This is a genomic window from Glutamicibacter ardleyensis, from assembly GCF_014644555.1.
GTDB lineage: Bacteria > Actinomycetota > Actinomycetes > Actinomycetales > Micrococcaceae > Glutamicibacter > Glutamicibacter bergerei.
Window position 1 is genome coordinate 115344 of record NZ_BMKX01000005.1, and the last position, 43728, is coordinate 159071.

A 43728-nucleotide genomic window follows, 5' to 3' on the forward strand; every position below is an offset into this window, starting at 1 on the left:
TGCGGTAGCACGCCCCTTGGCCGGGAACTCGCTAAAGAGACTGATCTTCACCGACTGGCCAGAAGTGCCGGGTAAGGTTTGTGAGCCGGCCGCGATGGTGGCCACCACGGCGTCATCATTTGCCTCGCCCACCACACCGAAGTGAATGACCTGATCCTCTGCGGAGAGTTTGATGCCCGCCATACCCGACGCGGTGCGTCCCTGCGGGCGAACTGCACTGGTAGCAAAACGTAGAAGTTGTGCCTGCCGGGTGACAAAAACCAGCTCATCATTGTCACCGGCTGGTGCTGCAGCAACGACCGAATCGCCCTCCTTCAACGTGATGACCTCAAATTCATCGCGGTTCAGCGGATAGTCCGGAGTAACTCGCTTGACCACACCGTTCTTAGTGCCCAAGGCGAAGACTTGATTCAATGGCAGCAACGCCACCACTCGTTCACGCTTTTCGAGTTTGAGGAACTCATCAACCGGAACACCATTTGCCAGCTGCGGGAATCCATGAGTTTCGGGCAGCACGGGGACATCGATCAAGGAGATTCGAATCATTCGCCCATGAGTCGTCAACGCACCAATTTCACCGCGTGCGGTGGAAGGCACTTGTGATGAAAGTACGTCATGTTTGATTCGGGCGGAGGCGAAGTCAAGGGGTGCTCGGTCATGGGTGCGGGCGATTTGCCCGGTAGCCGAGAGCAAAACGAAGCAAGGAGAATCTGAGACTTCCAAAGCGAGCTTCGCTGTTTTCCCGGTGCCTACCGCCTCTGGAAGAGCGGTGCCCTTCAACGGTTCCAAGGCGGAGGACTTGTTCAGCTTGGTACGTCGTGGAGTGCCGAAGGTCTCTGCTATCTGGCCGAGTTCCTCGGAGACAAGCGCTCGCAGGATCTTGTCGTCGCCCAGAATTTTACGTAATTCTTCGATTTCGGCGCGTAGCTGTTCGGCTTCGGCCTCTAGCTCGATGCGTGAGTATTTAGTTAGTTGACGCAGACGCAGTTCAAGGATGTGGCTTGCTTGGGGCTCGCTTAGATCAAAGACTGTCATCAGTCGTTCACGGGCTTCGGCGGTCTGCTCTGAGGAGCGGATAATCGCGATCACGTCATCAATATCGACAATCGCAACCAGCAAACCTTCAACCAGGTGCAAACGATCTTCGCGTTTAGCCAGGCGGTGCGCGGTACGTCGGCGCACCACGTCGATGCGGTGATCTACATATACGCTCAACAATTCGCGCAGACCCAAGGTGCGTGGCTGCCCCTCAACCAACGTCACATTGTTGATGCCGAAGGAGTCTTCCAGTGGCGTGTATTTGTACAAAGCCGCCAACACGGCGTTCGGATTAAAACCGTTCTTCAACTCAATAACGAGTTTTAGTCCGTGATGACGATCGGTGAGGTCAACGACGTCGGAGACGCCGACAATTTTCTTGTTGTTAACGCCGTCTTTGATCTTTTCAATGACCTTCTCCGGGCCCACCGTGTACGGCAGTTCGGTGAAGACCAATGCTGACTTGCGTGCGGAAATCTGTTCCAAGGCAACGGTGGCACGGGTACGGAACGCGCCACGGCCGGTACGGTAGGCATCCTTCACCCCGTCGAGCCCCACGATCGTTCCGCCGGAGGGCAGATCCGGGCCTGGAACGATTTTCATGAGTTCTTCGACCGTAGCATCCGGATTTTCGATCAAATGCTGAGTTGCCGCAATCACTTCACCCAGATTATGCGGTGCCATATTTGTGGCCATGCCCACCGCGATACCGGTAGTGCCGTTGACCAAAAGGTTCGGGAATGCGGCGGGAAGCACCTCGGGCTGCATGAACTGATTGTCATAGTTCGGGACGAAGTTCACCACGTCTTCGTCGAGGTTGGCGGTCATGGCTACCGCGGAAGCAGCCAGTCGGGCCTCGGTATAACGTGCCGCTGCCGGGCCATCATCAAGGGAGCCGAAATTTCCGTGGCCGTCAATCAGTGGCAAACGCAGTGAAAAGTCTTGGGACAGTCGGACCATGGCATCATAGATCGCAGTGTCGCCGTGTGGGTGTAGTTTACCCATCACTTCACCGACCACGCGAGCGGACTTTACATGGCCTTTTTCTGGGCGCAAACCCATTTGAGACATTTGGAAAAGTATCCGTCGTTGCACCGGCTTCAAACCATCTCGGGCATCAGGGAGCGCGCGTGAGTAGATCACCGAGTAGGCGTACTCCAAGAAGGAGGATTCCATTTCGCTGGTGACATCAATATCGACGATGTTCTCGACGAAATCCTCTGGGATCTCAGGGGTTTTTTTGCGAGCCATTACTCTGTCTACGCCCTTCATCTGCTGCTTCACGGCCTAAAATGTTCTACTTTCGTGTTGCGTCTGGGCGCAAACACGAAAGCGCGACTATTCTAAGCCTATGGTGGATCGTAAACTTTCAGCGGCATATCCAGCCCACTGGGAAGCAGATGTTGTTCTTCGCGATGGCACGACCGCGCATCTAAGGCCAATTACGCCCAAAGATGCTCAAGCCTTGCAAGAAATGCATAAACAGCAATCTGAAACTTCGGTTTACCTACGCTATTTTACGTACAAGTCATCGCTGACTCCTAAAGAACTCGACCGCTTCACCAATGTAGATCATCACAACCGGGTGGCGTTTACCGTGGTTCGCGGTTCAAAAATCATCGGGGTTGGCCGTTATGACCGTTTGGATGATCCCACCGAAGCCGAAGTGGCGTTTAACGTTTCTGACGAATATCAAGGCACTGGTATTGGATCCATCCTGCTCGAACACCTTGCGGCAGCAGGGCGTGAAAACGGCATAGAGAAATTTACAGCTGAGATTTTGCCGGAAAATCGAAAGATGCTCACTGTTTTCTCAGATGCAGGTTACGCCGTGGCACGGCACTTTGAAGATGGCGTAATCATGCTTGAATTCCCCATCAACCCCACCGATAAATCTCGTGAAGTGACCGAAGCCCGCGAACACCGTGCCGAAGCAAGTAGTGTGGCAGCGATTCTGGCACCCACTGCGGTCGCTGTCATTGGTGCTAGCCGGTCTTGGGGGAGTATTGGGCACGATGTGCTTGATCGACTGGTCGAAGGCCGTTTCTCTGGAACCGTCTATGCGGTAAATGAGCAGGCCTTCGAAGTGGGCGGCTTGACCAGCTACGGAAAAATTACCGAGGTGCCCGGCCCGGTAGATCTGGCTATTATTTGTGTGCCTCGCGAACGTGTACTGGAAACCATTACGGAGTGCGGCGCCCACGGAGTTAAAAGCCTGATTATTATGACTGCCGGCTACGAATCGGTGGAGGGACTCCTGGCGCAACGCGAACTTGTGGCTCTGGCCCGCGCCAATGGCATGCGTGTGGTCGGTCCTGCCTCATTGGGCGTGCTGAACACAGACCCGGCTATCCGGCTCAACGCCTCGCTGGCTAGGGAATTACCAATTGCTGGCAAGGTTGGCCTGTTTAGCCAGTCGGCTGCCATGGGCATCGTCCTGCAAGGCGCGGCAATGCAACGAGGGGTGGGCCAGAGCAGCGCCATCTCGGCCGGCCTACGCGCAGATGTATCTGGCAATGATGCGATGCAGTATTTTGAAGATGACGAACGAACCGCGGTACTCGCCATGCATCTTGAGTCTTTCGGTAATCCACGTAAATTCTCGCGCATCGCTCGCCGTCTGGCACGCAGCAAGCCCGTGATCGTGGCGAAATCAGATCTACTCGGGCGCCGACTTCCACCGGGGCATTCGGTACGTTTAGGCGAAGCTCCGCCTGAGGCGTTGAACGCGATGCTCCGCCAATCCGGGGTAATTCGAGTCAGATCTATCGAAGAGTTGATGGACGTCGCTTCGTTGCTCTCCGTTTTCCCTGCTCCGGCCGGACCGCAAGTTGCGGTGCTCTCCAACTCTTTGACGTTAGCTGAAGTCGTTTGTGATGTCAGCGAAGGACGGAATTTGTTCGCTACCGCGCAACGAGAAGAGCTTGATTATTCGCAGGGGCAATCGCGCTCCACGGCGATACTACGAGCCCGGGTCAGGGATCTGGTTCAGGACCCGCAGGTGCACGCCGTGGTGGTGGCCCATTTGCCGGATCTGGGCATGGACGTCAAGTCGGTCATTAAAGTGCTCTCCGAATTTAGCGGACAAGACAAACCAGTTATTGCATTGATGACTGGACTGACCGATGCGAAGTTCCGCGAGGGGGTACATCATTCAATTCCCGTGTTTACCTCGCCGACCGAAACGATTGGTGCTCTGGCTAAGGCCTACGGTTACAGCCAGTGGATGAACATCCCTTACGAACCCTTACCTGAATTTTCGGACGTTGATGCGTCCGCCGCCCACGAATACTTGGAAGAGTTAGTCAACGGCATTTCTGGGACCGAACTTCAAGAACTTACTCATAAACAGTCAGCCAAACTCCTCGGGTTTTATGGCATCAAGGTTTTTGACTCGAAGGTAGTCAACAGCGCGCAAGAGGCTGTGGCTGCGGCAAATCGACTTGGCTGGCCAGTGGCGCTCAAAGCTAATGACCCGGATCTGCGCCAGCGCCTAGACCTTGGAGGGGTGCGTCTAAATATTCCTGACGCGCAGAGTTTAGAAGCTAACTTCGAACATATGAGCATGTTGATGGCCGAATACAACGTTCACTCCCTCGAAGTGCAAACTATGGCACCGGCAGGACAAGCGTGCGTGATCAAGGCGGTCGAAGATCCGCTCCTTGGACCGGTGATTTCCTTTGGCCTGAGTGGAGATCCCGTCAATCTGCTTAATGACTGGTCTCATGCCGTGGCGCCGCTGACCATCGAGGATCTTGATACCTTAATCCGCCGGCCGCGTAGCAGTGTGCGCCTTTTCGGATATCAGGGCTTGCCTGCAGTGGATCTGACGTCGTTGAAAGACTTCATTGCACGTGTCTCGCTACTCAAAGATCACCATCCCTCGATCACCATTATGAGCTTCACTCCGGTGAGTGTGGCCCAGGAATCATTGAGTGTGTTGGGTGTCAGCATAAAAATAGGTGATGCCGAACAGCGCACCGACAGTGTCAGGCGAGCGCTGCGAAGTTGAGCTGAGGGCTGGCTTGGATGATTTGGTCGGTAGTACTCGGTAGAATTGGGTTATGAACTCACCAACGTATTCCACTACCGCTGGTGCTGAATTGCAGCACGATCTGGTCAGGGCAGGTTTTTACCCGCAGATGGTGCAGGATGTCTTAGCTGAAGCGATGATGTCCCAACCGGTACTTGACCACTATGTTCATCTTGAGACACACTTTGATCACAACGAAGTGCATCGCCATATTACGGTGATGGTGCTCAGTGAAAAAGTTCTTTACATCATCCACGTTGATGATCAGCAACTTGATGATCACGGTAAAGACGTCATGGCTCAGGTTTCGACCGAAATGATCGCATTGCACCGAATTGCGTCAGTGGCTACCAACTATGTGTATCACCAGCCACAGCACTACCGCACCGGTGATGAAGTGCGAGAATTGACGTTTGGAATGTCTTGGAATGGCACTCGTCGCATTGATTTGGAACCTGCCTCTTGTGCAGATCCGCAATGTGACGCGGACCATGGACTGAGCGGAACCGCGCAGCCAGAGGACCTGGTAATTCGCGTGAGCGCTGAAGCCGACGGACAACGTGCAGTAAATAAAGCGCGTGAGTTCGCGGTCCGTCTTCGCCACGAAACTATCTGACTAGCTATGAGCCAAGAAATCAGCAATCCGACGTTGCCGACGCCGCCGCAAGCCCTGCCGGTTGCTCCGGCTTACGGGCAGTCAACGTTATCGGAGATTCTTCCGTCGGCTGCCACGGCACTCGGCGTTCCCGGGTATCTGAACCCGTTAGGGCTACAAACCACTAAACGGGTTGCCTTGATCATGGTTGATGGCTTGGGCTGGAATCAATTCAAATCTCATATCGCCCATGCGCCATTTTTACGTTCGCTCTTTGAACGGGCACAAAAATTAGGTACTGGTTTTCCTTCGACCACTGCGACAAGTTTGAGTAGCTTGGCGATCGGCGTGACGCCGGGGGAGCATGGCATGCTTGGCTACGATGTCGTCGATCCTGAGCGCCGCCGCGTTGTCAACCAGTTGGGTGGGTGGCCTGCAGATCTGAGCCCCGATGGTTGGCAAACCCTTCCCACGATCTTTGAGGCAACGCGTAACCACGGAATTCATGTGGCCTCTGTATCCTTACCATTGTTCGAAAAGTCGGCATTAACTCGTGCCTCTTTGCGTGGACCAAAATTTTTCGCCGCCAGGCAGACCAGTGCGCGGGCCAGAGCCACCCACGAGATTTTTGCCAAGAATCGTAATGCTCTGGTGTACACGTACTTCAACGAGCTGGACAAGGCTGGCCATAAGTTTGGCGTGGACTCTAGCCAGTGGCGAGATTCCCTCGAAGAAATCGACTACGTCATTAAAACGTTAGTTTCCCGTTTGCCTGAGGAAACCACGGTACTCATCACCGGCGACCACGGAATGGTGGATGTTCCCAGTTCGCAGCGCATTGACTATAGCCTGGAACCGGAACTTATAGATGGTGTAGAACTGACCAGTGGTGAACCACGTGGTGTGCAGCTGAGCTTTGCAGCTGAGACTAGCGCGACCCAGCGCCAGCACGTGCGTGAGGCGTGGCAGCGTGCGTACGGCGCTAAAGCTTGGGTGCTCAGTCGTGAGGAAGCGATTGATCTAGGCTACTTCGGTAAAATTTCAGAAGAACACGCAGCACGCTTGGGTGACCTGATGATTCTGGCTGCCGAGCCAATTGCATTTTATGATGGCCGCAGAGTCTCTCCCACAGCTTTTGAGATGGTCGGCCAACATGGTTCGTTGACAGCAGGGGAACGATTTGTGCCGTTATTTACGCTCCGCACTAAATAATTTACTTGCGTGCTAATGCGCACACATTAAACGTGAGAGGCACCGTGCAAAGAATATTTGCACGGTGCCTCTCACTTTTCGCGGATCCGACTATTTAAGAATCGGTGTCCTTTTTACGCTTTCCAAACATAATGTCATCCCAGCTGGGAACAGAAGACCGCTTTGGTTTGCGCGGAGCGTTCTCCTCCGCTGAAGCGCCATCGTCATGGGTGGCATCTTCAGAATCTTCCTTATCGGTGACTACTACCAGCTGTGAGGTCCTTGAAGACACACCCTGTGATAGATGAGGGAATGAATCTTCCTCATCATTGTCATACTTACTCATGCTGCGTTCAATGATTTCGTTCAACCGGTCATCCTTTGCGGGATCCCCGGGAGCTCGCTGACCGCGACGTGCGTTGAGTAGGCTGACAAGTTCCTCGGAGTCGTTGTTCTCCGCGGCCGGAGCCGGGGCTGAGGGAGCCTCAGCTTGTCCTACGGCTGCGATCGGTCGAAAGTACTCAGGTGCCTGCTGCTCGCTCAAGGTTTGCGCCCAGCGGTTCAGGTTCTTCAAAGATTTACGCGAGGGAGTGAAAGCCCACTTTGCGATATTTTCTTTGTCCTCGTTCGAACCGTTGTCCAATGACTCAACATTTTCAGAGTGTAACGGTGAGTCAAACTGGACCGTGACAATCCACTGCCCTTCTGGATCTTTCCAAGAATTCCAGCGAGCGTGCTCGGCATCAATGTTCAACTGGTGCAGACGATGCACCACCATTGTTCCAAGATCCGCTGGCTCTTCACCGAAGACCTCTCGGTATTCGGCGTCGGTTTGTGGTCCTGAGACCTCAACGCGACGAGCTAACTCTGCGATATGCTCGCGTTCTGCGAGAACGGGGCCCTCATACTTGATGATTTGCTCTACCGGAACATCCCACTCAAGTGAAAGATCATAGGCAGACGCACCGGCACGTACACGCGCCTGAATCTCACGTGGCGAATGAACCGAAGCCTCATCTCGGTTCCGTGGCGCCCGCGAGCGGGCGATTTCGGCCATTGCACTGCGCAGCGCATCGTCGACAGGAAGTTCAAAACTCATCCCATCGTCGCTGCTGACCTGCAGGCTGGAACCATTTTCATGAATTCCTACCAGTCTCAGCTGACGCATTACTACCCTCCACACGGTCTATTTCCTGAGTAAAACTCTGCCACTGATGGGCTCAATTTCCTACCACCGCCCCGGGTGTGGCGCAAGATTCGTCTCAAGTTCATATCACTTTGGGCCTCTCGTGTCACCGGAGGGAATGTTGTGCCCTGTTAAACGTTATACTTTTAGGCCGGTACCGTTGTTTGCCAACAGGCTTCCGGTAGCGAGCATTTCGCCAGAAGAAAAGAGTTAAAAACGATTATGGTCAACAAAAACGTTGCTTCACGCGAGACCAGTCAAGACCGGTCCCGTGCCGAGCAGTTGGCCGCGGCAAAAAAATTAGGCACCGCTGCAAGCGCGAACCTGATCGATGAGAATGAAGCAGAACTTGCCGAAGCCTTCATCCTGCCAGGTGGAGAAGCCGGTCAGGATGAAGCCAATGTTGACATCGTTCCGGAGCAAGCCGACGAATTCACTTGTGCCTCATGCTTCATGGTGCGTCACCGTTCCCAGCTGGCGCGTGAAGAGCAGGGGCAAAAATATTGCACCGAGTGCGAAGGATAACTTCGCAAGACTCGATGCAATATGTGTGCCATAAGAACGTCTGAATTACTTAGACGCTAGTCTTCTCTTGGTTTTTCCGCCGGTGCTTCACCCTGTTCTTCAGCGTGGTGAGATGCAGACTCTCGCTGGCCTTCTTCGGTGTATTCATACATCACACCGTTGAGGGCCGCGGTCAGCTCTTCTGGACGACGTGTAGAGGTAATCCAGTATGGTGTCTCATCGCGTGGATCAGTCACCTCGATGCAAACCACCGCATCCAGCCATCCGCGCAGGTTCATAAAGGCTAGACCGTGGAGCTTCTGGCCACGCTGTTTGAATGCCTCTTCGCCGCGGTAGCCGACCGCTTCGCCAACAAATTTACGCTCGATGGTCGCGCGACCTACGGTGAGGTTTTCTGCGGTGACTTCCAAGGTGGGAACCTTGAGCAAGAAGATGACCACGATGGCGACTAGGACAATCAGTCCGGTGGCGATACCCCACGGGACACTGATCGGTGCGATAGCAACACCCGCGGTGATGGCGATCAATAAAGGCCAAATCCATGTGCCGGCCGATGGCCATAGCTTTTCACGGAATAAAACATTTGAACCCTCTGGGCTGGGAGTACTCATACCCTCCAGTTTAGGCACTATTTCGCTGGCTATGAACCGCCGAGAAATCTGACGGACACGTTGAACTGCTCGCGATAGAGTTGGGCAGGTAGAAAATGACCACACAATCTCCTCGGGGGAATAAGCAAAACCTATGAACGAGCCCACGATTTCAGTAAAGATCAAGATGCTGGACCCAGACTTGCCGGTGCCAAGCTACGCGCACCCCTCTGACGCCGGAGCTGACCTGCATGCTCGCGAATCGGCAGTGCTCCAACCAGGTGAGCGGGCCTTGATCCGCACCGGTCTGGCGATCGCACTTCCGCACGGTTACGTGGGTCTAGTTCATCCACGAAGTGGCTTGGCGGCCAAACATGGAATTACAGTGGTCAATGCACCGGGTACCGTAGATGCAGGTTACCGAGGCGAGATTATGGTCACACTATTAAATACGGATAACACCAACGCATTTGAAGTGAAGCGCGGGGATCGAATCGCGCAGCTCGTCATCCAGAAAGTAGAACTTGCCCAATTCGAGCAAGTCCAGACACTGGATGACACCGCTCGCGGAACCGGCGGCTTTGGATCAACCGGCGGATTTACCGCGAACTAAGTACTCTTGAGGTATAGAGCGCAAAATTTAAGGACATCATGATTTTCAAGCGTAAGAAGTCGGAAGCAACGCCGGTCGAAGAGCCAACCGCTGCACCAAGCTCCTCGGAGCCTGAGACTAGTGCCGGGCCCTTCGACATAAGTGACGTGCCGGATACCGACAGCTACCTCGATTTCGGTTCAATTCTAGTTAAGCCGATTCCAGGTATGAAGGTACGCATGGATATCGAGCAGGCGAATCAGCGAGTTGTTGCTGTCTCACTTGAAATCGCCGAATCACGCGTTCAGCTGATGGCCTTTGCCTCGTCAAAGTCGGAGTCACTGTGGCCCGGGATCCGCGAGAAAATCACCGGCGATATTCGCGAACAGAATGGAGAAATTTTCTCCCGCGAAGGCGAACATGGTGAAGAACTGCTAGCCAAGGTTCCACAGCAGCTTCCAGATGGCCGGGCCGGACACGTAGCCTTGCGCTTCGTCGGTGTTGATGGTCCGCGCTGGTTCCTGCGCGCCGTGGTTGGCGGGGCCGCCATCGGGGACGAGACAGCCACCGAGGTCATCGATGACCTTCTGCGCAGCGTCGTGGTCAATCGTGGCGACAAGCCTCTGCCTCCGGCCGAGCTTCTACCGTTGAACGTGCCAAGTAACGCCAATACGCGTGTCGAAACTCCTTCGCCGGAAATCACCCGCCCGGAACGTGGCCCCGAAATAACTCAGATCGGCTAAGGACATGTCCTGCGAGCCTGCACCCTTATCGGCGCAGCTTGATGGCAGAGAATCAAGGCCAGCTCATCGGCATCTTGACTCGTTGTCCGAGCTGCCCGACAAGGGCCGAATCGAGCACATCGGGTATATCCAATCGGTCAGCTACTCGGCGCCGAATACTCCACCACGGCTGACGGCCGTGGTGGTTGATCAGTTAGCTGCAGCTACTGGGCGACAGCGCACCGTAGCGCACGTGAAATTGCTCTTCATGGGTCAAAAACAGGTACCTGGAATCAAGCCCGGAGTGAAAATCAAATATGCGGGCATGGTGGCCCCAGTCGATCAGGTCCCCAGTATTTTTAATCCCCGGTATCTGATCGTTCCGGTAAGCCACGGGTAGTAGTGACGTCCAAAATAGTCGGGCAGCAGGTCTTGACGACCAACCGAGGCAGAAGTGAGAACAATGAATAACGAAGAACAGCCAAGTGAGCCACAAGCTCCCAAGGAGAACTCGCTAGCTTCCAGCCTCGGCCAGAACGCAAAGCTATCGCAGAACGCGGACGGCGGGATCGATGTCATCGCCAGCGTTGGTGGCATGCGCGGAATTCTTGAGACGGTAATTCCGGGCTTCGTGTTTGTGATGGTCTATGCGTTGAGCCGCGAATTGTCGTGGGCGCTGGTCGCGTCGATCGGGCTTGGCGTGATCTTTATGATCGTGCGGCTGATTAATAAGTCGACACTGGTGCAGGCGGCCAGTGGGCTGATCGGCATCCTGATCTGTGCCTTTGCTGCCCGGTCCAGTGGTGAAGCCAAAGATTATTATGTTCCAGGCTTCTTCATCGGTGCCGGATACCTGATGGCCCTTGTCATCTCGATTCTCATCAAATGGCCGTTGGCCGGAGTGCTGTTCGGTTTCATTCGCAACGAAGGAACCGAATGGCGACAGCAACCGGGCAGGTTACGCCGCTATGCGATCGCCACCTGGATCATCATCGCGGTCTTTATCGCGCGATTGGCAGTCCAACTGCCGATGTACTTTGCCGACAACGTGGTGGCCTTGGGCCTGGCTCGCGCACTGATGGGTGTGCCGCTGTACGCTGCCGGACTGTGGTTCGCTTGGCTGGTCTCTCGCCCGGCCATTGAGAAGTCCTAGCGCTTTATCCCGCGCAACGTAGTACGCAAGGACGCTTCGGCTTCGGGTGTGGTGATGAAGAAGATTTCATCCCCGCCCTCGATGACATCATCATCGCTGGGTGGGAAGGGTGCCTTGTCTCGCACAATCGCCACAATCGTGGTGTCGTGTGGCCAGGTCACGCGGCCTAAGGTGCGCCCGATCAACTCGGAGTCATGCGGTACGGTGAACTCCGCCATATGAACCTCGCCGCTTTTGAGCGTCAGTAGCCGAACCAGGTCGCCCACCTCGACGGCTTCTTCGACCAGTGCAGTCATCAATCGCGGGGTGCTGACGGCGACATCGACACCCCAAGCATCATCAAACATCCACTCATTTTTTGGGTGGTTCACTCGTCCCACGGTACGGCGGACACCAAATTCACTTTTCGCCAACAGTGAGACGACCAAATTGACCTTGTCATCACCCGTGGCAGAGACAACTACATCAAATTCTTCGAGCTTGGCGCGTTGTAATACCGCCAGTTCGCAAGCATCCCCAATGAGCCACTGGACATTGTCCAAATCTGCGCGTTCAGCCATTTCGGCTTTCTGATCAACGATCAGTACCTGATGAGAATTCAAAACCAGCTCGCGGGCAATCGAGCTGCCCACCGACCCGGCACCGGCAATCATAACTTTCACGTGGATTAGCTCTCTAGTCTTAGTCGCTGACGGCGACCGGTGCGTTGGCAAGGATTTTTTCGACGTCTTTACTTTGGTCCAGATTCATCATCACGTGCACCAAATCGCCGCCCTGCAGCCGGGTGCGGCTTTGCGGAATGGTCCCTTCGCCGAAGCGAGTCAGGTAAGCCACACGGACCCCGGCAGCTTCCTCGACTTCTTTGACTAGGTGGCCATACCAGTCGCGATGCAAGGCGACCTCGGTCAGCATCAGTCGTCCCGATGGTTCGCGGTAATCTCCGCGCATCGAGTAGTCCGGCAGGATGCGACGCAATACTTGGTCGGTGCTCCAACGCACCGCAGCGACCGTGGGAATTCCCAGTCTTTGATAAATTTCTGCACGTCCGGGATCGTAGATACGTGCCACAACGTGGGGTACGTGGTAACTTTCACGGGCCACGCGGGTGGCTAGAATGTTGGAATTATCACCGCTGGAAACCGCTGCAAAGGCATAAGCTTCCTCAATTTTGGCTTCAACTAGGGTGTCTCGGTCAAAGCCGAGGCCAATAACCTTGCTGCCGGAAAACTCTTGTCCTAGACGGCGAAAAGCCTCGGGGTCTTGATCGATGACGGCCACCGAATGCCCGGCTCCGTCTAGCGTATGAGCCAGCGCAACGCCTACGCGTCCGCATCCCATGATCACAAAGTGCGCCACCGCCAACTCCTTGCTTTCGTGCCACCAGTAAAACTTGCTTGTGTTGCTCAATGTACAGCTCCGAAAGCAACAATAGCCTCCGGTGCGAAGCACATCATTGACCCAACGCTACTGTCTAGGCTGTGCCCTGAGATAACGTTATCTCGTGCCTGCTTTATTTGATGGTCTCAAAAGGATCCTCGTGGGCCGACCGTTTAGCACTGAACAGCTTAAACGTAAACCGGTCCCACCTAAGATCGCCTTGCCGATCTTCTCTTCCAGCGCGCTGTCATCCTTGGCATACGCGCCCGACGAAATTTTGTTGACCCTCGCCATGGCCGGAATCGCCGCCACGATGCTTTCACCAGCCGTGGGCGTTGCGGTACTCGTGGTGCTTCTGGTGCTGGTGCTCTCCTACCGCCAGTCGGTAGAGGCCTACCCATCGGGTGGGGGAGACTATGAGATTGTCCGTAAGAACTTGGGCCCACGCTCGGGAACCACCGTGGCTTCGGCGCTCCTGGTCGACTTCGTGTTGACGGTCGCGGTGTCAAGCTCTTCTGCGGCGCAGTACCTGTCGGGCGTTTTCCCGGCCCTAGGGGAGCACCGGGCCGCGGTCGCCTCAGCCATTGTTGCTTTCCTCGTAGTTGCGAACTTGCGGGGACGCGGCCAAGGACGCTGGTCTCTAGCCATTCCGGTGTATCTATTTGTCGGCGGCATGCTGATGATGATCGCCGTAGGTGCCGTGCTGGCCTTCACCGGAAACTTAGGGTTGGCCCCTAGCGCCGAATTTACAATCATCCCGGAACAAGAATTTGCCACCGGTATGCATGGAGTCGTTGGGGCATTACTGATCTTGCGCGCGTTCTCCACCGGGTCGGCGGCGCTGACCGGAATCGAAGTACCGATCTCCAACGTTCACTACCTAAGCAAACCGCGTGCCAAAAATGCGGGACGCATTCTGTTAGCCATGGGACTACTGTCCGGAGTGCTCACCCTAGGCACGTTGATGCTGGCGCGCGCTACAGGCATCAAGGTCGTCGCTGATCCGCAGACCTCGCTGATGCTTAATGGCGAACCCATCTCAGAGGCCTATGTGCAAATACCGGTGCTGGGTCAGCTGGCCCAGGCTGTTTTTGGGAATTTCTTCCTCGGCACCGTGGTGGTCTCGATTCTGACCATCGCGGTGTTGTTGCTCGCCGGGAACCAAGCATTTAACTCTTTCCCAAACCTCGCCAGTCATCTAGCCTCCGATGGCTACCTGCCGCGCCAGCTTCGGACCCGCGGTGATCGCCTAGGATTTTCCAACGGCATTTTATCTCTGGGTCTTGCTGCCATTGTTTTGATCCTGTTGTTCAACGGCGACGTGACGATCCTGGTGCAGCTTTATGTGGTCGGAGTGTTTGTTTCCTTCACGCTGAGCCAGTTGGGCATGCTCAAACACTGGTCGCGGGTGCTAGTGACGGTGACCGACCGGAAGATCCGGGCGGCGAAGCGTCGCAAGCGTCTGTTGAATCTGATCGGCTTGATTTTGTCACTGCTGGTTTTGGTGGTTGTGTTGGCCACCCGTTTTGTTCACGGAGCATGGCTTGCGGTGTTAGGCATCGTAGCGCTGACGTTGATCATGGAATCTTTGCAACGTCATTACCAGCAGGTCGACAGCGAGCTGTCGATTGATGATGAACACTCGGCCACCGCGCTGCCGGCGAGAGTCCACGCATTGGTACTCGTGTCCACGGTACGTAAACCGGTGCTACGCGCCCTGGCTTTCGCACGAGCGTCGCGACCATCAAAATTGGAAGCGATCATCGTAGATATCGAAGCGGAGAAAACCGCGCGTACCTTGGCTACCTGGGATCGACTGCAAATCCCGGTTCCGATCACCGCGCTGGCCTCTCCATACCGCGATATTGCCGGACCCTTGATCGAACATATTCGGTCGATTAGGCGGGAGTCGCCAAGAGATCTCATCGTGGTTTACATTCCCGAATACGTGGTCGGCCACTGGTGGGAGCAACTGGTGCACAACCAGACGGCCCAACGGGTCAAAAACCGACTGCACTACGAACCTGGAGTGCTCATCGCCTCGGTGCCTTGGCGCCTGCTGAGCTCTTCCGACGCACTACTCGGTGCCCCGACCGAGGAATCCTCGGCACACCGAAACACCTCACCTCACGAAGGATGATACTTATGAACGCTCCCGAAACCTTAGAGCTACGCCTTGGATCGATTGCCCACGGTGGACACACCGTGGCACGACATGAAGGTCGAGTAATTTTCGTCCGCCATGGGATTCCCGGCGAACTGGTCAACGTGGTGTTGACCGATGCCGGCGAAACCGCCAAATTTTGGCGTGCAGATGTCGTTGAGGTACTCGAAGCCAGCGAACATCGAGTGCCTCATATCTGGGACCAGGCCGATGCACTGACTCACCGCGACCCGGTGGGCGGAGCAGAATTTGGCCATATTAGTCTGGATTACCAGCGCGTGCTCAAGGCGCAGGTGGCCGCGGAGCAGCTGACTCGTCTGGGTGGGCTGAAAGCCGAAGACTACAATTTCCCTGCGGTGCAGGCAGTACCGGGAAACGCGGACGGCCTTGGCTGGCGTACCCGGATGTCCTACTCGGTGACCGAGAGTGGCCACTTGGCCATGAGCGGTTTTCGCAGCAATGAACTGACCGAGATTACCCAGATGCCTTTGGCGCATCCTGGGATCGAGGCCATTGGGTTGTACTCGGTGGACTTTAGCGGAATCGATCGGGTGGAAGTCGCGGTATCAAGCCGGGACGATTCCACGGTGCTCGTGCTGCTTTCAGAAGTTCTCCCAGGCGCTGCCTTGCGTGTGGCGAAGCAACTTCCAGAGGGCGTCAATCTTGCCGTCTTTAGCCAAATGGGTGGTTCCGCGGCCGACGGCAAAGGCGAGCTTGAGGTTATCACCGGCAATGGCTGGCTCACTGAGCAGGTGTTGGGCAATTTCTTCCGCATTACCGGTGAAGGTTTCTGGCAGGTGCACCGCAGCGCCGCAACGCTTTTGACCGAGCGCGTCATGGATCTTACAGCCCCAGAATCTGGCGAAGTCATTGCCGACCTATACGCCGGCGCGGGACTTTTCTCCTTACCGCTGGCCGAAGCAGTGGGACCACAGGGGCGAGTTTTTAGCATCGAAGGTGCACCGGGAACTCACGAGGATGCGAAGAGAAATCTAGCTCAGACCCCACAGGTTACCGTGACACGCGGCCGGGTAGAGCGCTTGATGCGCCAGCTGGCTCGCGAGGCTCAGCTGGACGCAGTGGTCTTGGATCCACCGCGCACCGGTTTGGATAAGCAGTCAGCAGCGGAATTGGCTACTAGTGGTGTTCCACGCATTTGTTACGTCTCGTGTGACCCGGCAGCTTTTGCCCGAGATACGGCTCGTTTGATGGCTCGCGGCTACGAATTAGATCACATGGAGATTCACGATTTATACCCGCATACTCACCATATGGAGTCGATTGGTCTGTTCGTCCGCCGTTAGACCATGATTTTAAGCGCTTGAACCACAAATTAAGCGTAAAATTTCTGCGGATCCGGCATTTTCTCCCAGTTGCGGATAGACTGGGGTTAGCTCTGCAGCAATACAAATATGACATTCTCAGTTAGGAGCGCCTAACTGGAATTATGTATGAGCATGCATAAAGAATGAGTGTCTGGCGAGAGGAGTCCCAATGAGTAAAGTGGACAGTTTCGGTGCCAAGGGCGTACTTGACGTCAAGGGAACCGAATATGAAATTTACCGACTGAATAAGGTCGAAGGCTCGGAAAGCCTTCCCTACAGCTTGAAGGTTCTACTTGAGAACCTGCTTCGCACTGAAGATGGTGCGAACATCACCGCAGACCACGTAAAGGCCGTAGGCCAGTGGGATGCATCGGCTCAGCCGAACACCGAGATCCAGTTCACCCCAGCCCGCGTGCTGATGCAGGACTTCACCGGTGTGCCTTGCATCGTTGACCTTGCAACCATGCGCGAGGCAGTTCAGGAACTCGGTGGAGATCCTACCCGCGTGAACCCACTGGCACCTGCTGAAATGGTCATCGACCACTCCGTGCAGATCGATACCTTTGGTTTCGCAGGCGCCGTCGAGCGCAACATGGAAATCGAATACCAGCGCAATGGTGAGCGTTACCAGTTCCTGCGCTGGGGCCAGACCGCATTTGACGACTTCAAGGTCGTCCCGCCAGGCACCGGCATTGTGCACCAGGTCAACATCGAGTTCCTGGCTCGCACCGTGATGACCCGCGAAGTTGACGGCGTGCTGCGCGCATACCCAGATACTTGTGTCGGCACCGACTCGCACACCACCATGGTTAACGGTATGGGCGTGCTGGGCTGGGGCGTTGGTGGCATTGAGGCCGAGGCAGCGATGCTCGGCCAGCCTGTCTCCATGCTGATCCCACGCGTTGTTGGCTTCAAGCTTGCTGGCTCGATCCCAGCCGGCGCGACCGCAACCGACGTGGTGCTGACCATCACCGAAACGCTGCGTAAGCACGGCGTTGTGGGCAAGTTCGTTGAGTTCTACGGTGAAGGCGTGGCAGCTGTGCCATTGGCTAACCGTGCAACCATCGGCAACATGTCCCCAGAGTTCGGCTCCACCGCCGCAATGTTCCCAATTGACGACGTCACCTTGGATTACCTGCGCCTCACGGGCCGCAGCCAGGAGAACGTGGACCTCGTTGAGGCTTACGCCAAGGAACAGGGCATGTGGCACGATCCAAGCCGCGAGATCCGTTTCTCGGAATACCTCGAGCTGGATCTGTCCACCGTCGTTCCATCGATTGCCGGCCCGAAGCGTCCACAGGACCGCATCGAGCTGTCTTCGTCGAAGGAACAGTTCCGCAAGGACATCCACAACTACGTATCGAACGCCGAAGACACCCAGGGTGTTGGACGTCCGTCGACCGCAGTTGAGGTCACCAAGGAAGATGGCCAGAAGTTCACCATCGACCACGGTTTGGTTTCGATCGCTTCGATCACCTCGTGCACCAACACCTCGAACCCTTCGGTCATGCTTGCCGCTGCAGTACTTGCACGCAACGCCGCCGACAAGGGCCTGTCCTCCAAGCCATGGGTCAAGACTTCGGTCGCCCCAGGCTCGAAGGTTGTCACCGAGTACTACGAGAAGTCCGGCCTGATGCCATACCTAGAGAAGCTTGGCTTCTTCGTGGTTGGTTACGGTTGCGCTACTTGCATTGGTAACTCCGGTCCATTGGATGCCGAGATCTCCGAGGCAATCAACACCAACGACCTCGCAGCCACCGCAGTTCTTTCGGGTAACCGTAACTTCGAAGGCCGCATCAACCCAGACGTCAAGATGAACTACCTGGCTTCCCCGCCACTAGTTATCGCTTACGCACTGGCCGGCACCATGGACTTCGACTTCGAAACCGATTCCCTGGGCAAGGACAACGAGGGCAACGACGTCTTCCTGAAGGACATCTGGCCATCGCCTGTTGAGGTTCAGGAAATCATTGATTCCTCGATCGACGAAGGCATGTTCGCTAAGGGTTACGAAGGCGTCTTCGAAGGTGACGATCGCTGGAAGGCACTTGACACCCCAGAAGGCTCGACCTTCAAGTGGGACGAGAAGTCGACCTACGCACGTAAGGCACCTTACTTCGACGGCATGACCGCCGAACCAGCACCGGTTGAGGATATCTCCGCTGCTCGCGTTCTGCTCAAGCTTGGCGATTCGGTCACCACCGACCACATCTCACCTGCAGGTTCGTTCAAGTCGGAAACCCCGGCTGGTCAGTACCTGATCGCAAACGGTGTGGATCGCAAGGACTTCAACTCCTACGGCTCACGCCGTGGTAACCACGAAGTCATGATCCGCGGTACCTTCGCGAACATCCGTATCAAGAACCAGCTGCTGGACGGCGTCGAGGGTGGCTTCACCCGCGACTTCACCCAGGATGGCGCTCCACAGTCGTACGTGTACGACGCTGCGGAGAACTACAAGGCTGCCGGCACCCCGCTGGTCGTTCTTGGTGGTAAGGAATACGGTTCGGGCTCCTCGCGTGACTGGGCCGCCAAGGGCACCGCACTGCTGGGTGTCAAGGCCGTCATCACCGAGTCCTTCGAGCGTATCCACCGCTCGAACCTGATCGGTATGGGCGTTCTGCCACTGCAGTTCCCACAGGGCGAGTCCGCTGATTCGCTGGGTCTAACCGGTACCGAGAGCTTCTCGATCGCCGGCGTGACCGAGCTGAACAACGGCACCACCCCGAAGACCCTGAAGGTGACCGCTACCGCCGAAGACGGCAAGGTCACCGAGTTCGATGCGGATCTGCGTATCGACACCCCAGGCGAAGCAGACTACTACCGTAACGGTGGCATCCTGCAGTACGTCCTGCGTCAGATCGCAGCTTCTAACTAAGGTTTTGACCACTAGTTAGTTTCAGCTTCTGGAACAAGCCGAAGGCCTCAAAGCGCAAGCTTTGAGGCCTTCGGTCGGTTAACTAGGGCTCATACTTAGACTGAACTCTCGCGATCTTTGGGCAGCTCAAGCGGTGTTCGAAGAAGCGGGGAAACGTGCGCTCAGAAGCGTCAGTGCATCTGTCTACCCATAAGATTCAGCGTCCGTTACCTTCTGGCAGCGACTAGATTTCCACCTTGAGTGAATCACTGCGAAAGACTACAAACGGCTAAAATTCTCCTTAGTATGAACTGTGAACCGTACAAGGAGCATGGAACATGAGTAACGTCTGGCACGAGGAACTGCTCAACGAAGACCAAGCTGCACAAATTGAAGAATGGCTTACCGATCCACAAATTGTCGCAGATCTTTCGTGGGGCCTGACTGACACCAAGGTTCTTCAGCTTTGGTCGGGTGGACAGCAATATATCCTTAAAACGGCTGACGCGAAGAATCATCACATGCAACGCGAATTTGTGGCTCACGCGAGGTTTACAAGGCCACTGGTTGAGCTCGGAGTAACTGCACGGGCACGCTTTGTGGATGAATCCTTGCGGTTATTGGTGATGGACTATCTGCCTGGGTACTTATGCGACCATTCACCGGCCGAATTGGATCCAGAGATCCACGTTCAGGCCGGACGTGCGTTGCGGCTTATCCACGATCACTTCTCGTACAACGACGAAAACTACGAGAAAAAGTTCATTCGCAAATGCCTTAACTGGCTATCGGCTGACCATCGAATCAATCCGCACGTCGTAGCGCGCGCGGGCACTGCACTGAGTGAATATCGCACCGAAGCTTCACTGTTAGTACCGACCCATGGTGATTGGCAGCCACGCAACTGGATAATTAATGGGGACAGACTCCACGTTATTGATTTTGGGCGTTTCGATTTTCGTCCTGCGTCGAGCGATCTGAATCGGCTAGCTGTCCAACAATGGAAAGACGCGCCGGAATTGGAATCCGCGTTCTTTGAAGGATATGGAGATGATCCTCGAGATTCCAGAACTTGGCCGATCATCTCGCTACGCGAAGCAATAGGCACCGCGGTCTGGGCCTATCAAGTAGGAGACACCGACTTTGAAGCGCAGGGGCACCAGATGTTGCGCGATGCGCTAGAACTCTTCTGAGAAATCAACAAGAACAGCGCCCTGCGGGAAAATACGGTGACAGTAGCCAAGGTCATTGCCGGGAAATTCGCACCATATCCAAACGTGACGGATAATGGAAAGAGTCCTGCGAAAGCTATAATTAGTGTTTCGCATGGATTGACCGGTCCGTAATGGGCGAACATGTAAAGGGGATGACAGTGTCTTTATTGGAGACCATCAATAAGCCTAGCGATCTGCGGGCTCTCACCCTAGAACAATTGGAAGATCTCGCAGGAGAAATCCGCGCCTTCCTCATTGCCAACGTTGCGCGTACCGGTGGCCATCTCGGCCCAAACTTGGGCGTCGTTGAATTGACGCTGGGCATCCACCGCGTCTTTGATTCACCGACCGACTCCATCGTTTTTGACACCGGACACCAGTCCTACGTACACAAGCTGCTCACCGGGCGAAAAGATTTCACCACGCTGCGCCAACAAGGCGGCCTGGCCGGATATCCGGACCGTGGCGAGTCCGAGCATGACATCGTCGAGTCCTCGCACGCCTCCGCCTCCCTGTCCTGGGTTGATGGCATCTCGCGGGCCAACAAACTTCGTAAGCAGACCGAGCGCTACGCCATCGCGCTAGTCGGCGACGGTGCGCTGACCGGCGGCATGGCTTGGGAAGCGGTCAACAATATTGCCGCTGACAAAGACCGCAAAGCAATTATTGTCGTCAATGACAACGGGCGTTCCTACGCGCCGACCATTGGCGGGCTAGCCAACCAGCTCTCCGGGTTGCGCCAGCAACTAGACAAGTTCCGCACCCACCCTTCCTACGAAGACGCCATGAGCAAGCTCAAGGGCAAGCTCAAAGACTCGGGCGCCGTAGGAACCTTCGCCTACAAATCCCTGCACGCCACCAAAAAGGGAATCAAAGATTGGTGGGCGCCTCAGGGATTGTTCGAGGACCTCGGACTGAAATATATTGGCCCGATCGACGGTCACAACCAGCGTGCCGTCGAAGAAGCCCTGCTGCAAGCCAAGCAGTTCGGCGGTCCAGTGCTGGTTCATGCGATGACTGAAAAAGGTCACGGCTACGCTCCGGCCATCGCAGACGTGGCAGACCAGTTCCACGCGGTTGGCGTGATCGACCCGGAGACCGGCGTTCCGGTTGCCAGCGGGGGAGCAAAGAGCTGGACCAGCGTCTTCGGTGATGAAATTGCTTTGGTCGCCGACGAACGTGATGACATTGTCGCAATCACCGGTGCCATGCTGCAGCCGGTGGGCCTAAAGAAAATGGCCAACAAATACCCAGAGCGCGTCATCGACGTAGGTATTGCCGAGCAGCACGCGATGACAGCCGCAGCGGGTTTGGCCTTCGGTGGCCTCCACCCAGTCGTCTGCGTCTACGCGACCTTCCTGAATCGCGCCTTTGACCAGCTGCTGATGGACGTTGCCCTGCACAAGGCCGGCGTCACCATCGTGCTAGACCGTGCTGGTGTCACCGGTCCAGATGGCCCCAGCCACCACGGCATGTGGGATATGGCTTTGACACAGATTGTGCCGAATCTTCATCTGGCAGCACCGCGCGATGCCTCACGCTTGCGTGAAGAACTGCGCGAAGCACTGGCCATCGACGATGCACCGAGCGTGGTGCGCTTCTCTAAGGGGTCGGTCGGTGAAGAAGTTGAGGCGATTGATCGGTTGCCTGACGGAGTTGACGTGCTCGCTCGCCTCGGAGATCGGGCCGCCCCGGACGTGCTGATCGTTTCGGTAGGAGCCATGAGCGAACTATCACTGGATGTGGCACATAGGCTCAACAGCCAAGGCATCTCGGTGAGCGTCGTTGACCCGCGCTGGGTACTGCCGGTTCCCGCCTCAGTCGTCTCTCTTGCCGCTCGCCACCGCATCGTGGTCTGTATCGAAGATGGCGTGCGCGCCGGGGGCGTCGGTTCCCGCTTGCGCACCGAAATGCGGGCAGCCGGAGTAGATACCGCACTTAACGAAGTCGGTTTACCTACAGAATTCTTGGCCCACGGAACCCGCGCTCAGGTACTTGAACGGGTGGGACTCACCGCTCAACAGGTGGCTCGGGACACCATGGCCCAGGTTCTTGGAACCAAGGTGCCGTTCGCGCGTCCGCTGCCCGGACAAGATTTACCAACTGGTCAGATTCCCAAGCTGTGAGCGCATCAATGCCGTTTCCCATCGGATTGACTCGCACCCCGGAATCGGTGCGTTTCGGCTCGCTCATTGTCAGCCGTGCCTGGAAATACGATGGCACACCGCATTGGGTGGTCCCCGGTTTTTATCTCGGCGCCGATGAACATGGTCATTGGCTGCACCAACCGGCGGGTTCCTTGGTAGCACGTCCCGGAACCGCACATTTGGCGTTGACCGATGCGCTGTGTCTCATCCCGCATCACGGTTTTTGGGTCGCTACGCTTTACTCCGATGCAGCCGACGATTTTGACGTCTATATCGATTTGGCCACCTCGATTGGATGGCATCCGCTGCGCCGTGGGGGATGGGAAGTAAATTCCGTCGATATGGATCTCGACGTCATTCGTTCACGTACCCGAGGCACCTTTTTAGACGATGAAGATGAGTTTGAAGAGCACGCGTTGAAGATGAACTACCCCGAAGAACTACAGCGTCAGATGCGCGAGACCAGCACGTCACTCATGGCCCAGGTAGCAGAGAACCTGCCACCCTTCACGCACTCACACCGACAGCTTTGGCTGGCAAAGGTCGCGGAACTTCCACGCTGAGCCCAGCATTATCACCACTACTAAGGACAAAAAGATGGCGATTATTCGCACCTACCGCTTGGACGAGAAGAACGAACTACAGTTCCGCGAAGCGTGGTACCAGCAGTTTGATGAAGACGAGCTGGGCCAGTTCGTGATTAACCATGGAACCGTGGGTCACATGTCAAAGACCAGCGATGTTCAAGATGTGAAGGTGGAACGAGCCGACGAGCTTTTCGCCGGTTTCCTCGCTGCCTGCGAAGAAGATGGCTACGCGCAGATCCCTGCCGAGCAGCAGAGCTGGGTGATTGTGCAGTATGCGCTGAAAACCAAAGATGGCACCGAGCGCGACCGCTACATGGAGAAGAAAGCCAAGGAAGCGCTCACCGGACATCTGGCCTGGCGTGGACTAGGGACCGTGGAATCGAGCGACTTCGCACCCAACAAGCTCAACATTCGGATCCTTTCGCCGGCTCCGAAACTCGCCGTGGCCTCGGTCAAGGTGTGCGTCCGCGATGCCAAATTGGATACCACTAAGATGAGCGTCGGAATTGCACCGTACGACAATATTGAAGCGGTCAAGATGGCACACCCGATGCCTGCCAAGCCGTTTTCGCTGAGCTAATAACCTTCGGGCCGGGACTCCGGCCCACAGTAGGTTCTTCATGAACTAAGGACAAAGGACAGATGATTCCTCAAGAGGACCGGGACGAAACCCCGGGGACCAAGCGTAAGACATCGCAATTTGGTGCTACACGCACACCTCTACACTTGGTGTTTCAGGCTTGCCTCGGCGTAATCGTTGGTATCGGTATCACCTCGTTACTGAGCGAGGTCTCGCACGTACAGGTGGCCTTAGGCGGGGTGTTCGTGGTGCTCGCCGCGTGGATCGTGGAGCAGGGCTTCCGCTTGCCGGCACCGAATACAAAAACCGGCGCGCGAATCCGGCTGATCTTGCGCCTGGTCGCGCTGGTTGGTTTCACGATCGCCGTGAGCTCACTGCTGACGTTGATCGAAGCCTAGACGCAGCCAAGAATTTTCGAATCCTGGCGGTTAAAATAAGCCGGCCAGAACATCTTTCAAAGATGTTCTGGCCGGCTTATTGTTATTGACTAAAATCCTTAGTCGGTGCCGGAGTCAAACGCTGCGGACTCGATGGCACGGTCCGTTGCTAGACCCGATTCGTCGACCGGTGAGGCGTCGACAATGTCGTTCGCTCCACCATTTTCCAGTGCGCCAACCAGCTTCGCGGTGGATCCACCAACCAAGCCCATACCTGCATACTGTTCCAGACGACCGCGCGAATCGGCGATATCCAGGTTACGCATGGTCAGCTGACCGATACGATCCAGCGGACCGAAGGCTGCGTCACCTACGCGTTCCATGGACAGCTTGTCCGGGTGGTAGCTAAGGTTTTCACCTTCGGTGTTCAAGATCGTGTAGTCATCGCCGCGACGCAAACGTACGGTCACGGTACCGGAGATGGCCGAACCGACCCAACGCTGCAACGACTCGCGCAGCATCAGTGCCTGTGGATCCAACCAGCGACCCTCGTACATCAGGCGGCCCAGACGGCGACCTTCGTTGTGGTAGCTGGCTACGGTGTCTTCGTTGTGGATCGCGTTGACCAGGCGCTCGTAAGCGATGTGCAGCAGCGCCATAGCAGGTGCTTCGTAGATGCCGCGCGACTTCGCTTCGATGATACGGTTCTCGATCTGGTCGCTCATGCCCAGACCGTGACGGCCACCGATGATGTTAGCCTCATTGACCAGGGCCACCGGATCGGTGAACTCCTTGCCATTGATGGCTACCGGACGGCCGGCGGAGAAGGTGACCGAAACATCTTCGGCCTTAACTTCAACCGATTCGTCCCAGTACTTGACGCCCATGATTGGCTCGACTGCCTCAAGTGAGGTGTCCAGCAGCTCTAGCGTCTTTGCCTCGTGGGTTGCGCCCCAGATGTTGGCGTCAGTGGAGTACGCCTTTGCTGCCGAGTCACGGTAAGGGAAACCGTGCTCCTGCAACCATTCACTCATCTCCGAGCGGCCGCCCAGCTGAGCGACGAATGCTGGGTCAAGCCATGGCTTGTAGATACGCAGCTTCGGGTTAGCCATGAGGCCGTAACGGTAGAAGCGTTCGATGTCGTTACCCTTGTAGGTCGACCCGTCGCCCCAGACATCCACGCCGTCTTCGCGCATCGCGCGAACGAGCAGGGTGCCGGTGACGGCACGGCCCAGTGGGGTGGTGTTGAAGTAGGCTTTTCCGCCCGAGCGAATATGGAAGGCACCACAAGCAAGTGCTGCGAGGCCTTCTTCGACCAAGGCTGGTTTGCAATCGACCAGGCGCGAGGCTTCGGCACCGTATTCCAGAGCACGGTCTGGAACTGCATCGATGTCGGGCTCGTCGTACTGGCCCAGATCGCCGGTGTAGGTGTAAGGGATGGCGCCCTTGTCGCGCATCCAGGCAACTGCGACCGAAGTATCAAGGCCGCCGGAGAACGCGATACCGACGCGTTCGCCTACAGGGAGAGAGGTGAGGACTTTTGACATGTTTCCATCCTAATGGATAAATATGCAACACAGTGAATCGAGGTGTGAAATGTTCAGCACACCGTCCTACCCGATAGCCTATGGGTAAGTCGCCGCCTAAGTGAAGCGGCACCGCGCAAATTATCAAAGAGGTGCTCATGGAATTTCGTCAGCTTGGCCGCAGTGGTCTGAGTGTTTCGGTTGTTGGACTCGGTTGTAACAACTTGGGGCGCCCGGGAACGGCCACGGAATCACAAGCCGGAACCGACGCGGTGATCCACGCCGCTCTCGATGCAGGAATCACCCTCTTTGATGTGGCCGACTGCTATGGGCGTGAGCCCGGCCTGTCCGAAGAACGCCTTGGTAAGGCGCTGGGCACCGCGCGTGAAGACATCGTGCTCGCCACCAAATTTGGCATGGATATGAAGGGTGTTAACGGTCCAGACTTTAACGCTCGCGGATCTCGTCGCTACATCGTTAAAGCGGTAGAAGCTTCATTGCGCCGTTTGGGAACCGACTACATTGACCTCTACCAATTCCATACCCCTGATGCGAACACCCCCATTGAGGAAACGTTGAAAGCTCTCGATGACCTGGTGAGCAGCGGAAAGGTACGTTACCTCGGGCACTCAAATCGTACTGGCTGGCAAATTGCGCAGGCCGAGTATGTAGCCCGTGAGTTGGGCGCCGAACGATTTATTTCAGCGCAGAATCATTACAACCTTATTGATCGCCGAGCCGAGCTGGAGATCTTGCCCGCAGCCAAGGAATTCGGTCTCGGCGTGTTGCCTTACTTCCCGTTGGCAAACGGTTTGCTTACCGGAAAATATTCCAAGGGGCAGGCTCCGGAAGGAAGCCGACTGACACACGCTCGTCAGGCCTTGCTCGAAACCAGTGACTTTGAGCAGTTGGATAAGTTTGCGACATTCGCTGCCGAAAGAGATCTCACCCCAGCGCAGCTCGCATTCTGCTGGCTCGCGGCCCAAGAGCCAGTGTCCTCGGTCATTGCCGGGTCGACGCGCCCGGAGCAGGTCGCGGCCAATGCAGAGGCGATTAGCTGGGTCCCCACGGATACCGAGCGCGAAGAAATCAACCAGATCTTCCCTAGCCCACAGAAGGTGGCATTGTTCTAAGCGGAATCTTCGCGCACCATGAACGCAGGGAATCTCATCAAAACTGGTGAGATTCCCTGCGTGAGGTATTTATTGAACCCTTGCTCAAGCATCTAGTGGTGGATAAACCACGATGTCTTGTCCCTTGATGCTCGCGGCGTAGCGAGTAAGTCCTTTCGGCGCAGGTCCTGCGAGCACACTGCCGTCTTTGTAGTCATAGCGTGAGGCGTGGCAAGCACAATAAAAATTCGCTTCGGGAGTTTCTGTGCCCACTGCACATCCCTGGTGGCTACAGATATTCGAGTAAGCCAAGACCGTGCTTGCATCTGGTCGATAGAGCAAAACGCCAAGATCTTTGCCGCTGGCAGGCCCGCGTACCGTGACCTCGGTCTTTCCCAGTTCCGCTAGCTGATCGCTAGGCATCACGTTTTGACCGTCCCCGTCGGGACTGGGCGCCGCGCTGGCCTGTTCCGATGAACCGGGGGAGGAGCTAGGGCTACAAGCGGTGAGCGCCGCGCCAAGACCTGTGGCACCGGCAGCGCCTAGAAGCGTACGACGAGTGGGCTTCGAAGGAGAATCCATGGGCTAAGTGTGGCAGAGCCGGAGGCGAAAAACACTAGAACGAGAAGTATTTATTCCTGGTCGTGGTTTAGGCCTCGCCCAGATATACGACGATGTCCTTACCTTTGATTTCGCAAGCGTACCGGGGCAGGGCCTCGATTGCTGGCCCAGCGGTCGCCGAACCGTCCGCGGGGCTCAAGCGTGAACCGTGGCAGGCACAGTAAAAATCGTTTTTGGAAGACTTCGGGGTCACTGCACATCCTTGGTGGGTGCAGATACTCGAATAGGCCAGCACGGTTTTTGCGTCTTTGCGGAAGAGCAATACGCCAATCTCTTCGCCTGTAGCTGGGTCTTTGGCAACAACCTGTGCCCGCGCCTTCTCTGGAAGATCGGTTAAGGGCAGTACGGTCTGCGCTTCGCCGGCTGGCTGCGGTACCTGACCCGGTGTGGGGTTGGGAGCGACGGATTCTCCGTTGCCACAGGCGGTGAGTAATGCGCTGGAGCCTAGAAGCGCAGAAGCGCACATTACGGTACGGCGGGCGGGGCGAGCAATATCGGTCATAGCTAGATTCTCTCAGATTAACCTGTGGCAAAGCTAAGCCGTATGCCCTCTGCGTAGCAAGTCACAGGCTAATGCGCGCAAAAGCGAAGACCCCCGTGTGGCTGTAATTCACAAATGGAATAACAGCCGCACGGGGGTCTTCGCAGAATGGGAGATTAGGAGTTGAACTTCTTCCCATTTACTCGGTCCGAGGCTCCAACCTGATCGAGGTACGGGGTGATCCCGCCCAGATGCATTGGCCAACCGGCACCGGTGATCATACACAGATCAACGTCGGCAGCTTCGGCCACAACGCCTTCGGCAAGCAACAAACCGATTTCTTCGGCCAAGGCATCCTGCACACGGATCAGGATCTGCTCCTTGGAAGAAGGCTTGTCACCAAAGCTCAGCAAACCATCCATCTCGGGGTTTAGTATCTGAGCACCCTTGTCATCCTTGATCCACAACGTGGTGATCTTTGCATCGATCAACTTGCCCAGATTCTCTGAGATCGCAAAACGCTCCCCGAAGGATGCATTAAGTGACTCATTGACGTGTTGTGCCACGGGGAGACCAACCATAGACAGCAAGGTGAATGGAGTCATCGGCAGTCCCATTGGACGCAAGGCGGTATCTGCGGTGAGCGCGTCGGTGCCTTCATCGAATGCTGCCTGAACTTCACTCATCAATCGTAGTAGCACGCGGTTGACCACAAATGCTGTGGCATCCTTGGTGCGCACAGTAGTTTTGCGTAGGTTTTTACCCAGAGCAAAGGCTGTGGCCACGGTTGATTCGTTAGTCCACTGGGTCGCTGCAATTTCCAGCAATGGCATCACGGCGACGGGGTTGAAGAAGTGGAACCCGACTAGGCGCTCAGGGTGGGCTAGTTCCTTGCCCATCTCGGTGACGGAGAGTGAGGAGGTGTTGGTGGCCAAGATGCATTCGGCAGATACCACGGCTTCAACCTCGGCAAACACCTGCTTCTTAACGTTGAGTTCTTCAAAGACCGCCTCGATGACAAAGTCTGCGTCGGCGAAGGCTTCCTTGGTCACCGAACCGCTCACTAGCGCCTTAGTGCGGTTGACCGCGTCCTGGCTCATCCGTCCCTTGGTTTGGAGTTTGTCGATTTCACCGTGAATGTAGGCAAGACCTTTGTCTACGCGGGACTGATCAAGGTCGGTGATGATCACCGGAACGTTCAGTCGGCGCACGAAGAGTAGAGCTAGCTGGCTTGCCATCAATCCGGCACCAACCACGCCAACCTTCGTGACCGGGCGAGCAAGCTTGGCACTAGGCGCTCCGGCAGGACGTTTGCCACGCTTTTGCACGAGGTCAAGGAACGAGTAGACGGTGTTCTTGAACTCATGGGTGGCCATCAGCTCGGTCAGCGCAGCGATTTCTAGTTCGGCGGACTGCGCTTGGGTGAGCGTCATGCCCTTGCGGAACACTTCGAGCACCTTGTACGGGGCGGGGGTCGCGCCGGAAAGCTTCGCGTCAACGAACTTTTCTGCCCGATCTGCCGCGTCCAGCCAGCGCCGTGCCACCTCTGGGTCGCTAGGATCCACCGAATTTTCGCGCAGTACTTCGAGTTCACCGCTCAATACCGAGCCGGCAAACTTGACCGAGTTTTCGATGAAGTCCGCTGGTTCGAACAAGGCATCGGCGACACCAAGCTTGTGAGCTGCCGGGCCGGAGAGCGTGCGGTTGTTGTTTAGTGGGTTTTCCACCATCACCTTCAGCGCATTTTCCGGGCCGATAAGTCGTGGCAAGCGGTAGACGCCGGCCCAGCCTGGGATGAGGCCAAGGAAGGCTTCGGGTAGTCCCAGGGCTCCGGCGGTGGTGCTGACCGTACGGTAGTTACAGGCCAGCGCGATCTCTAGTCCGCCGCCCAGGGCCAGTCCGTTAATAAAGGCGAACGTGGGCACGCCTAGGTCTGCCAGTAGGTCGTAGGCGCGGTGGCCCAGTGTAGCCATGGCGGTTGCGTGTTCAGGTGCGGAGAGGCGGGTGACTGCGGACAGGTCCGCACCGGCGATCAAGAAGTACGGCTTGCCGGTGATCGCTAGACCGTGAATTTCTCCGGCTTTGGCACGCGCCGCCTGCTTTTCAAGTTCCGCTCGCAGTTCGATCAGTCCGCTTGGGCCCAGCGTGGTGGGTTTTTTATGATCCAGCCCGTTATCTAAGGTGAGCAGTACCAGCGTTTTGCCATCTGGAAGCTGCACATCCTTGGTGAAGGAGTGAGTCACGGTTTCGTCGTGCATGAGTTCGGTGACGGCCGAATAATCCTGTGTCATGTTCTCTTCCCTAAGCCTTCGTGCCAAAGTCTGCGTGGTTTGGGTTCTCCCAAATTACGGTGCCGCCCATGCCCAAGCCGATGCACATGGTGGTGATTCCGTATCTGACCGAATGATCTTCGTCGAATTGGCGAGCCAACTGAGTCATCAGTCGCACCCCAGAGGAAGCCAGCGGGTGACCGACGGCGATCGCGCCACCGTAACGGTTAACACGCTCATCGTTCTGGTCGATGCCGTAGAAGTCGAGGAAGGAGAGCACCTGCACGGCGAAGGCTTCGTTGATTTCAAACAATCCGATGTCTGAAATCTTCAGTCCAGCCTTGGCCAGTGCCTTTTCGGTGGCCGGGACCGGCCCGTAGCCCATTACATCGGGGGAGACCCCGGCGAAGGCGAAGGAGACCATACGCATTTTTGGTGTTAACCCAAGTTCACGTACGGCGGTCCCGCTGGCGAGCATCGCTGCGGTAGCTCCGTCATTCAGTCCCGCAGCATTACCCGCAGTGACTCGGCCGTGGGCACGAAAAGGGGTGCGCAGGTCGGCGAGGGATTCCATGGTGGTATTTGGCCGTGGTGGTTCGTCGACGGTGTTGACCGCCCACCCTTCGCCTGGTCGTTGTGCGGCAACCTGAACCAGATCCGGCTGGATCTGGTTGTGCTCGTAGGCCTTGGCTAATTTCTGCTGGGAGGCTACCGCGTAGCTGTCTGCACGTTCCTTGGTGATTTCGGGGAACCGGTCATGCAGGTTTTCGGCGGTATTACCCATGTTTAGTGCTTGTGGGTCGACGATCTTTTCGCTCAGAAAGCGTGGGTTTGGATCTGCGCCGGCACCCATGGGGTGATTGCCCATATGCTCGACGCCACCGGCGATCACGACGTCGTAGGATCCGAAGGCGATGCCGCCAGCTAGCGAGGTGACCGCGGTCATGGCGCCGGCGCACATCCGGTCGATGGCGAATCCGGGCACCGACTCGGGGATGCCCGAGAGTAGTCCAACGGTGCGTCCGATGGTTAGCCCTTGGTCACCGGTCTGCGTCGTGGCAGCCATGGCGATTTCATCAATTTTCTCGGCCGGAACTTCGGGGTTGCGGCTGAGCAGACCACGAACGGCTTTAACCGCAAGGTCATCGGCGCGTGTTCCGTGATAGATGCCTTTTTCGCCTGCTCTACCGAATGGGGTGCGTACCCCATCGACAAAAAAGACATCGCGGTCCTCTAGTGAGGTGTGCGCGGGTGCGGACACGGAGGTAGTGTTGACGCTCACCGTCGGGCTCCTTGGGATAGGTTTAGGCTGCCCAAAGATCAGGGGCAGTGGTCAGTATCACAGTGACCTAAACCATACGTTACTCATGAGTAACTTGAAGTGCAAGTGCTGAGCGCGTAACTCAGCAATTTCCCGAAGGCCTATGGCGCCTTAGCCGCGCAATGCGTCGGCAAGTTTTGCACTCAAAAGCTCGCGCTGCCAAGGCCTGGCGCCAAGTTCTTCCAATGCACTATCCACGGTTCCGATACTCAAGCTCGCCGGCGGATTCCAGCACAGCGCACGCAGGAATTTCGGAGTCAAAAGGTTTTCTCCGGGGATGTTCCAGTGCTCGCTAATCTCCGTGAGGACTTCGCGCGCCGCGGTGAGCCGTAGGGCTGCCTGCGGATTCTTCTCGCCCCAGATGCGGGCGTTGGGTAGGTCCTGTACCCCGGAACGTAATTCTGGAAGGTCGGGGTTATTTCTTCCGCGTTGCATCGCATCCAGCCAGCGCGGAGCATCTCGTTTTGCGCTACGCCCGTGGAAACCTGGAATCTGTAGCAGTGTGGGGACACTATTTGGCCGATGGTCGACGGCTGCCATAATGGCAGAATCTGGCAGCAGGCGTCCTGGAGCCACATCGCGGCTTTCTGCCAGGGACTCGCGCGACTGCCAAAGTTCACGAGCTACCGAGAGGTTCCGGCGGTTCTTGATTTTATGGATACCAGAGAGCTTGCGCCAAGCCTCGGGTGGAGCCACTGGATCTGGAAGATGGCGCACATACTCAAATTCCTGGGCAGCAAATTCTAGCTTGCCCTGTTCTTCAAGGATCTGGGAAATCTCTTCACGCAGTTCAAACAGAACCTCCACATCCAGTGCCGCATAGTTCAGCCACGATTCGGGCAAAGGTCGGGTAGCCCAATCAACCGCTGAATGTTCTTTGGCTAGCTGCAGGCCTAATAGCTCCCCAACCATCGTTCCCAGTGCGACCCGGGGGAAACCTGCTAAACGGCCGGCAAGTTCGGTATCAAATAATCCGGTCGGGGCCAAGCCCTCGTCATGTAAGCACGGCAAATCCTGGGTGGCAGCATGCAAGATCCACGGCAATTCATTCATGAAGTCGACCAGCGGATCGAGCGACTCAATACTTTCGGGATCAATCAGCCAGGTGCTGGCACCTTCGCGACGTATTTGGATGAGGAAGGCGCGGCGTCCATAACGAAATCCGCTGGAGCGTTCGGTATCAACTGCGAGATCTCCGGTGCCAGCGCGTAGCGCGCGAATCGCCCGGTTCAGTGCCGCAGGGGTGTTGATGACTTCCGGGATACCATCTCGTGGAGCGGTCAGTGGAGTCAGGGTTTGCTGGTCTGCGGCTGGATCTGAAGTAGTCATGGTCCTTCTATTCTAGGACCGATGGCACAAAGTGTTAGCTCATCCGATGGTGTGGCAGTTGTTGTACACCTTCGGGTAGCGGTGGCATGCCCGCAAAGGTGCACACCATATCTGCCCAGGCGCTCAAATGTGAGCCGAGTGCCTCGCCGTGTTCCGGAGTCCACGAGGCGCGCAATTCGATGTCGATATGGTCGTGTTGCCCCTGAAGGTCACCGAAGGATTCGGAGATGACCCGTGTGGCGGTGCCGCCGGCGGAATGATGCGCGGCATGACGCTCAGCCAATGCCTCTTCCAACCAGCTCCAAGCTACGGAAGCCAACATCGAGTCCTGGCCCATCTCGTGATCTAATCGGGCGCGAATGTAGGTGACGACACGGAATTTTCCGCCCCATAACTCTTGGCCTGCAGGATCAAAAAGCAGGATAAAACGCCCCGTGGCTAAGGGGGTTCCCGGTAATAAAAATGGGGTGCGTGAAAATTCCTGACCGTGTTGTCCGTGACTAGGCAACGAATTTTCCAGCACATCGCCGCTCAGCGCCAAGGCGAAGGGTGCCAGCCGGGCGGGAGCGGGGATCTCTGTAATCTTTAGTTCTTTACGAACATCTGCGCGTGAGAGCTCGCCCAACGCCTCGGAAAAGGCCGTGGGAATTCGCGAAGCAGCAGGTTCATTGGTCACCACCCGAGTCTAAAACGCGCCGTACCGCTGGTGCGGTACGGCGCGCCGATTTAGCCTAAGCCGCGCGGTGTGCGGCCATCAACTCACGAAGTTTTGCCGTAAAAGCGCGCACGTCTTCCTCGGTGGTGTCAAAAGAACACATCCAGCGAACGTGGCCGGCTGCGCGGTCCCAGTCGTAAAAGCGGAAGTGCTCGCGCAACTGGTCCGAAACCTCGGTAGGCAACTGAGCAAAAACACCATTTGCTTGCGCCGGGTAGACCAGTTGAACGCCGTCGATCTCAGCGACGGCAGCGGCCAACTGTGCAGCCATGGCGTTAGAGTGCCCGGCAAGCTCGCGCCACAACCCGGTCCCGTAGAGCTCAAGCAACTGGGCGGAGATGAAACGCATCTTGCTGCCCAGCTGCATATTCATCTTGCGCAGGTATTTCAAATCCTGCGCTAATGCCGGATCCAGCGTCAGAATGCCTTCACCGAGCAGCAGGCCGTTTTTGGTCCCGCCCAAAGAAACAATATCCACGCCAACGTCGGTGGTGAGCTCACGCAGCTCCACGCCGAGCGCAGCCGCCGCATTAGACAAGCGTGAGCCGTCCAAATGGACCTTCATGCCCTGTTTGTGGGCATGGTCGGTAATCGCGCGAATCTCCGCTGGAGTGTAGAGAGTGCCCAGCTCCGTACCCTGGGTAATTGACACGGCCAAAGGTTGGGCGCGATGTTCATCGCCCCAGCCCCAGGCTTCCTGGTCGATCAGTTCCGGGGTCAGCTTGCCATCAGCCGAGTTCACTTGCAGAAGTTTAAAGCCGCCGATGCGTTCAGGAGCACCATTTTCGTCCACGTTGATGTGCGCAGTATTTGCACAAATCACCGCTCCCCAGCGAGGAAGCAACGACTGCAACGCGGTCACGTTGGCGCCGGTACCGTTAAACACCGGGAAAATCGCGGCGTTCTCGCCAAACAATTTCTGCGCCATCTGATCCAGAGCCGCGGTGTAGTCGTCATCACCGTAGGCGCTTTGATGTCCGCCGTTGGCGCGAGTAATCGCCTCGAGGATGCGTGGGTGCACTCCGGAGTAATTATCGGAAGCGAATCCGCGCACCGCAGGGTCGTGGCTAATGGTCATAGGTTTTGAGTCCTTTTGCTGGTGGTACGTAGGTGGTGGTGTGCTCACTTAAAAACGCTACACCACCACCGTTGGATCCTGCTTAGGCGGTAGCCAATGGCACGCGTTGACCGTTGACTACTGCCGGGTCCGCGTTCAGTAGTTCAACGGCTGCCGCGGCCAGAATCGCCACGGGAGTGTGGCCAGCTGGCGCCTCGGTAGCCGACATGTCGCTCAATGCTTTGACAACCCAACTGAGCGCCGCCGCTTGTGGAGCCTGCTTGCTGAACAGTCTTGCGATGGCGTTAACCCAGTGCTCTGCCGCGGCTTTAACCGCACCATAATTGGCGTTGGAAGGCGTCGGATTCGTGACCGCCTGCGCGCTGACAATTGCCAGACGGCCCGCGCTTGAAGCGACCAGATCATCGACGAACACCCGAGTCGTATTGCGCAGGGTAGTCATCACGCTGGTGTGCAGAAAATCCCAGTCGGCGTCGGACTGTCCGATGATCGATTTACCGCCGCGCCAGCCGCCCACCAGATGCAATAAAACATCGATTGCTCCATGCTCCGCGTGTACTTGCTCCCCAAGGGCGGTTACTGCCTGCAGATCAGTGAGATCGCAGACGTAGCGTGAGGTAGCAAACCCGAGGCGCTCTTCCAAGCGTTCGGTATTGCTGCCGACCACTAAAACACGCGCCCCGGCATCGGAAAGTTCACGTGCCACGGCGACTCCTGCAGCCGAGGTGGCCCCGGCAATCAGTACCAGTCGATTATTTTCTACTTTGCTCATAAAACCGATCCTAGATGCTTGTTGCGCCGGTCATGCCACGGGTTGAGTCGATCACAGCGGCCATCTTCTTGTTTAGCGCTTCGTAGAACATCGACAGAGGGAACTCGTCGTCCATGACCTGGTCGGTGATTTCGCGCAGTGGGGCAGTCAGTGGCAGCGCGTCAGGGCCCTTAGCCCACACCGAGGCGGGGTTCGGGGTCACCGTGGAAGAGACCAATTCATAGGCGGCCAGCCAGTGCGCAAGCTTTGGGCGGTCGATCGATTTCCAGTACAGCTCATCGATCGCATCCCCCAAGGCCGCAACGATTTCTGGTACTTGATCCCAATCGATGCTCAGCTTGGTGTCGGTCCAGTGCAAAACGTGGTGCTGGTGCATCCAGGCGAACAATAGCTGGCCGCCGAGTCCGTCGTAGTTACGGACCCGCGAGCCGGTGATGGCAAAGCGGAAGATCCGGTCGAAGATCACCGCGTACTGCACTAGCTTGGCGGTCTTAGCGGCCTTTGGGTCGCTTTTCGGGTCGCTCGCGATCTTCATAGATTCGCGGAATGCGGTCAGGTCGCAACGCAACTCTTCGAGCGAGTAGAGGAAGAAAGGCATGCGCTGTTTGATCATGAACGGGTCAAATGGCAGGTCCCCGCGCATGTGGGTGCGATCGTGGATCAGATCCCACATAATGAAGGTCTCTTCGGTTAACTGCTGGTCGCTAAGGAGTTCTGCCGCGTCGTCAGGTAACTGTAGGTTGGTGATCGCGGCGGCTTCCTTGAGCACCTTGCGAAAACGTGCGGCCTCTCGGTCTTGGAAGATGGCGCCCCACGTAAATGACGGGGTTTCGCGAATAGCTACGGATTCTGGAAAGAGCACCGCGGAGTTGGTGTCGTATCCGGCGGTGAAGTCGAGGAAACGCAGTGGTACGAACAGCGCGTTAGTGTAGCTGTTGGCTTCGAGCTCGGAGATAAAGTCAGGCCACATGACCTGAACCAGCACGGCTTCGAGATAGCGGTTGGTCGAGCCGTTCTGCGTGTACATCGGGAAGAGCACCAAGTGCGGAAGTCCGTCTTCACGCTGGGTTTGAGGTTGGAACTGAAGTAGTGCATCCAAAAAGTCAGGGACCCCGAAGTCGGTGCTTTCCCACTTGGTCAGGTCCGCGATGAGTGCGCGGAGGTAGGCCTCATCATGCGCGAAGTATGGCAGGAGTTCTTCCAGTGCGGCCACGATGCGGGCAATCAATTCGCTGGCTTCGCCGCGTGTTGCTGGATCGGAGAGCGAACCGTCTTTGGACTGCAGGCTCTGGAATTGCGTGGCACAGGCTTTCAAAGACAGCCATGCGTCATGGGAAACGAGCTGGTCCGCGGTGGCGCGTGGGGAGTGCTGGAGCTGAGTCATCGTGGGGCACCTCTTGAGATTCTGTGGTCGGTACGTTGCTTAGCTATCACGCTACGCCCAAAGAACAGCATTAGTAATGCTCGATCAGCTATGGATAAGCATTTCTAATGCTAAGGGTGAGGTGCACCCCACGACGGTCAGAGGCTTTAGCCCTGTGTTTCCCGCAGGCTCAAGCTCAGCGAGTTCATGCAGTACCGCAGATCGGTGGGTGTTTTAAAACCTTCTCCCTCAAAGACGTGACCCATATGCGAATCACAGTTGGCACAGCGCACCTCAACGCGCTTCATGCCCATCGTCTCATCGGTAATATAACGCACCCGGTCCTCCGCTAGCGGTGCGTAAAACGAGGGCCAACCGCAGCTCGCGTCAAACTTCGTGTCACTGGCAAACAACTCAGCGCCACAAGCCCGGCAGGAGTACACGCCCTGTGTGGTGGTGTCCCAGTATTCACCGGTAAAAGGACGTTCCGTGCCTGCCTGGCGCAAGACGTTGAACTCCTGCGGAGAAAGAACTTGCTGCCAGTCGATTTCTGTCTTCTTTGAATCTTCAGTCATATAGGACACAACGATTTGAATGGCGAGATGATTCCCGAGCGTTCATTTGAGAGTATGGGCACATGGCTCGAAACATTGTCGACACCTTAGAACCGCGCAAAACCCTGCCCGCCACGCTATTGGGCGTCTCCCTGGGACTTGCTGCGGGCTCGGTATTTGCCGCCAGCGTCTCGGCGTTGGCGGGATATTTTGCCCGGCGCATGGTCACCCCGGAAGAACGACGCACGGGCAACGCGCTTATTCGCGCCATCGTCACCGACGAGGAAGGGCAAATCTGGTTGCATTTCACCCGCGGCGCAGACACCGCCGATCCTGGCGCGTGCATGCTCATCGCCGAGGATGAAGCCTGCGTGGCCCGGCTATCGGCTCCGCGCCCGGTACCCGAGAAGCCTCGGCTAGTAGCCCGCAAACTCGAACAAATCTATCGCGGTAGCCTGGATGGAGTGCGTCGGGGATATCTTTCCGGGGCCATCTATGAACACCCGCAAGATGCAGGTTTTGACGCCGAAGACATCACCCTTGACTTGGCTGTGGGACCCGGACCGGCATGGCTGATTCCGGGCACCACCGCGCGGAATCTCTGGGTGATCGGGGTGCATGGACGCGGCGCCAAGCGTACCGAATCCATCCGCGCACTACCGGTGCTCACCGAGCTGGGCGCAACCGTGTTGCTGATGAGTTACCGCAACGACGGACTTGCCCCCAACGCGGTCGATGGGCGCTACGGGCTAGGGGATACCGAATGGCAGGATGTGGAAACGGCGGTGCGCTACGCCCGGAACCACGGGGCCACACAGATTATGCTCTTGGGCTGGTCCATGGGCGGGGCAATCGCTCTGCAAACCGCGGATCGCTCGGCGCTGGCTGCTCACATCGACTCGCTGATGCTCGTGGGACCGGTGATCAACTGGGTTGATGTCATCTCGCACCAGGCAAGACTAAATAAAATCCCGCAAACTGTGGGGCGTTTTGCCGGGTGGCTCCTGACAAATAGGGCAGGGCGTTGGGCCACCGGGCTCGCCGCACCGGTGAATCTCAAAAGGCTCAACTGGGTGGACCGGGCCGCCGAGTTACACCATCCGACCCTGCTCATGCACAGTAAAGATGACCAGTTTGTGCCCTACGGTCCGAGTCTCAAACTTGCTGCCCTACGTCCAGATCTGGTCACCCTGCGAGTCTTTTCCGGTGCCGGGCATACCCGGGAACCAAATAGTGACCCGCAGGGTTTCGCCGCTGCAATCCGTGAATTCCTCACCCGGCGAATAGAAGCTCAGCGGTAGTTCGCGATTGGTACGACCAGTGCGTTCAAGATTTTTACCGCATCATCGGCGGCTAGTTGAAGGCTGAACCCGCGCCGTCCACCGGAAATAAAAATGGTTTCAAACTGCCCCGCGCTGGCGTCGATTACCGTCGGGGAAATTTGGCGCTGGCCGAATGGTGAGATCCCGCCCAGCACATAACCACTGCGCCGTTGCGCGGCGTCTTTGTCTGCCATCTGCGCCTTTTTAGCGCCTAAAACCGCTGCCACGGATTTCAGGTCCAACGTCGAATCCACCGGGACAATCGCCACGGCCAACTCCTCGCTGGCCCGCGCGCCGGTGGACACCATCAGTGTTTTAAACACCCGCCGAGCATCAACGCCCAACTGCGCGGCAGCTTCCGCGCCGTAACTTTGCGCCGAATCACTATGCGTATAACTATGCGCCACATAGGTAATGTCGGCCGCTTCCAAGGCGGCGGTTGCCGGAGTGGAAGCGGCCTTCGATTTTTTCGCCACGAACTATTTTCGTTTCCGTCGTATGCCAACCGCTACGCGGCGGCCAACTGTTCGGTGACCTGACGCTTAATCCGGCCAAGCATCGCGCTCATCCCACGCATCCGCAACGGGGATAATGCACGGGACAAGCCCAATCGGGCAGGCATGTCCTCAGGAACGGCCAAGATTTCCTCGGCAGAAGACCCGTCTAGGCCGGCGGCAAGCACGGAAGCAAAACCACGAGTAGTCGGCGCCTCCGGGGGAGCGGAGAAGAACAAGCGCACCACCTGATCCGCGCCCACCTCGACGATCAAAAACAGCGGCGACTGGCACTCCACCACCTGTTCCAAAAGTTCTGGATGCTCGGCCAAATGCGGTGGCAGCTCGGGCAACTCGCGCGAGTAATCCAACAACAGTTCCAGCCTGTCGGCTTCAGGAACCTCACTGAACTCCTCGACGATTTCTGCCAGCGCCGGGTTTAGCGCGCTCATGCGCGAGCTCCGCGCTTAGCAGGTAGTTCGCCATTGGCCTCGCCGCGCACAATAGGCACACCTACCGCGTTGCCCCACTCGGTCCACGAACCGTCATAGTTTCGTACGGACTCAAAACCCAACAGATGCTTGAGCACAAACCAGGTGTGGCTGGAACGCTCGCCAATACGGCAATAGGCCACCACGTCGTCGCCTGGCTTCAATCCGGCTTCTTCGAAGTAAATCGCTTCCAATTCGGCGCGTGACTTAAATGTGCCATCGGCAGCGGCAGCTTTACCCCACGGCACCGAGGCGGCGGTCGGAATATGCCCGCCGCGCATCGCACCCTCTTCGGGGTAATTTGGCATGTGGGTACGTTCGCCGGTGTATTCCTCAGGGGAGCGCACATCAATCAGCGGGTTGCCCAGGTGTTCAAGCACCTGTGGCAGGTAGGCGCGAATCACGCTGTCGTCGCGTTCGATCACCGGGTATTGGGTGGCGGTGACCGCTGGCTTCTCGGTGGAGGTTTCGCGACCCTCGGCGATCCACTTGTCACGTCCGCCATCAAGCAAACGCACATCTTCGTGGCCAAAGAGGGTGAATACCCACAGCGCGTAGGCGGCCCACCAGTTGGACTTGTCCCCGTAAATCACTACGGTCGAATCACGGCTAATGCCCTTGGCGGCCATGAGCTGGGCAAAGGCCTCACCCTCCACGTAATCGCGGGTGACCTCATCGTTCAGCTCGGTGAACCAATCGATTTTCAGCGCACCGGGGATATGCCCGGTGGAGTAGAGCAAAATGTCTTCGTTGGATTCGAGCACTACCAGGTTCTTAGCACCCAGATTTGCTGCCAACCAGTCGGTAGATACCAGACGTTCGGGGTGGGCATACTGCGCGTAGTTTGGGTTGTTCTCCAGCGGTAATGACATGCGTGATCACATTCCTTGTCTTGCGTTTTTATCCGCTGGCGCGCGGGCGCCAGCCACATTCTCACTTTCTAGCCTAGTACCGAAGTGCAAACAATCGTGTGGGGTGCGACATTCTTCTCCATCTTCGAGCCCTCGCCAAGGTAAACTGGCCGATGGGCCGCAGGTAGTAGACCCAATTCATCACCCGCACGTCGAACTGAAGGACACCACCGAACGTATGGCCAAGATCATTCACCTGACACAGACCACACCGAACCTCTCGGTCGATGAACTGTTGGCCGGCTTCCACCCGTCCTACCGTTTTGGTGAGGTGTCCTTTAACACCTACCGTCCGGACCCTAACCAGCCTTCTCAGGCCGAAGCGGTCAGCAAACTGAGCAACTTCGCGCAAACAGTGGGTAAAAACAACGGTGGTGGGCTGTTCTCCAAGCTCTTCGGGAAAAAAACCACTGCCAAAAACGGCATGTACCTCGACGGCGGCTTTGGTGTGGGCAAAACCCACCTGCTCGCCTCGCTGTGGCACGCTAGCCCGGGCCCTAAAGCCTTCGGCACCTTCGTGGAATACACCAACCTGGTCGGCGCCCTGTCTTTCCGTCGCACCGTAGAGGTGCTCAGCGAATACAAGCTGGTCTGCATCGACGAGTTTGAGCTCGACGATCCAGGAGACACCGTGCTGATGTCTCGGCTGATGCGCGAACTCTCCGACGCCGGAGTAAAACTGGCGGCGACCTCCAATACGCTTCCTGGCGCACTCGGCGAGGGCCGCTTCGCCGCCGTGGATTTCCAACGTGAAATCAAAACCCTCTCGGAGCAGTTTGACGTGCACCGCGTGGACGGTGTCGACTTCCGCCACCGTGGCCTGCCCGACGCACCGCAGCCGTTGGATGATTCGGCCATCGAGGACTTTGCCACCGAGCGTTACCCAGAGGCAACCCTGGCGGTTGATGGCTTCGCTGAACTAGTGGCTCACCTGCACAAGGTCCACCCATCGCGCTACCGCCAGCTACTGGCGGAAACGGATGCGCTGGTCTTGCACAACGTGCACACCATCACCGATCAGTCGATCGCCTTGCGTTTTGTGGTCCTCGCTGACCGCTTATATGACAAGGACGTGCCGATCGTGGCCTCCGGCAAGCCATTTAGCGAGTTGTTCACCGCAGAAATGATGGCCGGCGGTTACCAGAAGAAGTACTACCGCGCCGTCTCTCGTTTGACCGCTCTAGCCCGTGAGGGGCAGGTTGGCGAGCCCGCGCTCTAAGCACGGCTGAGTTTCAAGAATTTTCCTACTTCATCGTCGAGCGCCACGCTCGACGATGAAGTGCGTTAACAGCCCGGCCAGCAGCGCCCAAAATGCACCGCCAACCCCCAGCAACGTGACATTACCGGCGGCTACCAGCACCGTCACCAACGCACTCAAACGCCATTGCACATCGTGCATCGCACCGAGTAATGACTGCGTGAGGGTGGCCAAAAGAGCCAATCCTGCCGCTGCCTGGAACAACCCTGCCGGCGATGCGCTCGCCACAGAAACAATTAGCGCGCTAAACACCGCGAATAAGAGATAGAAGCCTCCAGAACTTACCGCCGCGCGCCAGCGCTTAGACGGATCCACTCCCGCTTCGGGCCCGGAGGCCAAGGCCGCGGTAATCGCCGCCAAGTTGATCGCATGCCCACCAAAAAACGCGCTCACACCAGTTCCAGCACCGGTGAGCAACATTGAGGAACGCCACGGCACGGTGTACCCGAAGGATTTGGCCACCGCCACCCCCGGGATATTCTGCGAAGCCATGGTCACGATAACCAACGGCACGCTAATGCTCACAATCGCCGCCCAAGAAAATTCCGGGCTTACCCACTCCAGAGTCGGAAGCAGTTCCAATTTCGCCCATGCATTTGTCCCGGCAATATGCCACAGCCCAAAGCACACCGCCGCCAGCATGCTCAGGACTACCGCAAATTTAGGCAAAAATCTGAGTCCGAGGAGAAACACCAGTAGGATGCCGAACGCGGGGACCGGTATCGTACTAAGCGCGGTGAGTGGTTTCAGGCACAGCGGAAGCAATACGCCTGCGAGCATTCCCTGAGCGATCGGCACCGGAATGTGAGTCAGTAAGCGCTGTAAAAAGGGGAGTAGGCCGGTTGCCATGATCAGCACCCCGCCCACGATGAATGCACCGACTGCCTGCTCGAAGCTAAATGCGCCAGGAGCCAGTGCCGCGAGCATTGCAGCGCCCGGCGTAGACCAAGAAATAGTTAGCGGTATGCGATGTCTTAATGACAGTATGATGCTGCACAGCCCCACGCCCAGGGAGAGGATCAGTAATCCGGATGCGGCCTGACTCTCGGTCGCACCGACCTGGAAAAGCCCCGCAAGTACCACGGCAAAGGATGCGATGAATCCGACCATTGTGGTCACTAGGCCAGCGATGATCGCTTGAGCCAAGCCATTGACGTGAGTATCGGTGCGTTCGGTCATAGGGACATTCTGTCAGGTCAGGCACGAGATGAAGTTATTCGTTATTAAAGCAAGAAAGGTACCAACAGTCTGTCGGTACCTTTCCAGGATGCTTGGTCAAGGCCGAAGCACGAACAATAGGGGATTAGCCCTCGTTGTTCTGTCCTTCGTTTTGCTCAGCGTTGCCGCCAAGTCCGCCAAGGAAGTCGTTAGCACCCTGCTGGGCACCGTCGACCTGTCCTTCGAACTTGCCGCCGGTCTTGTCATCGACAAAATTGCCGACATTCTCAATACCTTCTGAGACCTGATCCGGGTTCTGCTTTGCGAATTCCTCTGCCTTGCCACGCAGATCATCAAATCCTGCCATGCTGCACCTCCATTCGACTGTGGGAACCCTTTTAGCTCCACAACTGTTGTCCACCCTAAAACGAATTCCGTCTGCATGGAAGAGTCTGGGAATTCCCGGGCGTGTTGGTGCTGTGACCTTAAACAAAAAAGAGAATCACTTGGAGTGATTCTCTTTTTTGTTTTGGAGCGGTCAACGAGGTTCGAACTCGCGACCTCAACCTTGGCAAGGTTGCGCTCTACCAGCTGAGCTATGTCCGCATTTGTGAATCTTGATCCGAAAATCAAAAGTCCGTGCGCGATACTGGGATCGAACCAGTGACCTCTTCCGTGTCAGGGAAGCGCGCTACCGCT

At 56.7% G+C, this 43728-nt stretch carries 40 protein-coding genes and 1 tRNA gene (1 of these 41 cut by a window edge); 19 read left to right on the plus strand and 22 right to left on the minus strand.

Features of this window, described 5'->3' with window-relative positions:
• A protein-coding gene (locus tag IEX04_RS11010; RefSeq protein WP_188685755.1) for a DNA gyrase/topoisomerase IV subunit A crosses the window boundary here: on the minus strand, nucleotides 1-2289 show its 5' portion. Its footprint begins 345 nt before the window's first position; only the first 2289 of its 2634 coding nucleotides appear in the window; its start codon is at nucleotides 2287-2289; the stop codon falls past the left edge of the window.
• 100 nt (nucleotides 2290-2389) lie between these two features.
• On the opposite strand from IEX04_RS11010, the gene IEX04_RS11015 reads away from it, so the two are divergent.
• From IEX04_RS11015 to IEX04_RS11025, 3 genes are read left to right on the plus strand one after another with little or no spacing between them, the layout of a single operon-like run.
• Complete coding sequence (locus tag IEX04_RS11015; protein WP_188685757.1) at nucleotides 2390-5050, plus strand: bifunctional acetate--CoA ligase family protein/GNAT family N-acetyltransferase; 2661 nt, start codon at nucleotides 2390-2392, stop codon at nucleotides 5048-5050.
• 52 nt (nucleotides 5051-5102) lie between these two features.
• A complete protein-coding gene (locus tag IEX04_RS11020) occupies nucleotides 5103-5687 on the plus strand; it encodes a DUF5998 family protein (protein WP_096254273.1) in 585 nt (194 codons plus the stop codon).
• A gap of 6 nt (nucleotides 5688-5693) precedes the next feature.
• Nucleotides 5694-6878, plus strand: a complete 1185-nt coding sequence (locus IEX04_RS11025; protein WP_188685759.1) for an alkaline phosphatase family protein — start codon at nucleotides 5694-5696, stop codon at nucleotides 6876-6878.
• Nucleotides 6879-6972: 94 nt separating this feature from the next.
• On the opposite strand, the gene sepH is transcribed toward IEX04_RS11025, so the two are convergent.
• A complete protein-coding gene (gene sepH, locus IEX04_RS11030) occupies nucleotides 6973-8025 on the minus strand; it encodes a septation protein SepH (protein ID WP_096254275.1) in 1053 nt (350 codons plus the stop codon).
• A 240-nt stretch (nucleotides 8026-8265) separates the two neighbouring features.
• On the opposite strand from sepH, the gene IEX04_RS11035 reads away from it, so the two are divergent.
• Nucleotides 8266-8568, plus strand: a complete 303-nt coding sequence (locus IEX04_RS11035; protein WP_096254276.1) for a DUF4193 family protein — start codon at nucleotides 8266-8268, stop codon at nucleotides 8566-8568.
• Nucleotides 8569-8624: 56 nt separating this feature from the next.
• Here the strand turns inward: IEX04_RS11035 and IEX04_RS11040 are convergent, their stop codons facing one another.
• The gene (locus IEX04_RS11040) at nucleotides 8625-9179 is read right to left on the minus strand and encodes a DUF3093 domain-containing protein (protein WP_188685761.1); all 555 of its coding nucleotides are present in this window, start codon (nucleotides 9177-9179) and stop codon (nucleotides 8625-8627) included.
• 133 nt (nucleotides 9180-9312) lie between these two features.
• Between IEX04_RS11040 and dut the strand changes: the two genes are divergently transcribed.
• The 4 genes from dut (at nucleotide 9313) to IEX04_RS11060 (ending at nucleotide 11625) form a co-directional block, all read left to right on the plus strand.
• Entirely contained in the window at nucleotides 9313-9771 is a 459-nt protein-coding gene (dut, locus tag IEX04_RS11045; RefSeq protein WP_096254278.1) for a dUTP diphosphatase, read from the plus strand.
• A 38-nt stretch (nucleotides 9772-9809) separates the two neighbouring features.
• On the plus strand, nucleotides 9810-10493 hold the full coding sequence (locus IEX04_RS11050) for a DUF3710 domain-containing protein (RefSeq protein ID WP_096254279.1): 684 nt from the start codon (nucleotides 9810-9812) through the stop codon (nucleotides 10491-10493).
• Nucleotides 10494-10497: 4 nt separating this feature from the next.
• Nucleotides 10498-10872 carry a hypothetical protein gene (locus tag IEX04_RS11055; RefSeq protein WP_188685763.1) on the plus strand — a complete coding sequence of 125 codons (375 nt, stop codon included), beginning with the start codon at nucleotides 10498-10500 and terminating at the stop codon, nucleotides 10870-10872.
• 63 nt (nucleotides 10873-10935) lie between these two features.
• Nucleotides 10936-11625, plus strand: a complete 690-nt coding sequence (locus IEX04_RS11060; protein ID WP_188685765.1) for a DUF3159 domain-containing protein — start codon at nucleotides 10936-10938, stop codon at nucleotides 11623-11625.
• On the opposite strand, the gene IEX04_RS11065 is transcribed toward IEX04_RS11060, so the two are convergent.
• On the minus strand, nucleotides 11622-12287 hold the full coding sequence (locus IEX04_RS11065; protein WP_188685767.1) for a potassium channel family protein: 666 nt from the start codon (nucleotides 12285-12287) through the stop codon (nucleotides 11622-11624). The two genes, IEX04_RS11060 and IEX04_RS11065, sit on opposite strands and share 4 nt — an antisense overlap.
• A 19-nt stretch (nucleotides 12288-12306) precedes the next feature.
• The gene (locus IEX04_RS11070) at nucleotides 12307-12981 is read right to left on the minus strand and encodes a potassium channel family protein (RefSeq protein ID WP_096254283.1); all 675 of its coding nucleotides are present in this window, start codon (nucleotides 12979-12981) and stop codon (nucleotides 12307-12309) included.
• A gap of 145 nt (nucleotides 12982-13126) precedes the next feature.
• Between IEX04_RS11070 and IEX04_RS11075 the strand changes: the two genes are divergently transcribed.
• The 8 genes from IEX04_RS11075 to IEX04_RS11110 all read left to right on the plus strand — a co-directional run bounded on the left by IEX04_RS11075 (nucleotide 13127) and on the right by IEX04_RS11110 (nucleotide 24274).
• Nucleotides 13127-15142 (plus strand): amino acid permease, encoded by a 2016-nt coding sequence (locus IEX04_RS11075; RefSeq protein WP_170947714.1) that lies wholly within the window; start codon nucleotides 13127-13129, stop codon nucleotides 15140-15142.
• A gap of 5 nt (nucleotides 15143-15147) precedes the next feature.
• Entirely contained in the window at nucleotides 15148-16470 is a 1323-nt protein-coding gene (locus tag IEX04_RS11080) for a class I SAM-dependent RNA methyltransferase (RefSeq protein ID WP_188685769.1), read from the plus strand.
• 190 nt (nucleotides 16471-16660) lie between these two features.
• Nucleotides 16661-19369 carry an aconitate hydratase AcnA gene (gene acnA, locus IEX04_RS11085; RefSeq protein WP_188685771.1) on the plus strand — a complete coding sequence of 903 codons (2709 nt, stop codon included), beginning with the start codon at nucleotides 16661-16663 and terminating at the stop codon, nucleotides 19367-19369.
• A 317-nt stretch (nucleotides 19370-19686) separates the two neighbouring features.
• A complete protein-coding gene (locus IEX04_RS11090) occupies nucleotides 19687-20541 on the plus strand; it encodes a phosphotransferase (protein WP_188685773.1) in 855 nt (284 codons plus the stop codon).
• A gap of 179 nt (nucleotides 20542-20720) precedes the next feature.
• Nucleotides 20721-22688, plus strand: coding sequence for a 1-deoxy-D-xylulose-5-phosphate synthase (gene dxs / locus IEX04_RS11095; RefSeq protein ID WP_188685775.1), 1968 nt, complete (start codon nucleotides 20721-20723; stop codon nucleotides 22686-22688).
• Complete coding sequence (locus IEX04_RS11100; protein ID WP_229677109.1) at nucleotides 22685-23272, plus strand: DUF402 domain-containing protein; 588 nt, start codon at nucleotides 22685-22687, stop codon at nucleotides 23270-23272. Before dxs ends, IEX04_RS11100 begins: the two co-directional genes overlap by 4 nt.
• A gap of 34 nt (nucleotides 23273-23306) precedes the next feature.
• Complete coding sequence (locus tag IEX04_RS11105; protein ID WP_096254290.1) at nucleotides 23307-23876, plus strand: hypothetical protein; 570 nt, start codon at nucleotides 23307-23309, stop codon at nucleotides 23874-23876.
• 62 nt (nucleotides 23877-23938) lie between these two features.
• The gene (locus IEX04_RS11110; RefSeq protein WP_096254291.1) at nucleotides 23939-24274 is read left to right on the plus strand and encodes a hypothetical protein; all 336 of its coding nucleotides are present in this window, start codon (nucleotides 23939-23941) and stop codon (nucleotides 24272-24274) included.
• Between the two features lie 98 nt (nucleotides 24275-24372).
• Here the strand turns inward: IEX04_RS11110 and argG are convergent, their stop codons facing one another.
• Nucleotides 24373-25800 carry an argininosuccinate synthase gene (argG, locus tag IEX04_RS11115; RefSeq protein WP_096253848.1) on the minus strand — a complete coding sequence of 476 codons (1428 nt, stop codon included), beginning with the start codon at nucleotides 25798-25800 and terminating at the stop codon, nucleotides 24373-24375.
• Between the two features lie 137 nt (nucleotides 25801-25937).
• On the opposite strand from argG, the gene IEX04_RS11120 reads away from it, so the two are divergent.
• Nucleotides 25938-26912, plus strand: coding sequence for an aldo/keto reductase (locus tag IEX04_RS11120; protein ID WP_188685776.1), 975 nt, complete (start codon nucleotides 25938-25940; stop codon nucleotides 26910-26912).
• Between the two features lie 84 nt (nucleotides 26913-26996).
• On the opposite strand, the gene IEX04_RS11125 is transcribed toward IEX04_RS11120, so the two are convergent.
• The 10 genes from IEX04_RS11125 to msrB all read right to left on the minus strand — a co-directional run bounded on the left by IEX04_RS11125 (nucleotide 26997) and on the right by msrB (nucleotide 37416).
• Nucleotides 26997-27473: a Rieske (2Fe-2S) protein gene (locus IEX04_RS11125; RefSeq protein WP_188685777.1), complete on the minus strand. Its 477-nt coding sequence runs from the start codon at nucleotides 27471-27473 to the stop codon at nucleotides 26997-26999.
• Nucleotides 27474-27540: 67 nt separating this feature from the next.
• Nucleotides 27541-28014 (minus strand): Rieske (2Fe-2S) protein, encoded by a 474-nt coding sequence (locus IEX04_RS11130; protein WP_188685778.1) that lies wholly within the window; start codon nucleotides 28012-28014, stop codon nucleotides 27541-27543.
• 155 nt (nucleotides 28015-28169) lie between these two features.
• On the minus strand, nucleotides 28170-30284 hold the full coding sequence (locus IEX04_RS11135; RefSeq protein WP_096253844.1) for a 3-hydroxyacyl-CoA dehydrogenase NAD-binding domain-containing protein: 2115 nt from the start codon (nucleotides 30282-30284) through the stop codon (nucleotides 28170-28172).
• Nucleotides 30285-30294: 10 nt separating this feature from the next.
• Complete coding sequence (locus IEX04_RS11140) at nucleotides 30295-31545, minus strand: thiolase family protein (RefSeq protein WP_229677110.1); 1251 nt, start codon at nucleotides 31543-31545, stop codon at nucleotides 30295-30297.
• A gap of 150 nt (nucleotides 31546-31695) precedes the next feature.
• Complete coding sequence (locus IEX04_RS11145; protein ID WP_188685779.1) at nucleotides 31696-32913, minus strand: ribonuclease D; 1218 nt, start codon at nucleotides 32911-32913, stop codon at nucleotides 31696-31698.
• A gap of 34 nt (nucleotides 32914-32947) precedes the next feature.
• Nucleotides 32948-33589 (minus strand): DUF3000 domain-containing protein, encoded by a 642-nt coding sequence (locus tag IEX04_RS11150; protein WP_096253854.1) that lies wholly within the window; start codon nucleotides 33587-33589, stop codon nucleotides 32948-32950.
• Nucleotides 33590-33644: 55 nt separating this feature from the next.
• Entirely contained in the window at nucleotides 33645-34706 is a 1062-nt protein-coding gene (locus IEX04_RS11155; protein WP_188685780.1) for a threonine aldolase family protein, read from the minus strand.
• Between the two features lie 82 nt (nucleotides 34707-34788).
• The gene (locus tag IEX04_RS11160) at nucleotides 34789-35478 is read right to left on the minus strand and encodes an SDR family NAD(P)-dependent oxidoreductase (protein WP_096253841.1); all 690 of its coding nucleotides are present in this window, start codon (nucleotides 35476-35478) and stop codon (nucleotides 34789-34791) included.
• A 10-nt stretch (nucleotides 35479-35488) separates the two neighbouring features.
• Complete coding sequence (locus tag IEX04_RS11165) at nucleotides 35489-36862, minus strand: DUF6421 family protein (RefSeq protein WP_188685781.1); 1374 nt, start codon at nucleotides 36860-36862, stop codon at nucleotides 35489-35491.
• A 146-nt stretch (nucleotides 36863-37008) separates the two neighbouring features.
• Complete coding sequence (gene msrB / locus IEX04_RS11170; RefSeq protein ID WP_096253853.1) at nucleotides 37009-37416, minus strand: peptide-methionine (R)-S-oxide reductase MsrB; 408 nt, start codon at nucleotides 37414-37416, stop codon at nucleotides 37009-37011.
• 62 nt (nucleotides 37417-37478) lie between these two features.
• Here msrB and IEX04_RS11175 point away from each other — a divergent pair, with 62 nt between their 5' ends.
• Nucleotides 37479-38696 (plus strand): alpha/beta hydrolase, encoded by a 1218-nt coding sequence (locus IEX04_RS11175; protein WP_188685782.1) that lies wholly within the window; start codon nucleotides 37479-37481, stop codon nucleotides 38694-38696.
• Here the strand turns inward: IEX04_RS11175 and ybaK are convergent.
• Genes ybaK through IEX04_RS11190 form a run of 3 tightly spaced genes read right to left on the minus strand, consistent with a single transcriptional unit; the run spans nucleotide 38687 to nucleotide 40574 of the window.
• On the minus strand, nucleotides 38687-39193 hold the full coding sequence (ybaK, locus tag IEX04_RS11180; RefSeq protein WP_188685784.1) for a Cys-tRNA(Pro) deacylase: 507 nt from the start codon (nucleotides 39191-39193) through the stop codon (nucleotides 38687-38689). The genes IEX04_RS11175 and ybaK overlap by 10 nt on opposite strands.
• A gap of 32 nt (nucleotides 39194-39225) precedes the next feature.
• Nucleotides 39226-39663 carry a SufE family protein gene (locus IEX04_RS11185; RefSeq protein ID WP_096253837.1) on the minus strand — a complete coding sequence of 146 codons (438 nt, stop codon included), beginning with the start codon at nucleotides 39661-39663 and terminating at the stop codon, nucleotides 39226-39228.
• A complete protein-coding gene (locus IEX04_RS11190; RefSeq protein ID WP_096253836.1) occupies nucleotides 39660-40574 on the minus strand; it encodes a sulfurtransferase in 915 nt (304 codons plus the stop codon). Before IEX04_RS11190 ends, IEX04_RS11185 begins: the two co-directional genes overlap by 4 nt.
• A gap of 217 nt (nucleotides 40575-40791) precedes the next feature.
• Between IEX04_RS11190 and zapE the strand changes: the two genes are divergently transcribed.
• On the plus strand, nucleotides 40792-41832 hold the full coding sequence (gene zapE, locus IEX04_RS11195) for a cell division protein ZapE (protein WP_188685875.1): 1041 nt from the start codon (nucleotides 40792-40794) through the stop codon (nucleotides 41830-41832).
• Nucleotides 41833-41862: 30 nt separating this feature from the next.
• Here the strand turns inward: zapE and IEX04_RS11200 are convergent, their stop codons facing one another.
• The 3 genes from IEX04_RS11200 to IEX04_RS11210 form a co-directional block, all read right to left on the minus strand.
• Entirely contained in the window at nucleotides 41863-43050 is a 1188-nt protein-coding gene (locus IEX04_RS11200; RefSeq protein WP_188685785.1) for a benzoate/H(+) symporter BenE family transporter, read from the minus strand.
• A gap of 124 nt (nucleotides 43051-43174) precedes the next feature.
• A complete protein-coding gene (locus IEX04_RS11205; RefSeq protein ID WP_096253833.1) occupies nucleotides 43175-43396 on the minus strand; it encodes an antitoxin in 222 nt (73 codons plus the stop codon).
• Between the two features lie 163 nt (nucleotides 43397-43559).
• A tRNA-Gly gene (locus IEX04_RS11210) sits at nucleotides 43560-43635 on the minus strand.
• Nucleotides 43636-43728 lie beyond the last annotated feature (93 nt).

Excerpts from the sequence above, each read along its gene's own strand:
- IEX04_RS11145 (WP_188685779.1), bottom strand. The coding sequence starts at position 32,913 with ATGACTACTTCAGATCCAGCCGCAGACCAGCAAACCCTGACTCCACTG.
- argG (WP_096253848.1), bottom strand. The coding sequence starts at position 25,800 with ATGTCAAAAGTCCTCACCTCTCTCCCTGTAGGCGAACGCGTCGGTATC.
- IEX04_RS11040 (WP_188685761.1), bottom strand. The coding sequence starts at position 9,179 with ATGAGTACTCCCAGCCCAGAGGGTTCAAATGTTTTATTCCGTGAAAAG.
- IEX04_RS11110 (WP_096254291.1), top strand. The coding sequence starts at position 23,939 with ATGATTCCTCAAGAGGACCGGGACGAAACCCCGGGGACCAAGCGTAAG.
- IEX04_RS11055 (WP_188685763.1), top strand. The coding sequence starts at position 10,498 with ATGTCCTGCGAGCCTGCACCCTTATCGGCGCAGCTTGATGGCAGAGAA.
- IEX04_RS11200 (WP_188685785.1), bottom strand. The coding sequence starts at position 43,050 with ATGACCGAACGCACCGATACTCACGTCAATGGCTTGGCTCAAGCGATC.
- IEX04_RS11035 (WP_096254276.1), top strand. The coding sequence starts at position 8,266 with ATGGTCAACAAAAACGTTGCTTCACGCGAGACCAGTCAAGACCGGTCC.
- IEX04_RS11165 (WP_188685781.1), bottom strand. The coding sequence starts at position 36,862 with ATGACTCAGCTCCAGCACTCCCCACGCGCCACCGCGGACCAGCTCGTT.
- IEX04_RS11175 (WP_188685782.1), top strand. The coding sequence starts at position 37,479 with ATGGCTCGAAACATTGTCGACACCTTAGAACCGCGCAAAACCCTGCCC.
- IEX04_RS11015 (WP_188685757.1), top strand. The coding sequence starts at position 2,390 with ATGGTGGATCGTAAACTTTCAGCGGCATATCCAGCCCACTGGGAAGCA.
- IEX04_RS11080 (WP_188685769.1), top strand. The coding sequence starts at position 15,148 with ATGAACGCTCCCGAAACCTTAGAGCTACGCCTTGGATCGATTGCCCAC.
- IEX04_RS11190 (WP_096253836.1), bottom strand. The coding sequence starts at position 40,574 with ATGTCATTACCGCTGGAGAACAACCCAAACTACGCGCAGTATGCCCAC.
- zapE (WP_188685875.1), top strand. The coding sequence starts at position 40,792 with ATGGCCAAGATCATTCACCTGACACAGACCACACCGAACCTCTCGGTC.
- IEX04_RS11060 (WP_188685765.1), top strand. The coding sequence starts at position 10,936 with ATGAATAACGAAGAACAGCCAAGTGAGCCACAAGCTCCCAAGGAGAAC.
- sepH (WP_096254275.1), bottom strand. The coding sequence starts at position 8,025 with ATGCGTCAGCTGAGACTGGTAGGAATTCATGAAAATGGTTCCAGCCTG.
- msrB (WP_096253853.1), bottom strand. The coding sequence starts at position 37,416 with ATGACTGAAGATTCAAAGAAGACAGAAATCGACTGGCAGCAAGTTCTT.
- IEX04_RS11130 (WP_188685778.1), bottom strand. The coding sequence starts at position 28,014 with ATGACCGATATTGCTCGCCCCGCCCGCCGTACCGTAATGTGCGCTTCT.
- dut (WP_096254278.1), top strand. The coding sequence starts at position 9,313 with ATGAACGAGCCCACGATTTCAGTAAAGATCAAGATGCTGGACCCAGAC.
- IEX04_RS11135 (WP_096253844.1), bottom strand. The coding sequence starts at position 30,284 with ATGACACAGGATTATTCGGCCGTCACCGAACTCATGCACGACGAAACC.
- IEX04_RS11025 (WP_188685759.1), top strand. The coding sequence starts at position 5,694 with ATGAGCCAAGAAATCAGCAATCCGACGTTGCCGACGCCGCCGCAAGCC.
- IEX04_RS11120 (WP_188685776.1), top strand. The coding sequence starts at position 25,938 with ATGGAATTTCGTCAGCTTGGCCGCAGTGGTCTGAGTGTTTCGGTTGTT.
- IEX04_RS11155 (WP_188685780.1), bottom strand. The coding sequence starts at position 34,706 with ATGACCATTAGCCACGACCCTGCGGTGCGCGGATTCGCTTCCGATAAT.
- IEX04_RS11090 (WP_188685773.1), top strand. The coding sequence starts at position 19,687 with ATGAGTAACGTCTGGCACGAGGAACTGCTCAACGAAGACCAAGCTGCA.
- IEX04_RS11205 (WP_096253833.1), bottom strand. The coding sequence starts at position 43,396 with ATGGCAGGATTTGATGATCTGCGTGGCAAGGCAGAGGAATTCGCAAAG.
- IEX04_RS11125 (WP_188685777.1), bottom strand. The coding sequence starts at position 27,473 with ATGGATTCTCCTTCGAAGCCCACTCGTCGTACGCTTCTAGGCGCTGCC.
- IEX04_RS11185 (WP_096253837.1), bottom strand. The coding sequence starts at position 39,663 with ATGAGCGCGCTAAACCCGGCGCTGGCAGAAATCGTCGAGGAGTTCAGT.
- IEX04_RS11020 (WP_096254273.1), top strand. The coding sequence starts at position 5,103 with ATGAACTCACCAACGTATTCCACTACCGCTGGTGCTGAATTGCAGCAC.
- IEX04_RS11160 (WP_096253841.1), bottom strand. The coding sequence starts at position 35,478 with ATGAGCAAAGTAGAAAATAATCGACTGGTACTGATTGCCGGGGCCACC.
- IEX04_RS11050 (WP_096254279.1), top strand. The coding sequence starts at position 9,810 with ATGATTTTCAAGCGTAAGAAGTCGGAAGCAACGCCGGTCGAAGAGCCA.
- IEX04_RS11105 (WP_096254290.1), top strand. The coding sequence starts at position 23,307 with ATGGCGATTATTCGCACCTACCGCTTGGACGAGAAGAACGAACTACAG.
- acnA (WP_188685771.1), top strand. The coding sequence starts at position 16,661 with ATGAGTAAAGTGGACAGTTTCGGTGCCAAGGGCGTACTTGACGTCAAG.